The 57,671-nt window shown below is 26.6% G+C and carries 48 protein-coding genes and 4 tRNA genes (2 of these 52 cut by a window edge); 27 read left to right on the top strand and 25 right to left on the bottom strand.

What is annotated here, in order from left to right; translation table 11 throughout:
• On the bottom strand, window positions 1–711 hold the 5' portion of the coding sequence (locus tag BINT_RS04575) for an HPr family phosphocarrier protein (protein WP_014487381.1). 459 nt of this gene lie to the left of the window's left edge; the window shows 711 of its 1,170 coding nt (coding positions 1–711); the start codon lies at window positions 709–711; its stop codon lies off the left edge, out of view.
• 376 nt (window positions 712–1,087) lie between these two features.
• On the opposite strand from BINT_RS04575, the gene BINT_RS04570 reads away from it, so the two are divergent.
• A complete protein-coding gene (locus tag BINT_RS04570) occupies window positions 1,088–2,671 on the top strand; it encodes a helix-turn-helix domain-containing protein (protein ID WP_014487380.1) in 1,584 nt (527 codons plus the stop codon).
• A 77-nt stretch (window positions 2,672–2,748) separates the two neighbouring features.
• Here the strand turns inward: BINT_RS04570 and BINT_RS04565 are convergent, their stop codons facing one another.
• From BINT_RS04565 to BINT_RS04555, 3 genes are all read right to left on the bottom strand, one after another.
• On the bottom strand, window positions 2,749–3,363 hold the full coding sequence (locus tag BINT_RS04565) for a hypothetical protein (protein ID WP_041177256.1): 615 nt from the start codon (window positions 3,361–3,363) through the stop codon (window positions 2,749–2,751).
• 30 nt (window positions 3,364–3,393) lie between these two features.
• Window positions 3,394–6,651 (bottom strand): AsmA family protein, encoded by a 3,258-nt coding sequence (locus BINT_RS04560; protein ID WP_014487378.1) that lies wholly within the window; start codon window positions 6,649–6,651, stop codon window positions 3,394–3,396.
• A gap of 103 nt (window positions 6,652–6,754) precedes the next feature.
• Complete coding sequence (locus BINT_RS04555; RefSeq protein WP_041177255.1) at window positions 6,755–8,449, bottom strand: hypothetical protein; 1,695 nt, start codon at window positions 8,447–8,449, stop codon at window positions 6,755–6,757.
• A 166-nt stretch (window positions 8,450–8,615) separates the two neighbouring features.
• Here BINT_RS04555 and BINT_RS04550 point away from each other — a divergent pair.
• From BINT_RS04550 to mtnK, 4 genes are all read left to right on the top strand, one after another.
• Window positions 8,616–8,698: transfer RNA gene (locus tag BINT_RS04550), tRNA-Tyr, on the top strand.
• A 40-nt stretch (window positions 8,699–8,738) separates the two neighbouring features.
• Window positions 8,739–9,062 (top strand): STAS domain-containing protein, encoded by a 324-nt coding sequence (locus BINT_RS04545; RefSeq protein WP_014487376.1) that lies wholly within the window; start codon window positions 8,739–8,741, stop codon window positions 9,060–9,062.
• A gap of 88 nt (window positions 9,063–9,150) precedes the next feature.
• Window positions 9,151–10,194 (top strand): S-methyl-5-thioribose-1-phosphate isomerase, encoded by a 1,044-nt coding sequence (gene mtnA, locus BINT_RS04540; RefSeq protein ID WP_014487375.1) that lies wholly within the window; start codon window positions 9,151–9,153, stop codon window positions 10,192–10,194.
• Window positions 10,195–10,214: 20 nt separating this feature from the next.
• Entirely contained in the window at window positions 10,215–11,477 is a 1,263-nt protein-coding gene (gene mtnK, locus BINT_RS04535) for an S-methyl-5-thioribose kinase (RefSeq protein ID WP_014487374.1), read from the top strand.
• A 302-nt stretch (window positions 11,478–11,779) separates the two neighbouring features.
• Here the strand turns inward: mtnK and BINT_RS04530 are convergent, their stop codons facing one another.
• Window positions 11,780–12,982: a pyridoxal phosphate-dependent aminotransferase gene (locus BINT_RS04530; protein ID WP_014487373.1), complete on the bottom strand. Its 1,203-nt coding sequence runs from the start codon at window positions 12,980–12,982 to the stop codon at window positions 11,780–11,782.
• Between the two features lie 168 nt (window positions 12,983–13,150).
• Window positions 13,151–14,347: a pyridoxal phosphate-dependent aminotransferase gene (locus BINT_RS04525; protein ID WP_014487372.1), complete on the bottom strand. Its 1,197-nt coding sequence runs from the start codon at window positions 14,345–14,347 to the stop codon at window positions 13,151–13,153.
• 312 nt (window positions 14,348–14,659) lie between these two features.
• Between BINT_RS04525 and BINT_RS04520 the strand changes: the two genes are divergently transcribed.
• The 4 genes from BINT_RS04520 (at window position 14,660) to BINT_RS04505 (ending at window position 19,469) form a co-directional block, all read left to right on the top strand.
• Window positions 14,660–16,258, top strand: a complete 1,599-nt coding sequence (locus tag BINT_RS04520) for a PEGA domain-containing protein (protein WP_014487371.1) — start codon at window positions 14,660–14,662, stop codon at window positions 16,256–16,258.
• 106 nt (window positions 16,259–16,364) lie between these two features.
• Entirely contained in the window at window positions 16,365–16,922 is a 558-nt protein-coding gene (locus BINT_RS04515; protein ID WP_014487370.1) for an adenylate kinase, read from the top strand.
• Window positions 16,923–17,056: 134 nt separating this feature from the next.
• Window positions 17,057–17,602, top strand: coding sequence for a transcription antitermination factor NusB (gene nusB / locus BINT_RS04510; RefSeq protein ID WP_014487369.1), 546 nt, complete (start codon window positions 17,057–17,059; stop codon window positions 17,600–17,602).
• The gene (locus BINT_RS04505; protein ID WP_014487368.1) at window positions 17,574–19,469 is read left to right on the top strand and encodes a tetratricopeptide repeat protein; all 1,896 of its coding nucleotides are present in this window, start codon (window positions 17,574–17,576) and stop codon (window positions 19,467–19,469) included. Before nusB ends, BINT_RS04505 begins: the two co-directional genes overlap by 29 nt.
• Window positions 19,470–19,966: 497 nt before the next feature.
• On the opposite strand, the gene BINT_RS04500 is transcribed toward BINT_RS04505, so the two are convergent.
• From BINT_RS04500 to BINT_RS04485, 4 genes are all read right to left on the bottom strand, one after another.
• A tRNA-Glu gene (locus BINT_RS04500) sits at window positions 19,967–20,040 on the bottom strand.
• A 26-nt stretch (window positions 20,041–20,066) separates the two neighbouring features.
• A tRNA-Lys gene (locus BINT_RS04495) sits at window positions 20,067–20,139 on the bottom strand.
• 86 nt (window positions 20,140–20,225) lie between these two features.
• Window positions 20,226–20,942, bottom strand: coding sequence for an RluA family pseudouridine synthase (locus BINT_RS04490; RefSeq protein WP_014487367.1), 717 nt, complete (start codon window positions 20,940–20,942; stop codon window positions 20,226–20,228).
• A 91-nt stretch (window positions 20,943–21,033) separates the two neighbouring features.
• Window positions 21,034–21,106 (bottom strand) — tRNA-Phe (locus tag BINT_RS04485).
• Between the two features lie 197 nt (window positions 21,107–21,303).
• Here BINT_RS04485 and BINT_RS04480 point away from each other — a divergent pair.
• On the top strand, window positions 21,304–23,346 hold the full coding sequence (locus tag BINT_RS04480; protein ID WP_014487366.1) for a GldG family protein: 2,043 nt from the start codon (window positions 21,304–21,306) through the stop codon (window positions 23,344–23,346).
• A 48-nt stretch (window positions 23,347–23,394) separates the two neighbouring features.
• The gene (gene radA / locus BINT_RS04475; RefSeq protein WP_014487365.1) at window positions 23,395–24,783 is read left to right on the top strand and encodes a DNA repair protein RadA; all 1,389 of its coding nucleotides are present in this window, start codon (window positions 23,395–23,397) and stop codon (window positions 24,781–24,783) included.
• Window positions 24,784–25,327: 544 nt separating this feature from the next.
• On the opposite strand, the gene pyk is transcribed toward radA, so the two are convergent.
• Window positions 25,328–26,761: a pyruvate kinase gene (gene pyk / locus BINT_RS04470; protein WP_014487364.1), complete on the bottom strand. Its 1,434-nt coding sequence runs from the start codon at window positions 26,759–26,761 to the stop codon at window positions 25,328–25,330.
• A 166-nt stretch (window positions 26,762–26,927) separates the two neighbouring features.
• Between pyk and BINT_RS04465 the strand changes: the two genes are divergently transcribed.
• Window positions 26,928–27,485, top strand: coding sequence for a hypothetical protein (locus BINT_RS04465; protein ID WP_234944359.1), 558 nt, complete (start codon window positions 26,928–26,930; stop codon window positions 27,483–27,485).
• On the opposite strand, the gene rsmA is transcribed toward BINT_RS04465, so the two are convergent.
• From rsmA to BINT_RS04445, 4 genes are read right to left on the bottom strand one after another with little or no spacing between them, the layout of a single operon-like run.
• Window positions 27,482–28,327 (bottom strand): 16S rRNA (adenine(1518)-N(6)/adenine(1519)-N(6))-dimethyltransferase RsmA, encoded by an 846-nt coding sequence (gene rsmA / locus BINT_RS04460; protein WP_014487362.1) that lies wholly within the window; start codon window positions 28,325–28,327, stop codon window positions 27,482–27,484. The genes BINT_RS04465 and rsmA overlap by 4 nt on opposite strands.
• On the bottom strand, window positions 28,317–30,044 hold the full coding sequence (locus BINT_RS04455; protein WP_041177254.1) for a hypothetical protein: 1,728 nt from the start codon (window positions 30,042–30,044) through the stop codon (window positions 28,317–28,319). Before BINT_RS04455 ends, rsmA begins: the two co-directional genes overlap by 11 nt.
• Window positions 30,041–30,433, bottom strand: a complete 393-nt coding sequence (locus tag BINT_RS04450; protein WP_014487360.1) for a tetratricopeptide repeat protein — start codon at window positions 30,431–30,433, stop codon at window positions 30,041–30,043. The genes BINT_RS04455 and BINT_RS04450 overlap by 4 nt, the downstream gene beginning before the upstream one ends.
• 51 nt (window positions 30,434–30,484) lie before the next feature.
• Window positions 30,485–30,790 (bottom strand): hypothetical protein, encoded by a 306-nt coding sequence (locus BINT_RS04445; RefSeq protein WP_012669563.1) that lies wholly within the window; start codon window positions 30,788–30,790, stop codon window positions 30,485–30,487.
• 213 nt (window positions 30,791–31,003) lie between these two features.
• On the opposite strand from BINT_RS04445, the gene BINT_RS04440 reads away from it, so the two are divergent.
• Both BINT_RS04440 and BINT_RS04435 read left to right on the top strand, forming a co-directional pair.
• Entirely contained in the window at window positions 31,004–31,663 is a 660-nt protein-coding gene (locus BINT_RS04440; protein WP_014487359.1) for a hypothetical protein, read from the top strand.
• Window positions 31,664–31,686: 23 nt separating this feature from the next.
• A complete protein-coding gene (locus BINT_RS04435) occupies window positions 31,687–32,433 on the top strand; it encodes a hypothetical protein (RefSeq protein ID WP_014487358.1) in 747 nt (248 codons plus the stop codon).
• A gap of 88 nt (window positions 32,434–32,521) precedes the next feature.
• Here BINT_RS04435 and rarD read toward each other — a convergent pair whose 3' ends face one another.
• From rarD to BINT_RS04405, 6 genes are all read right to left on the bottom strand, one after another.
• Window positions 32,522–33,385: an EamA family transporter RarD gene (rarD, locus tag BINT_RS04430; RefSeq protein ID WP_041177252.1), complete on the bottom strand. Its 864-nt coding sequence runs from the start codon at window positions 33,383–33,385 to the stop codon at window positions 32,522–32,524.
• Window positions 33,386–33,884: 499 nt separating this feature from the next.
• Window positions 33,885–35,897 carry a tetratricopeptide repeat protein gene (locus BINT_RS04425; RefSeq protein ID WP_014487355.1) on the bottom strand — a complete coding sequence of 671 codons (2,013 nt, stop codon included), beginning with the start codon at window positions 35,895–35,897 and terminating at the stop codon, window positions 33,885–33,887.
• A 405-nt stretch (window positions 35,898–36,302) separates the two neighbouring features.
• Window positions 36,303–36,950, bottom strand: coding sequence for a ribulose-phosphate 3-epimerase (gene rpe, locus BINT_RS04420; RefSeq protein ID WP_041177251.1), 648 nt, complete (start codon window positions 36,948–36,950; stop codon window positions 36,303–36,305).
• A gap of 356 nt (window positions 36,951–37,306) precedes the next feature.
• Window positions 37,307–38,041, bottom strand: a complete 735-nt coding sequence (rnc, locus tag BINT_RS04415; RefSeq protein ID WP_014487353.1) for a ribonuclease III — start codon at window positions 38,039–38,041, stop codon at window positions 37,307–37,309.
• 493 nt (window positions 38,042–38,534) lie between these two features.
• A complete protein-coding gene (locus tag BINT_RS04410; RefSeq protein WP_014487352.1) occupies window positions 38,535–39,998 on the bottom strand; it encodes a VWA domain-containing protein in 1,464 nt (487 codons plus the stop codon).
• 15 nt (window positions 39,999–40,013) lie between these two features.
• Window positions 40,014–41,681, bottom strand: a complete 1,668-nt coding sequence (locus BINT_RS04405) for an AAA family ATPase (protein ID WP_014487351.1) — start codon at window positions 41,679–41,681, stop codon at window positions 40,014–40,016.
• A gap of 226 nt (window positions 41,682–41,907) precedes the next feature.
• Between BINT_RS04405 and BINT_RS04400 the strand changes: the two genes are divergently transcribed.
• From BINT_RS04400 to pgsA, 4 genes are read left to right on the top strand one after another with little or no spacing between them, the layout of a single operon-like run.
• Window positions 41,908–42,855 carry an ABC transporter ATP-binding protein gene (locus BINT_RS04400; protein WP_014487350.1) on the top strand — a complete coding sequence of 316 codons (948 nt, stop codon included), beginning with the start codon at window positions 41,908–41,910 and terminating at the stop codon, window positions 42,853–42,855.
• A complete protein-coding gene (locus tag BINT_RS04395) occupies window positions 42,856–43,581 on the top strand; it encodes an ABC-2 transporter permease (protein ID WP_014487349.1) in 726 nt (241 codons plus the stop codon).
• 43 nt (window positions 43,582–43,624) lie between these two features.
• Window positions 43,625–44,647, top strand: a complete 1,023-nt coding sequence (locus BINT_RS04390) for a DUF4340 domain-containing protein (RefSeq protein WP_014487348.1) — start codon at window positions 43,625–43,627, stop codon at window positions 44,645–44,647.
• Between the two features lie 39 nt (window positions 44,648–44,686).
• Window positions 44,687–45,244: a CDP-diacylglycerol--glycerol-3-phosphate 3-phosphatidyltransferase gene (gene pgsA, locus BINT_RS04385; protein ID WP_041177250.1), complete on the top strand. Its 558-nt coding sequence runs from the start codon at window positions 44,687–44,689 to the stop codon at window positions 45,242–45,244.
• 66 nt (window positions 45,245–45,310) lie between these two features.
• On the opposite strand, the gene BINT_RS04380 is transcribed toward pgsA, so the two are convergent.
• From BINT_RS04380 to galK, 4 genes are all read right to left on the bottom strand, one after another.
• Window positions 45,311–45,850, bottom strand: a complete 540-nt coding sequence (locus BINT_RS04380; RefSeq protein WP_041177249.1) for a hypothetical protein — start codon at window positions 45,848–45,850, stop codon at window positions 45,311–45,313.
• A gap of 155 nt (window positions 45,851–46,005) precedes the next feature.
• Window positions 46,006–46,575 (bottom strand): hypothetical protein, encoded by a 570-nt coding sequence (locus BINT_RS04375; RefSeq protein WP_014487345.1) that lies wholly within the window; start codon window positions 46,573–46,575, stop codon window positions 46,006–46,008.
• 142 nt (window positions 46,576–46,717) lie between these two features.
• Window positions 46,718–47,822, bottom strand: a protein-coding gene (gene prfB, locus BINT_RS04370) for a peptide chain release factor 2 (RefSeq protein ID WP_148258776.1) whose coding sequence is annotated in 2 segments (ribosomal slippage) — window positions 46,718–47,749 and window positions 47,751–47,822 — 1,104 coding nt in all. Because the reading frame shifts where the segments join, the coding sequence is not laid out codon by codon here.
• A gap of 686 nt (window positions 47,823–48,508) precedes the next feature.
• Entirely contained in the window at window positions 48,509–49,690 is a 1,182-nt protein-coding gene (gene galK / locus BINT_RS04365; protein ID WP_014487343.1) for a galactokinase, read from the bottom strand.
• 221 nt (window positions 49,691–49,911) lie between these two features.
• On the opposite strand from galK, the gene BINT_RS04360 reads away from it, so the two are divergent.
• The 9 genes from BINT_RS04360 to glmM form a co-directional block, all read left to right on the top strand.
• A complete protein-coding gene (locus BINT_RS04360) occupies window positions 49,912–51,183 on the top strand; it encodes an L-cysteine desulfidase family protein (protein WP_014487342.1) in 1,272 nt (423 codons plus the stop codon).
• A gap of 235 nt (window positions 51,184–51,418) precedes the next feature.
• The gene (locus BINT_RS04355; RefSeq protein WP_014487341.1) at window positions 51,419–52,261 is read left to right on the top strand and encodes a hypothetical protein; all 843 of its coding nucleotides are present in this window, start codon (window positions 51,419–51,421) and stop codon (window positions 52,259–52,261) included.
• Window positions 52,221–53,198, top strand: a complete 978-nt coding sequence (locus BINT_RS04350) for a tetratricopeptide repeat protein (protein ID WP_014487340.1) — start codon at window positions 52,221–52,223, stop codon at window positions 53,196–53,198. Before BINT_RS04355 ends, BINT_RS04350 begins: the two co-directional genes overlap by 41 nt.
• Before the next feature lie 59 nt (window positions 53,199–53,257).
• Window positions 53,258–53,722, top strand: a complete 465-nt coding sequence (locus tag BINT_RS04345; protein WP_014487339.1) for a DUF721 domain-containing protein — start codon at window positions 53,258–53,260, stop codon at window positions 53,720–53,722.
• Complete coding sequence (locus tag BINT_RS04340) at window positions 53,712–54,590, top strand: sigma-70 family RNA polymerase sigma factor (protein WP_014487338.1); 879 nt, start codon at window positions 53,712–53,714, stop codon at window positions 54,588–54,590. The genes BINT_RS04345 and BINT_RS04340 overlap by 11 nt, the downstream gene beginning before the upstream one ends.
• A 1-nt stretch (window position 54,591) precedes the next feature.
• Window positions 54,592–55,092: a hypothetical protein gene (locus tag BINT_RS04335; RefSeq protein ID WP_014487337.1), complete on the top strand. Its 501-nt coding sequence runs from the start codon at window positions 54,592–54,594 to the stop codon at window positions 55,090–55,092.
• 49 nt (window positions 55,093–55,141) lie between these two features.
• Window positions 55,142–55,696 carry a DNA-3-methyladenine glycosylase I gene (locus BINT_RS04330; RefSeq protein WP_014487336.1) on the top strand — a complete coding sequence of 185 codons (555 nt, stop codon included), beginning with the start codon at window positions 55,142–55,144 and terminating at the stop codon, window positions 55,694–55,696.
• Between the two features lie 70 nt (window positions 55,697–55,766).
• On the top strand, window positions 55,767–56,948 hold the full coding sequence (locus BINT_RS04325) for a cyclic nucleotide-binding domain-containing protein (protein ID WP_014487335.1): 1,182 nt from the start codon (window positions 55,767–55,769) through the stop codon (window positions 56,946–56,948).
• Between the two features lie 107 nt (window positions 56,949–57,055).
• A protein-coding gene (gene glmM, locus BINT_RS04320) for a phosphoglucosamine mutase (RefSeq protein ID WP_014487334.1) crosses the window boundary here: on the top strand, window positions 57,056–57,671 show its 5' portion. The gene runs 797 nt beyond the window's last position; 616 of the gene's 1,413 nt are visible here — the first part of the coding sequence; it begins with the start codon at window positions 57,056–57,058; the stop codon falls past the right edge of the window.

Raw genomic sequence — 57,671 nt, 5'->3', positions numbered from 1 at the left:
AAATAATGAATCAAATTGATTATAAAAATATTTTTTTACATTGCTAAAGAAAGTATATATATAAAAATATTTCATCTCTCTAACTTTCACATCCTCTATTAACTCAGATAAGAAAACATTTAAATCATTTTCATTTATATTTATCTCGTAATGAGAAGATAGATTTTTTATAATATCAGCTATATCATTATTAATAACATCAAAAATTTCTGTTTTATCATCATTTTTTATGTATACAATGTTATTATTCAAATTTAAAGAAGGTAAATGAAGTGAATCTCTTTTTTCTTTCAATATTTTTATTTTATTTTCTATATCTTCTTTTATAATATCTTTTTTATCATCTGGAGTAAGATATAATATTTCTTCTTGTATAAATTTATTATCTTCTGATTCTTGTTCTTTTTCTAGTTCCGCTATTTTTTCTAAAGTATAAAATTCCTTTTTCTCCAATATTTCTTCTATTCTTTTTAAATTATTTTCTCTATCAGTTCCATAAATATATAATGTAAATCTATATCCATATTTTATATCAAGCCCCATCATCTTTATAAAAGATTTAGCATTAACTCTTTTTCCATTCTTGTTTTCTATTTCTATTTTATCCTCAATAGTTCTAAAAAAATCTACAATGGAATTAACTGTTTTATTATCAGTTACAATAGAATTTCTACATTCAAACTCTTTAGATATAAAATCATTATTCTCCATATAGTATCCTGTATATAATTATTTTCTTCTATAAAATAATTATATACAAATATACAAACAAATCAATAAGTTATGTATAAAAACATATTAAAAACTATATAGCATCACTATATATATACCTATATAGGATATATAAAATATCTATATAAAAATAGAATAATTTAATTAATTATAGACAACATAAATAAAATAACTTTAAACAATTTTATTTTTTAATATTTTTAAACTTAAAAATTTCATTAAAAATGCTTTATTTATTTTAAATATATATATAAGTCTTTTTGTTATACAAATAATACATAAAAACCCTTGAAATTCTAAATAATATTGTTTATAATAATACAAAATAAAATAACAGAGTAAAAACAGAAAAAATATGATTGATTTTAATTTAAAAGATATTAGAGAAAAAATTTTGAAACTAACACAAAGCCAATTTGCTAAGATGTTAGGCGTGCGTCAGGATTATATTTCAAGATTAGAGAGAAATGCAAATAATATAACCCTTGACCTATTGGATAAGCTTGCAGAAAATACTGGACTTACTATTGATGAACTTACAAAGTATAAAAAGAATTCTTTTGAAAGTGAAAATCCATATCTTTATGAGAATCTTATTAATGTACAAGTCATCATAGATAAAATTAATGAAGAAATAAGTACAGTAGACAAAAAGAATAATGAAAAAATATCTGAACTGACCGCTGATATTTTTAATAAAATCAGTGAAACTTTTGATATTGTAGTATATGGAAGATACAGCTCAGGAAAAACTTCATTCATTAATGCAATATTTGATAAAAATATCGACACGAATCCTTATTCTGAAGAAACGAATAATGATGAATATTTTTTGAATGATGATTCTAAGCTATTTAGAATTATTGAGTACAAAGAAAGTCTTCTTGATACTAGAAAATACAATAATCAAAATATGTTTATTTATTTATGTGATATAAATGCATTTTCTCAGGAAGATATTACAAATATAAATGCCTTAGCTAATTTTATAGATGATTTTAGTAATATATCTGTAATATTCTCAAAAGCAAATATATTTGATGAAAATGAATTAGGCAGTGTTATTGATAAAAAGTTTGAAACATTAAAAAACTTTATCGAATCTTCTAATAATATAAAAAAAATAGATTATTCTTCATTAAGAAAAAGATTTTTCCCATTTTCAATAAATAACACTAATCTAGTTAAGCAGATTAAAGATGATTTTGCTGAAAATATAAAATATGCTTATTATAACAGAATATTAACAAATATTAATTTCATTACAGAAATAATAGACAATAAAAATGAATTCCAAGAAAATGATAAATTAGAAGTTAATTTAAATAAAATAAAAATATCGGTTAAAGAAGCATTTAATGAAATATACAGAAATACTCTTAATATAGACAGTATAATTCAATCTATTGATGATAACAATGTATACAGAAAAAAAGATGATATAAAAGTATTATGCAATAGCATAAACGTAAATCTTGATACACAATTATACAATATGCTTGCTGTTACAAAAGAAGATTTTGATACTAAAGAACCTAATAAAATAAAAACAAATTTAATAAATCTTTCTATAGGTATCCTACCTTCATTTAATTTATTAAAAAGTAGCACAATGAAAATAATAAACATTGTAGGAGTATCTTTATCATTCCTTCCTAGTGTTGTATTTATATTATCTGGATTTATGTCTTTCTCTGGAAATTGGAAAAAGACTCTTTCCAAAAAGGTTATTAAAGCATACGAGGAAGAGAATCTGGTATCTAAATATAATAAAACAATAGATGAATATTTTAATAACTATTTGACAAACCTAAAAGAAATAGATACCAAAGTTAAAGAAACTCTAAAATATCAAGAAGATGCTAAAATGTATAAAAATATAAAATCTATATTGAATAATTTCTCTTCTTATATAAAAGCAGAAAAGAATAAAAAATAAATCAAAATAATATATAATAAAAAGAGCAGGTAACTTTTAAGCCTGCTCTTTTATTTATCAATATTAATTATTTATTATTAGCTATTAGTATTTTCATTGCTGTAAACTGTCCAACTGCTGTCAGGAAGCTGATAATAGGAATTATCTATAAGTTTCTGAACGTTTCTTCTATACAAAGCACTTTCAACTTCTTTTATATTAGCCATACTAAGTTTAGGGTCTGATAATATTAAATATTCTGCTATAGTTCTTCTGTCTGTATTTTCTTTTTCCATTATCTCTTTTATATATTTTATTCTCTCTTCACTGTATGTTGTCTTTGGTTTTGAAACATCAAAAGCTATATATGATAAATATCCGCCATTATTTTCACCTATATAATAATTAGTTTTATACAAGTTTATTTCATCTTGATTAAACATGCTTCTTATAAGAGCCTCTTTATAACCTTGAGCCAATTCATCAGAAACATTTGTACTCACCATAATAAGATTTAAATCTTCTTCACTTGAAAGAGTAGATATTTGATATGCACTCTCATCTATTTGTCTGTATCTTCCCAAAACCTGAGCTTCTATCAAAGTTTTTCCACCAAGAACCCTCATCTCAGGTTCCTGTACTAATATAAGCTTTGAACAGCTTGGAATAAAAATCATAATCAGTAAAATAAATATCATATTATACAATCTCATAAAACAAATATCTCCTATATATTTTCTTTATTAATTTCCGCCCTCTAAATATGATATAACATCAGAGAAAGGCATTGGTTCAAGTCCAAATTTATCACCTTCAAATGCTATAAGCTGCTGCTTCTGCTGATTAGGCTTATCTAAGTTTTGATCTCTAAAATAGAATGTAGTAAATACCTTATTGGCAGATATACTAAACTCTACTGAATTAGGGTCATAACCAAATTGTACTATATTTTCAACAGTAGATATACCAGGGTTGATAGGTCTTATCATCTCTATTAAGAATTTAGAAAACTCTGTAGACATCTTACTTATACCCACAAAGAATGTAGTAGGTCTTATATTATTCAAAGGACTTACACCTACTCCGGCAATATCTGCTGTAAGATTAACCAATAATTTTTCATCATTAATTTTTTCTCTGTTTTCAGGAGCAAGCAAATATTTAAAGTTTATATCACTAGCCAAAACACGCATATCATATTTAATAGTACTTGTATTGAAACTTCCTAAATCTACATTAAGCCAAGGTAAATGTATAGCTCCTCTTCTTGGTGCTGTATTATTTGATATAGAAGTCAAGAATAAATTATCATCAAATTTTTCACCACCTATATATATAGATGATTTCAAATCTTGTATTGTAAGTCCATGTCCCTGAACTCTTACAGAAGAAGAAAAATCTCTTATTCTAATACTGTCATCTATAAATGGAGGTATTTTTAAATATACTCTTAACTGTTCAAAGAACATATTAGGAACCTGCTCTATAAGAGGGGTATATCTAGTAGCTGTAGCAACTACTTCGTTATCTGTAGGAGTCAAATCAAAATGATAATCTATGTTTGATGTTAATCCTTTCAATACTATTGACATTTTATCAGGTGAATCCATATTAGCAAAGAATTTATCTGTTTTGAAAACACCATCTGCTATATTGTTTTTCAAATTACCATTAACATTGAATAATCCGCCTATTTCTATACCAAAAGGCAAATACAAACTTTCTGTATCCAAACCAACATTATAATTCAAGTCGGCATTTTTTATAACAGGAGTGAAGTAGCCATCAACATGTACTAACAATTTATTAGCCGGACTCTGTAAATTAAATTGTCTAATATTGGCATATAGGTTCTCTCCGAAATTAACATCAGCATCTACTTTCATAGTAACATCCTGAAGTTTATACTGCTTTTCTGTTACATAGAAAGTACTGAAATTTGTAACTGTTGCAAATTTATCTTCTAATGATAAGTTATATCCCAAAGCACTGGTCATTTTTATATCATCTTCAAAAGGCAAACTATCAAGAATTTCAGCAAATTTAGTAGAAAGCCAATTTTTCATAGCATAAGGAGCTATTCTAAAAGTAGATATATTAACAAAGCCTTTTTTTAATCCCAAACCTTCTAAATCAAGATTTGATCTAAAATTAAGGAAATTATCCAAATCTAAATTAAGTGCTGTAACTTTTACATCCTGACTTAGTAAATTAGCATTGGCAAGTACATTAAGTTTTGCTGTAGCTGTAGAAGAAACTTCACCGTTTAAATTATATGAGAAATTTTTTATAATACCATTTACTGTAGTATTAATATCATTTATCATCTTTCCAAAAACATGAACATCTAAATTTAAAGAACCTCTTGCAAGTCCACCTGAAAAATTAGCAATAGGCAATGATGTTACATTTACATTCAAATCTGTAGGCTCATCAAATTTTACCGCTCCATTAACCTTTATATCTGAATTAATATATTTTGTAGATATATTATCAACATAAAGAACCGTATCGCTTTTCTTATTAGGATCATTAATAGCCGGAACAACACCTAATGCCCCATTCAAAGAAGATAAAATTCTTAATGATACATCTGTATTATTGAATCTATATAATTTCAATGCAGTTACTCTATCAATAGTAGTATTATGCTCTAATTTTATATCTTCTTTTGAAATGTTATTAGGATTGAAAGTAAAATTAACTTTAGTTTTTGAATTAAGATTATTTACTGCTATAGTATCCCCCATAGACAAATTTATCTTATCCAATGCTATAGTTATTGCATTAGTTAAATTATTAATAGTACCTGTGCTTTTATCTGCATCCACATTAACCATACCGCTCATATTTATACCTAAAGAAGGTACAAACATAGAAGCTAAACTATTTACTTTATTTAAATTAAGTCTTGCATATAATGTATCTAAATTAACGCCTATATTTCCGCTGAATATTTGATTAGCAGAGGCTATCACTTTTAATATTTCATCATTTAAAAGTTCTGAAGATAAATTCTCTATAGATACGCTTTGAGTTCTTATATTATATCTAGCTAGAAGATGTGCCGCAAACTGCATATCATCGCGTTTTTTACCATTATAACTAAAATTAGGCTCATCTATCTCAAAATCAAATCTTATAACTATTTCATCTTTATTTTCTGTACCATCAGGATTTTTAGGATAGGATACATCTAAATTAAATAAAGGATTATCATTAAAGAAAATACTGCTGTCATTGTAGGCTAAACTATTACTTATAAAACTTTTTAAATAAATATCTTTCACAACTTCAGGAGCAGATATACCCATCACTTGAGATAATGAGAATCTTTTTGTATGCAAATCCAAATGTAGATTATAATTACTTAAACTTGCTATAAGCCCATTATTAGGTACATTAGTTAAAAATGATTTACTGTCTGCCTTAAATGCCAAATTATTTATTCTAATATTTTCTACATCAGCTTTTAATTTAAGAAAATCGAGTTTGCTGAAATCAAATGGCTCTTTATTAGTATCTTCTTCTTTAGGCTTTGACGGAGGCATATCCGGTAAATTCCAATTCCCGCTCTCATCTGTAAACATGTAAACATATAAATTGTCTATACTTAAATCCTGAACATGAAGCTTTAAAAAGAATAAAGAAAAAAGAGAAAATTTTAATCTAAAATTATCTATCTTTATATTCTCTTCATTATTAAAATTATCAGAATTATAAAGCACAACATTGCTCATTTCTATTTTTGGAAATAATAATCCATATTTAAAATCGCCTATTTCCAATTTTCTGTTAGTAGCAGAATATACTATATTTTCAATAAGATTTTTCATTCTTTCATTATTGAAATATATTCTAGCCCCTGCAATACCCACAACAATCAAAAAAAGAAGTATCAAAGGTATATATCTCTTTTTGAATCTTCTTTTTTTCTTATTAGCATTATCCTGTTCTGATGATATTTCAGTTTTTTCTTTTTTCTTAAAAAATTTCTTCATAATCAATCTTCTATAAAAATATATTTTACATGTTTATAAAACAATTTTACACTTAAAAGATAGTATATTATAAAACATATTCTTTATCAATAGCAAATAAGTATTAAAAGTCATTATTATTATATGTACCATCCTCATAAGTACTATCTTCATAGGTATTATCTTGATTATTATAATATGTACTATCTTCATAGGTATTATCCTGATTATTATAATCATCATTATTTTCAGCAGCATTTGTTTCTTCTTCGTTACTGTAATAATAATAATCAGAATTATAATCTTCCGGCCTTATAATGATAACATTATTTGTATTATTGAAGTTACTCTCTAAATTCTCTTCAAACTGTTCTTCAGGCATAGTATTATCATTTAAATAATTATTGCTGTAATTATAATAATCTGCCTCATAAGTATTTGTATTATTATATAAATCATATCCATAATTATAATCACCGCTTATCTCATTTGATATGCTCATATTAAATTCATAGCTTCTAGCCTTTGAAATTCCTTTCTTCCAGCCTTCTTTAGTTAAATCTCTTTCAAATATAAGATAATATCTGCCTTGAGATAAACTTATTTCATATTCATCATCTGTTTGAGGCATAGTGATAATTTTACCTAATACATCATTAGAAATACTTATATTAATAGCTTGGGAATCTATCAAGAAATAAGAAAGTTTAACACTTGATTTAATAGGTATACTGAAATTGTAATAATCTCTATCATAAGAATAATCTATAGCACCTTTATACGTTTGATTAAACTCTATAGTCTGGGCTTCAGAATATTTATTATTAGGTTCATGTTCTGTGTATTTATCGTAAGGCTTAGCTATAATGCTTACTCTATATGGTATATTATTAACTGCATTTGTAGAAGCTAATATAAAATAATATGACATATAAGGATAAAGTATAAGTTTATCAACTACTTCACCATCTCCAACATTATTTATGTCCTTCATAGTTATCCAATTACCTTTCTGATCATATAGTCTTATACTTGCATCTATGGCAGGAACACCTGAAAGCTCTATAGAAATAGAATATGTATTAAAAGAACTATTAGTTATTTTATAAGCATCTACTTCCATATCCTTCAAATCGCCTGTTTTAAGAGTAGGATTATATGTTTGACCATAGTATCCTTCTATTGTATAAAGTCTATTGTCACTATTAACATCTATGATATGAGCAGCAGAAATTTTATCATTAGGTTCTTTTTCATCAGTTTCTTTATAATCTCTTTTTTTAAGTATTAACATATAATCAATATTTTCTTTTACAGTATCTTTTGGAGATATTGATATATAATACTTATTTTCGTCAGTATTATTTGTAGAAGGTTCAAAATATATATTCTTCATTACTTGAGTAGTATATATTATTTCTTCTTGTTTTTTATTTTGATTATTATTACTGCTTACTGTTTCATTTGTATCAATATCATTTGTAGTAGAATTGGTTTCAATATTTTTTATTTCATCAGGTTCATTTATTACTTTTATAACATTATTATTATAATCATATAAAGTCATTATCACAGGAGAATAAGTGGAATTTGACACATAAAAGTCTATAATGCTTGCCTTACCGTCAAAAGTAAAATAATAGTAATCAGTATTATCCCCTTCCAACTGTCCAATTATACCATCTTTATTAATTTCCTGTGCTGTTTCAAAGCTATTATTACCGCCAGCTTTTTTATCTAATTTATATTGTGAAGAACCACATGATGCTAAAATAATCATTGCAATATTAATAATTATTATAAAACCAATTTTTTTCATTTTATCTCCGTATCTATAAAAACAATATATAAAATTATACATCATTCTATAATAAAAAGATACTTAATATTTTTATATATTTTAAAAAAATATAATAAAAATAAAATCAGCTATTGACATTTTTATTTATATATGCTATTATTCTTTTACGTTTTCAAATTAATATGGGTAGGTGGCCGAGCAGTCAATGGCAGCAGACTGTAAATCTGCCGACGTGAGTCTACGGGGGTGCGAATCCCTCCCTGCCCACATTCTTTTTACGAATATTTATCTTAAACGAGGTATCGCTTTGGCTATAGAATTTAATAATGAATACATATCTATAGTTATGGAAGCTAACCTAGCTACTCCAGAAGAAATAAAATCTTTTGTAGAAGACTCTGATGAGGCATGTAATATAAGAATGCCAGTAGTTGTTCTTGATATGAAAAATGTAAAAGAGATAAACAGTGCAGGAATAGCTAAAATACTTAAACTTTATAAAAATCTTCAGTCACTTAAAGTTAAATTATTTATGACAAATTTAGACGAATCTATTAAACCTACTCTAAAAAGTTTAATGATGTTTAGTTTAATAAAATATTTTGATGACCCTAAAGATTTCGCTATATAATTCCCGAAAGTAGTTAATTTTATAATAATTTATTGAATTTTTATCATCATTTTATTATACTTATTTTAGTAAATAATCGGAGAATTTTATGCATAATAATATAGCAACTGTAAGATGGACTGGTGAAGAATTGTATATACTTGACCAAACATTAATACCTATCACTGTAAAAGAAATAAAATTATCTAATGAACAAGATGCCTATAATGCTATAAAAGAATTAAAAGTAAGAGGCGCTCCTGCAATAGGTGTTGCAGCAGCATATTCTCTACTTATAGATTTAAAAAGTAAAACTAATTTGAAAGCTGATGAATTTATAAAGTTTGTTCAAAAAAGAGCTGAGTATTTAAACTCATCAAGACCTACTGCTGTTAATTTAAGCTATGCTTTAAATAGAATGGTAAACACTATAAAAGATAAAAATAATAAAACTTCATTAGAATTATACAATATATTAGAAACAGAAGCTAAAAAAATAAACTCTGAAGATGTGGATATATGCCAAAAAATAGGAGAATATGGAAATGAACTTTTAAAAGAAAATTCAGGAATACTTACACATTGTAATGCTGGAAGACTTGCTGTAAGCGGAATAGGTACTGCTCTTGCTCCTATGTATATAGCTCATCAAAAAGGTAAAAAAATAAGAGTTTATGCTGATGAGACAAGACCATTGCTTCAAGGGGCTAGATTAACAAGTTTTGAATTACAGGAAGCTGGAATAGATGTTACTTTGATATGCGACAATATGGCTGCTTTTATAATGTCTAAAGGACTTATTGATTTGGTAATAGTAGGATGCGACAGGGTTGCTGAAAATGGAGATGCTGCAAATAAAATAGGTACTATGGGGGTGGCAATCTTAGCAAAACATTTTAGTATACCTTTTTATATAGCATGTCCATCTACTACTTTTGATTTGAATACAAAAACAGGTAATGACATAATTATAGAAGAAAGAGATGCAAAAGAAGTTATAAATTTTGCAGGTACTCAAACAGCTCCTTTAGATATGAAAGTAAGAAATCCAGCTTTTGATGTTACACCTAATGAACTTATAACAGGTTTCATCACAGAAAAAGGTATAATAAAAGCTCCTTATATAGAAAATTTAAAAAAAGCTTTTAATTAATAATTTTAAGGAGATAAAATATGGCTTATAAACAATTAAATATCAATACTATAATAGATTATTTAAAAACTATAGATGAATTAAAGAATATATTTTCCAGCTTTGATGATTTAGAAATAAAAGAAATTGGAGATGGTAATTTAAACTATGTTTATAGTATAACAAATAAAAAAAACGATAAAGAAACTGTAATATTAAAGCAATCCGTACCTTTTTTAAGATGTGTTGGTGAAAGCTATCCTTTAGAAAAAGACAGAATGAAAATAGAAATTAAAGCACTCAAAGAACAGTATAAATTATGTCCTAATTTAGTTCCTAAAGTGCATTATTTTTCAGAAGATATGTGTGTTGTTATAATGCAGAATTTAAATAAACATAAAGTTCTTAGAGGAGAAATAATAAACGGTATAAAATTTCCAAAAGCAGCCGAACATTTAACAGATTTTCTTTCAAAGACTTTATTTTATACTTCAGACTATTATTTGGACACTAAAACAAAAAAAAATCTTGTTGCTGAATATATGAATTCTGAATTATGCAGTCTAACTGAAGATTTTGTTTTTACACACCCATTTGAGGAAAATGAAACTAATATTTATCATGAAAAATTAAATTTAGATGAAGTAAAAAAATTCCAAAGAGATTCAAAATTAAAAATAGCAGCTGCCGAAATGAAATATGCCTTTATGACTAAAGCTGAAGCCCTATTACATGGAGACTTTCATTTGGGAAGTTTTATGGGTAATGAAGAAGAAACTTATGTGATAGATCCCGAATTTGCATTTTACGGCCCTATTGGTTTTGATATAGGAAAAGCTATGGCTAATTTCTTTATAGCATATATATCACAAGAGCATCATCAAAAAAGATTAGGAACAAATTCAAAAGAATTTAGAAAATGGCTTTTTGATACTGCCAAATATATGCTCACAGGAACTTTAGATAAATTTGAAATACTATGGAAGAAACATTTAGAAGAAACTAAACCATTATATTGGAATTATCCAGATGGACAAAAACATTCTAAAGAGTATATAAAAACTGTATTAAACAGAATATTTAAAGACTCTGTAGGCTTTGCCGGATGTGTATTTATAAGAAGAACTTTGGGACTTGCAAAAAATAAAGATATTTCAGGTATTGAAGATTTAATTGAAAGAGAAAGACTAGATTGGATATGCTTAAATATAGGCAGAGAATTCTTAATAAATAAGGATAATATAGATAATATAGAAAAAGTTACTGATATAGTAAATAAATATTCTAATGTAGATAAAATTTAATAATTATAAAAATGGGCTATAAAATTAATTATAGCCCATAATTCTTTATAAAAATTATTTATTATTGTTATGCTAGTATACGCCCACAATAGCTAGTAAGTAAACCCACAACTCACCTTGATACTTTTATTATAGTATTTCAAAATTATTATTTTTTATTATTGTTGTTAATGTTAGTAACAAAAATTATATATTAATTTACTAACTTTTTAAATTGATAAACGAGCAGCTGGTAACTGACAAATGAAGTTGTAAGCTATTTTTAAGCGAGTTTATCACTAGCAATAATAATAAATTATTATTTACTTTTCTACTTCTTTTTTGTACTTAATCAAACCTTCTTTTAGAATTCTCATAGCCTTTTTCAAATCTTTTGAATCGAGTACATAACACATTCTAATTTCATTCTTACCCAATCCTTCTGTAGCATAAAAACCTTCTGCTGGAGCAAACATAACAGTTTCATTATCAATATTAAAATCTTTTAAAAGCCAAATAGCAAAATCTTCAGCATCTTTAACAGGAAGCTGAGCAAGAACATAGAAAGCCCCTTCAGGTTCTCTCATAAATACACCGTCCATCTTTGTAAGCTCTTCAAAAAGAATTTTTCTTCTGTTATCATATTCTTTTCTTGAAGCTTCAAAATAATCCGGAGGTAAATCATATAAAGCAGATGCCCCTATCATTTCGAGTGTAGGTACGGATAATCTAGCCTGACATTCTTTAAAAATAGCCTCCATAAACTCTTTATTCTTACTTATTACACATCCTATTCTAGCTCCGCATGCAGAAAATCTCTTTGAAATAGAGTCTATTATAACAACATTATCAGCTATATCTTTATAAGTACCGAAACTTATAGCCTTTCTATCACCATAAACGAATTCTCTATATACTTCATCGCTTATAATAAAAAAATCATGTTTTTTTGCCAAATATGCTATATCATCTAATTCCCTTTTTGTAGAGACAACCCCTGTTGGATTGGAAGGGTTTGAAAACAAGTAACCTTTAGTCTTTTTAGTAATGCTTTTTTCTATTATTTCACGGCTAGGCAAATGGAATCCATCTTCAGCACGAGTTCTTACAATGTTTCTTTTAACATTAAGTATATCATAAAAACTATTATAATTAGCATAGTAAGGCTCTGCTACTAACATTTCATCGCCTTCATCAAATATAGCAATCAAACTAAGCAGTATTGCCTCACTTCCTCCATTAGTTATTATTATTTCATCTTCTTCATAATCTATACCCAATCTTTTATAATATGCTTGAATTTTTCTAATGAGCTCTTTTGTTCCTCTTGAATGTTCATATTTAACAGTTTTCATATCACAGCTATTTGCAATGGCATCAAAATATACTCTAGGTGTTTCTATATCAGGCTGACCTATATTAAGGTGATGTATTTTTATTCCTCTTTTAGCAGCTTCTTCAGCATAAATATTTAATCTTCTTATAGGCGAAGCTTTAAGCTGCTGTACTCTTTTAGATAGATACATGATTAACTCCAATTTGTTATGTATATTGTATATAATAAATAAAATTTTAATAATATAAAAAACTATTTACTGACAATAAGTAAAATTTTAATATATGCTATATAAAAAATAAAGGAGCTATAAGATAAATTACAGCCCCTTTTTATTCTCTTAATCTTTATAAGACTATTATTTATCTATTTCCCTATATTTAATCAAGGCCTCTCTAAGTATATGCATTGATTTCTTTAAATCCGCAGAATCTAAAGCATAGGAAATTCTCACTTCATTTTTTCCTAATCCTTCAGTGGCGTAGAAGCCTTCCGCGGGTGCGAACATAACAGTTTCATTATTTATATTAAAATCTTTTAAAAGCCATATAATGAAATCTTCGGCATTTTTTACAGGAAGTTTGGCAAGAACATAGAAAGCGCCTTCAGGTTCTTTAGCAACCACTCCTTCCATAGTAGCAAGTTCTTCAAATATAATTTTTCTTCTATAATCATATTCTTTTAAAGCTTCATCAAAATAGTTATCAGGTAAATCATATAAAGCAGCAGCACCAACCATATCCAAAGTAGGAAGTGATAATCTAGCCTGACATTCTCTAAATACAGCTGTCATTAATTTTTTATTTTTACTTATAAGACAGCCTACTCTAGCTCCGCATGCAGAGAACCTTTTTGATATTGAGTCAATTATAATAACATGGTCTTCTATATCTTTATAAGTACCAAAACTTATTGCTTTTCTATCACCATAAACAAATTCTCTATAAACTTCATCGCTTATAATAAACAAATCATATTTTTTAGCAATATAAGCTATATCATCTAATTCTCTTTTAGTATAAACAACACCTGTAGGGTTAGATGGGTTTGCAAGCATAAATGCTTTAGTTTTAGGAGTAATATGTTTTTCTATCTCTTCACGGCTAGGAAGATGGAAACCGTCTTCAGCATAAGTTCTAACAGCATTATATTTAATATTGTAAAGATCATAGAAACTTTTATAATTAGCGTACAAAGGTTCAGATACTAATATTTCATCTTCTTCATCAAATATAGCAAGCATAGCAAAAGATATAGCTTCAGAACCTCCGCTAGTAATTACAATATCTTCTTCTTCATAATGAATACCTAATTTATCATAATATGCTTGAATTTTATTTATAAGAGGTTTAATTCCTCTTGAATGTTCATATTTAAGTGTTTTTTCATGAAATTTAGAAATTGCTTCAAAAAATATTTTCGGTGTCTCAATATCAGGCTGACCAACATTAAGATGATATATTTTTATACCTCTTTTAACAGCATCTTCAGCATAAGGATTTAATTTTCTAACAGGCGAAACTTTTAATCTCTGTATTCTTTTAGATATATCCATAATGATTCTCCATTAATTATTCTAAACAGTAATTTTTAACTAATTAAATATATATGAAACAATAAAAATTGTCAACATGTTTTAATTAATTATTATTAAATTAAATAAAAAATCATAATATAACATTATCTATAAATAAAAATATTAACATTAAATATATAAAATATATTATAAAGTGAAAATTAGTGCTATAATTATTTTCACAAAACTATAAACTATTTTTTATCATTAACTAATAAAATATTATAATATATTGATAAAAGATGTTTTTTGATATAGAATTACTAACAAAATAAAAAATGAATTTTAAATATGCATATTAGAAAAATTATAACATTAATAATAGCAACTATCTTATTATATATTCCGCTATATCCTTTCGGCGGCAAGCCTATTACAATGGAAAAGGTAAGACCTTATTATACAACTGATGATACTATAAAAGTAGATGTATTTATATATACAAATTTAGGAGACAATACAAATTACAATTATTTATGTTTTGCAGTTGCTGATGCTGTAGCCAATCAAATAGAATATAATAAAACATTAAGACTTCAGTCTGAAACGAATTTTGTAATTAATCCTGTAGATTTTGAAAAAGCATATAACTATAAAGTATTCCAATTTACTAATATAACTTATACAAGCAAAACAGAAGGAACTAATATAACTATTGTGACTAATTATGAAACTACAACATATACTAATTGGGGAGATGTAAGAAGTAATGTACAGTTAATTACACCAGAAACACAGGGCTTTTTCTTAGAAACTAATGAAATGATATTTGATTACAATGGAAGCAATGTAATACTAAAAGGCACCAATGATTTTATTCAAAAAGTAGATATAGGAAGAACTTATTATGAATATTCCGGAGATGATATAAAAAAATATATATTTACAAGAGAGTCTGATATAGCGATATTTGGAACTGTAAAATATGACAGACCTAATATAAGTATAGTAACATATATAGCCTATATAAAGGATAGAAAAATAACCTCATATTCTATAACAATACCAGAAGCAAAAATTGATGAGCAAATACCGAACTATGCTTTAGAAATTGCCAATAGAATAAGTTATTTTGATAAAACAGGAGTTATAGCAATAGATGTAACTCCAAATGATGCATTTGTTTATGTAGATGATGTATTTATAGGAAAAAGCGGACAAACTTTATATGTTCCGGCATTAACAACAAATAATCATAGATTTACGATAAAAAAAGAAAACTATGAAACAATAGATACTATGCTTGCATTTGAAAAAACTAATGAAAATATACTCCTTAATTTTAAATTGAAAGAATTAACTGAAAGTGCAAGAGTTCAAATTAATATACCTGGAGAAGAAGAAAGTACGGTAATAATTAATGGTGTAAAAGAAACTCCTACAAATGTAATAAATAGGTATTTTGGCTTTGGTACATATTCTATAAAAATAACAAATACAAATTATATAGACTATTATGGTACATTTACAGTAGACAGTACAAACTCTTTAGTTCTAACACCTAATATGAAAAAATTTCAAGAGCCTACTTTAGCTGATAAAATATTTAAAAATTATGAAAGAAATACTAAAATATTTTTAGGATTAACCATAGCAAGTGCTATATTTACAGTTGGAACTTACATATATGCAGGAGAAGTATTAGATTCTACTATGGTTAATTATTATAATCAATATAAAAATGACCCTAACAGGCCTCCTATAAATTTAAATAATTATAATACTGCTATGAATATATATATAGCTGGAATGGTATTAACAGGTGCTTTTGCATTAACTGCTGGTGTATATTATATGCTTTGGATAAATGAGAACAATTTTGCTGTTGAAGAACTTTCATTTAATGCCGGTTATAGCGGTGTAAATCTTATGTATTCATGGCGGTGGTAGCTGCAATATTATATGTAATAATAATTAATAAAATTCTCAATTATATTTGACAAAACAGTATTATTTACTATACTACTAATAATAATATAATTTTAGGAGTTATAATATGCTTAATATAATTTTTATAGGAGCTCCCGGAGTTGGAAAGGGAACTCAATCTGCTTTAATAGAAAAAGATTATTCTATATCTCATATTGCAACAGGAGATATGCTTAGAGAAAATATTGCAAATGGTACAGAACTTGGAAAGACAGCTAAATCTTATATGGATAAGGGAGAATTGGTACCTGATAGCTTAGTTATTGATATGCTAAAAGATAGAATAAAAAAAGATGACTGTAAAAACGGATTTATGCTTGATGGTTTCCCTAGAACTATAGAACAAGCTAAAGAATTAACAAACATATTGGATAGTCTAAATTATAAAATAAGTGCTGTAATAGATATATTTGCTTCAGAAGAAATAATAATAGATAGATTATTAAAAAGAGGCCGTGCTGATGATAATGAAGAAACTATTAAAAATAGATTAAAAGTATTTGAAAATCAAAGTAAGCCTGTATTAGATTATTATAGTGATAAAGCAAAAATAATAAAAATAGAGAGTGTTGGTACTCCTGAAGAAGTATACGCTAAAATAAAAAAAGAATTAGATGTATTATAATTTATAATTATTATATTTTTTTATGGGGCTATGATTATAAATCATAGCCTTTTTTATATGCAAATTATTTTTATGATATATATTCCGAAAATATAAAAAAAATATTATCAAAATTATTATTTACAGGTTTGTATATGTCTGAAGAAATAGATATAAATAGTAACAATGAAGTTGAAAATACAGAAGCAGCCCCTAGAAAAGCTGTTAAGAAAAAAATGATAATAAAATCTAAAAGTAAAGAAAATATTAAAGATTTAGATTTATCATCTTATGGAGCAAGAAGACAGGCTAGAATATATGCTGTTATGTCTTTATATTCTTATGAAATTAATGATAGAAAAGAAACTGTAAATGAAATTCTTAGTTTCGATTATGATAAAAAAATACCTGAAAATATATTCGCATTCACTAGAAATTTGGTAGAAGGTACTATAAATAATTTAGAAAGAATAGATAACTTAATAGAAAAATATTCTAATAATTGGGATATAAAAAGAATACAGTATGTAGACAAATCAATTATTAGAATGTCAATATACTCGCTAATATTTTTGAAAGACATACCTAAATCTGTAGTAATAGATGAAGCAGTAGAAATTTCTAAAATTTTTAGTGATAAAGATTCTTATAAATTTGTAAATGGGATTTTAGATGGTATACAAGAAAAAGACATACAATAAAAGATTGGCTAAATATAAAAACATACAGATGATAGTTTTTATATTATCTATAGGAGCCTTAGGTTTAATAGCTATATTATCATTAAATGTAGCAATAATACAAGGTAAAGTAAAATTAAATTCTCAAATTGTAGACGATTATACCTTGGCTAAAGAGTATTATAATAATAAAGATTATAATAAAGCTAAATCAATATTGAAAAAAGAAATAAGAAATACCATAGACCCCAAAAAAGAATATGAAGCTAATATACTTCTAGGAAAAATATACAATGAAACAAAAGATTATGATAATGCAATAAAAATATTTAATACTATGACAAATTCATTGTATTTAGATGAGCAGTTAAAACATAATTTAGGAATATCCTATCTAAAAAAAGAAATGTATGATGAAGCTTTAGTATCATTAGAAAATTCATTATCAATAAACAGTAATTATATACCTAGCCTTCTCACATTAGGAAGATTCTATATGGAAAGAGATTTGCCTCGATTGGCTAAAGGCTATTATGAAAGAGTTTTAACTTTAGAAGAAAATGATGAGGCTTTATTTTATGTAGGATTAATAGCACTTAATGAAGGTTTTCAAAGTGTTGCTTATGATACTTTAACTAAATTAGTTAGAAGAAGCAAGGGAGAATATGCTGATAAAGCTGCTACAATATTAGGCGACATATATGTAATATCAGGAGATACAGATAGTGCTATAGAGATGTATTTGAAAAGTTTAGTTAATTCAGATACGAAACCTGACTCTATAAAAAGACTTGTAAAAATATATGAGCAGGTTGAAGATTATGACGGTATAAAAAAAGTATATGAGCAAATATTAGAGCAAAATCCTAATGATGTTGATACAATACTTGCATTAGGAGAATTGTATGAAAAAGAAAATGCATATGACAGATCTGTAAAATATTATTTAAGATTGGTAAAAATGAAAGATTATACCAATACTTATGGTGCTACAGGTTTGCTTGCTAATGCATACTATAAAGGAAGCATGCTTAAAGAAGCAGAAGCAAATTATAAAAAAATTATAATGGCTAATAATAAAGATGATTTATATAAAACAGCATTGGAAAGACTTGGAGATATAACATATAGACAAAAAGATTTTATGGCATCTTTAAGATACTATCAGGAAATATATAAGATAGAAACCAATAATGCAATATTTATGCCTAGACTTGGAGAATTAGAACTATACTATGGAAATTCAGATAAAGGTATAAAATTATTAAAAGAATCTATTGCTGCAGATGTAGGAAATGCCTTCCCTAGCAGAACATTAGCTGTTTACTATGAAAGCATAGGTAATAATAATGAAGCGTTAAATTATTATAATTACACACTTTCTAAATATCCTAAAGATAGAGAAAGTATATATAGAGCCGGAATGCTTTATTATAAAACAAAAAATTATGAAAAAGCAAAAGAATCTCTACTTATAGCTGCTAATGATGATAATAATACTATCTTAGTAAGAGAGAATGCTTGGATAACATTAGCAACAATGATGGAAGAAATACGTTCTTATAATGATGCTTCTGCTTACTACAGACAATTAGTGGAAATGTCACCTAGTGTTGAAAACTATATGCTTTATGGAGCATTCTCTTATAGAAGACTTCAATATAATGAAGCTATATATGCTTATAATGAGGCTTTGAATTTGGCTACATCAAAAAGACAACTATTTGACATCAATTTAGTTTTAGGTAAATGTTATTATAGAATGAATGAACTTGATAATGCTGAAGAAAGTTATAGAAATGCTTTAAGTTACGATGGAGGAGATTCACAGGCTAAAGATGGTTTAAGACAGGTACTTACAAAGAAAGAGCTTATGTATAATAATTAATATTAAGAATATAAACAAAAAAGCAGGATATTAAAAATATTCTGCTTTTTTTTATTATTGTTATACTAGCCCACCTGTACTTGGTTCGCTAAAGGCTTAACTTAATTTATTAAGTTACACACCTGTCGCTTTTTGTATTTTATTTATTTTATATTCTATAACATTTTTATTATCGCTAGTGATAAACTTAATAAAAAATAGCTGATAACTTTAGTTGTAATATATATTTCAAAGATTTATTACTATATCAATAATAAAATATATCAACTTTTCCCGTGGCAAAAGTTGCAAAAGCACATATATAATATATTTAAATGTAATAAATTGTATATAATTAAATTTCAAAAAGTTATATATAAACTACTTGCTTTAATATTTTATTATAAGAATATTGGTTATGTTATTAAATTTTAAAACAGATTTTTTATCATATAAATAAAAAGTTTATAGCTAGCAATAATAAAAAAGCCGTACTAATTATCAGTACGGCAACAATGAACCGGTGACGGGTTTCGAACCCGCGAGTGCAGGAATGAAAATCCTGTGTGTTAAACCTCTTCACCACACCGGCATATATTAAAGAACTTTTGATTGATGTGAGCCAAGAAGGGTTCGAACCTTCGACAACCGCCTTAAAAGGGCGATGCTCTACCGACTGAGCTATTGGCCCGTTTGTTTTCACATTCATTCAAATGTTTGTATATAATACAATATTATTAATTTTTTGTCAAGCCCAAATTTAATTTTTTTTCATAACTAATTATTAAATATATTCCATGGATTATATGATGGCAAATCTGCTTCAACATATATTTCTTCATCTTTTGTAGGATGTGGAAATTTAAGACTTTTGGCAAATAAAGCTAAAGGAACATCATTTCTGTCATATTTTATATAACTTCCGTATTTCCTATCCCCATATATAACATGTCCTATATTAGAAAGCTGTACTCTTATTTGATGGAATCTGCCTGTTTCTAATTCTATCTTTAATAAACTAAGATTTTTTATTACATCTTCTTTTATAACATTATATTTTAATTTGGCTATTTTTGCATTCTTTGTATTTTCAAAAACAACCTGAGCTATATTACCCAATTTGTTAGTTTTCTTAATAAGATAGTTTTCAAGTTTACCCTCTTTTTCTAAAAGTATACCATTAACAACGGCATAATAAGTTTTTTCAAATTTTCTATCTCTTATAGCCTCGCTTAATCTTGAAGCAGCCTTCGAAGTCTTAGCAAATACTATAACTCCTGATACAGGTCTATCTAATCTATGTACAAGCCCTAAAAATACATTGCCTTTCTTATTGTACTTTATTTTTATATAATCTTTAATATTCTCAAAAAAAGAAATATCCCCTGTTATATCGCCCTGTGTAGGTATATTAGGCGGCTTTACAGCTACTATTATATGATTATCTTCATAAAGAGGATTAATATAATTACTCATTTCTTTTTCTATATCCATATTATTTTACCATTGTTATTTTAATTCATAAGAAGTTATATATTTTATAATAGTGCTTAATTAGATTTATTGTGATTAAAAAAGGGGGATGTGCCTAGTCAGGGAATCGAACCCTAGACACAAGGATTTTCAGTCCTTTGCTCTACCAACTGAGCTAACTAGGCAAGTGAAAATATTATAGCACACAAAGAAAAAATGTCAAGCATTTATATACAAATTATTACAAAAATATTTTTTTGGTTTATAAATTATATATTTTGACAAATAGCATTATTAAATATATAATACATAGCACATTTTCGTTATTTCTGATTTATAAATGCAGTCAGAATACTATACAATCTTTATATGCAGGTAATATATGACAAAGAAAAAAGACAGAATAATAACATTTTCATTAATAGTTGTAATTATAATACTAATAAATGCAATAGCTAATCAATTTACTCCTATGATAGATTTAACTAAGGATAAAGTTTATTCTTTGAGTAAAGAAAGCAAGAATTTAGTTAAAAATTTAAAAGAACCTATGAGTGTAAAATTTTTCGTTACACCAAATTTACCTCCCCCATTTTCTACTTACGAAAAATACATAAAAGATTTATTTGAAGGATATAAAGCAGCTGGCGGAAAGAATATTAGCTTTGAAGTGATAGATGCATCAAAACATGGGGATTTAGCTAGCCAGTACAGAATAAATCCTACTCAAATAAGCGTATTAGAAAAGGATCAAACTCAAACTAAAGTAGCATATATGGGACTTTCTTTCATATATGGTGATTCTATAGAAACAATACCATTTGTACAATCAACTGAAGGTTTAGAATATAATATAGACACTATAATAAGAAAGATGATGGATAAAAATGACAGACTTGCAAGATTAGAGAATAATTTGAATGTTTATTATGTATCATCAAAAGAAATATATGATCTTCTTCCTATAGGAGCAATGGAGCTTATACCTGATTCTATTATGCAGGCTGTTGCTGATGCTAATAAGGATTTAATGAATAAAGTAAGATTTATAAATGTAGATATGTCTAACCCTACTGCTGAAAATGAAGAATTATTAAAAAAGCTTAATGTAAAAAAAATTGAATGGGATGATATAAAAGACCCTAATGGAAATATAGTCGCAAATAAAGGAAGTGCTTATTTTTCATTAGTTTTAGAAAATGGAGATGATATAAGACAGCTTTCAACATCATATATATTGTATGGGGCTTTTGACGAAATAAAAAATGAAATATCAAAAAATATAGATAGTATGCTTGGACTTAAAGCAACTATAGGATATGTTCAGGGACATGAAGAAGCTAATTATATAACTATACCTCCTCAATTCGGAGGAAATCCTAATGATGCTTATGACAGCGTAAGCGAATATGTAACAGAAATACAAGGCAATTATAATTTTGAAGCTGTTGATATTTCATTAAATGATATACCTTCAAGTATAGATGCTCTAATAATAGCAGGAAGTAAAACAGCATTCAGCGACTATGAATTATATAAATTGGATCAGTTTATTATGAGCGGAAAGCCTGTATTATTTATGCTTAATGGTGTAGAGATAAATCAAAATGATCCTAATGCTCAGATGTACGGTCCTAAACTTATACCTGTTACAAATAGACTTAATGAAATACTTCCAAATTATGGTTTTACTGTAGCCACAAATATGATATTTGATGATAATGCATATAAGGCTCAATTACAGCAGGGTATGCCGGAACAGAAAATGTATTATATACCTTTAATAGCCTCTGAAAATATTAATGCTAAAAATGATATAACTAAAAGCATTAATCTTTTACTTACTCCTATATCATCAGAAATTATAACTAATACAAATAATACTGATATAAAAGTAACACCTTTAATTTATACAAGTGATAAAAGCTGGGTTGAAACAGAAAACTTTGCTTCTTCTATGACAGGAATGCCTCAGGATTCAAACAGATTATCAAAAAGACTTTTAGCTGCTTCATTTGAAGGAAAAATGAATAGTGCATTTGCAGGAAAAGATATACCTTCATCAACAAATGCTCAGAACAATATTAATAATGATATAAACAGAATTAATTCTACTACAAGCGGAAGAGTGATAGTTCTTGGTTCTTATGAAATGGCTAAAAACAGTGCCTATACTGCAAATAAAATTTTCTTAATGAATTTAGTTGATTATATGGCAGGCGACAGCGGACTAATGAGTATAAGAAGAAAAGGAGCTGTATTTAATCCTCCTTATCAAGTGCCTGAAACTGTTAAGCTTTTTGTAAGAGTAATAAATATAGTTATGCTTCCTGTTGCTGTTATAGTATTCGGACTTATGTTATGGAGTTCCGACAAGAAAAGAAGACAGAATATCTTTGAGAAGTTTAACAGAAAGGCAGAATAATTTTAAGTTACTTATAAAAATCTAATATTAGTATAGAATAATAAAAATATGGCTAAGAAAAATAATACTATATTCGTATGTGATAATTGCGGAGAAAGCACTATTAATTGGATGGGCAAATGTCCTTCATGCGGTTCTTGGAATAGTTTGAAACCTTTCACAGAACCTTCTCAGGATACTAATAAATCCATAAGAGAAAGAACTTCAACCTCAGCCAGTGATAAAGCTTCATTAACTCCGCTAAAAAAAATAAAAACTAATGATAGAACTAGAATATCAACTAATATAGATGAACTTAACAGAGTATTAGGCGGCGGAATAGTTCAGGGAAGCGTTATATTAATAGGCGGAGAACCCGGAATCGGTAAGTCTACCCTACTTTTACAAACTGCATCTAATATTGCTAAAAATGAAAAAGTTTATTATTTCACAGGTGAAGAATCTCTTGAACAAATAAAATTAAGAGCGGACAGACTCACATTAGAAGACTCCGACTTCTTAATATCTTCAGAATCGAACTGCGATAATATAATAAATACTTTATTAGATGATACTCCATCGCTTGCTATAATAGACTCTATACAAACTATATACAGTCCGTCTACAAACAGTATAGCAGGATCACCGGCACAAATAAAGAACTGTGCTTGGGCTTTGATGCAAACTGCTAAATTAAAAAACATAACAATATTTTTAGTAGGCCATATAACCAAAGAAGGTACTATAGCAGGTCCTAAAATATTAGAGCATATTGTAGACTGCGTATTATATTTTGAAGGTGATGATAAAGGAATATACAGAATATTAAGAGCTGTTAAAAATCGTTATGGTGCCGTTGATGAAGTTGGTATATTTGAGATGGCGGAAAGAGGATTAATGGAAGTTAAAGATCCTTCTAGAGTATTTACAAGAGGTGTTAATGAGTCAGTATTCGCTGGAAATGTTATAACTCCTGTAATAGAGGGAAGCAGGGTATTTTGTGTTGAGCAGGAAGCATTAGTTGGAAGCAGTGCATTCGGATATCCTAGAAGGCTTACTATAGGTTATGATCAATATAGACTTCTTATTATAATAGCTATACTAGAAAAAAGAGCACATTTAAATCTTTCAAATCAAGATGTATACATAAACGTAGCTAATGGTCTTAATGTTAAAGAAACTGCAAGCGATTTAGCAATAGCTATGGCAATAGCTTCAAGTATGTCAGGAATATCAATTCAGAGAACTACTGCTTATATTGGAGAATTAGGGCTTTCTGGAGAAGTAAGACCAGTTAGATTCATAGAAAGAAGAATAAAAGAGATGCAGAAATTCTCTCTTAAAGAAGTGTACATATCTAAAAGGGCCGTAAAAGAAATTAAAAATCCGGGAGATATAAAAATCATAGGCATAGATCATATTTCAGAAGCTGTAAAAAGGCTAGGGATTGGAAATTAATGAAGTTACATTATAAATTTAAAAAATGCTTGGGCGGATGCTTTATTTCCTAATTAAACTACAAAATTATTTAAATTAGAATTTCAATAAAAATCAATAAAGAATAAAGGGCAGGGAATGTAAATATATTTTTAAATCTAATTTTGAAATCCCACCCTCTACGCTTTTTAATTTCAATTACATACAAAAGCTTTTATTAATTTTTTACTTAATTTATAAAAGCATGCCCACCCAAATTTTTATTATATTTTTTGTTTATTTAACCGCACGGTAAGTAAATCTATATTTATAATTTAAATTGCAATTTTATATTATACTATATTATAAATTTTATTCACCGTGCGGAAATAATAGCAATAATTCTTTATAAAACTTGGGCGGGCATCTATAAAAACAAATTCAAATTAAAAAAAATATAAAATAAAAATATCATATATTATTAAAAAACTTATAGGGCGGGATTACAAATAAATTTCATTTTATAAAAAATAAAAGGATTACTATAATTAAATAGTAACCCTCAAAAAACCATATAATATATAAATTAGTGCACAACAACTACACGTACGCTGTTTTCCTGCCATCTACCCTGCCATTTGCTTCCGCTGACAAGTATAGCTTTATCACCATGATTGGCTAAATTATGCTTTATTAATGTATCTTCAAGTATATCAATCTGACCTCCATGACTTATACCTGCACTGAAGTTCAAATCTTCAGGCATGAGTATAGTATACACATTATGACATATAGCTAATCTGTTACATAAATCAGTATCAGCAGACATAAAAACAATAGGAGTTTTAGGTCTTTTCTTAGATAAGTTTTTAACGGTATAACCTGATCTTGAAAGGGCAATTATCACTTTATTATCCAAACAATATGATAAGTAAGAAGCACTGTCAGTAAGAGCATCATTGACACCTCTGTCTAAATAAGACATATTGTCATGTGAATACCTTATAGCAGATCTTTCAGCTGCCTCTACTATTGAAACCATAGCTTTAACAGACTCTATAGGATAATCACCTGAAGCAGTTTCAGCAGACATCATAACAACATCTGTACCGTCTAAAACCGCATTAGCAACATCGCTGGCCTCAGCTCTTGAAGGCACAGGACTCTTAGTCATACTCTCTAACATCTGAGTAGCTATGATAGTAATCTTTCCTATATCATTTGCCATTCTAAGTATCTTTTTCTGCCAAACAGGTACTTCTCCAAATGGTATCTCAACGCCTAAATCTCCTCTAGCTACCATTACACCATCAGAATGCTTTATAATTTCCTCTAAATTCTCAAGCGATTCTGTATTTTCTATCTTTGAAACAATACCTACATCTTGAAGATTATTATCATCTAATATCTTTCTAAGTCTTATAACATCTTCAGCTTTTCTTACAAAGCTCATTCCTAAATAATTAACACCATTCTTAGCAGCAAATAAAGCATCACTTACATCTTTCTCTGTTAGAACCTCTGTTGTAACATGTGCTCCAGGAAGATTAATTCCTTTACTGCTTAATATGGTACCTCCTGTTATAACCTTACATACAACAAGTTTTGAAGCCTCATCACTGGATTCAACTATAAGCTGTATAGTACCATCTGCTATCAAAAGCATAGAACCTGATTTTACATCATGAGCTATATTAGAATGTGTTGTTGGTATAATACTATCATCATTAGTTTCTTTATATCCACTGAGTTTTACTATATCTCCTTCTTTTACAGTAATAGGCTCTTTTAATTTACCTATTCTTATTTTAGGACCTTGTAAATCTGCTAATATTGCAACTGGTTTTTTAAGTTCACTTGAAACTTTTCTTATTATATTAATTCTTTCTAAATGTTCATCATAAGTTCCAAAAGAAAAATTTAACCTGCATACATCTGCTCCATTTTCTATAATCTTTCTTACCATATCTTCACTAGACCATCTTGGGCCTAAAGTTGCTATTATTTTTGTTTTTCTCATTATAAAATATCCTTTCAATTCATTCAAAATTAAATTAAATATATTTTAGTATATATTTAAATATAAAAAAATAATTTAATAATTAAAAATAATTTTTATTTTATAAAAAAAATAAATATATAAAATTTTTACTTTAAAAATATATAATATGATATATAATATTAATATGAGTAAAACATTAAAAAAATTCATTACTATACTAATAATAATTTCTGTTACATTATTACTTTCTTCATGTAGTCAAAGAACTAAAACTATAACTCTAACAGATATAGCTATAGATGTGCCTGAAGATTTTCAAGTTGGATTTTTAGATGGAACAGTAGCTATAGATAACTCTGTAGAATTTAATGAATCTTATGGAGTAGAAAGAAATACTGGTATATATACTATAGTATATACAAAATATAAACTAGCATACAGTGGTAGTATAAATTTAGAGAATGCTAAAAATAGGATAATAAATGGTTTAAGAAATCATCCTTCTATAAAAGAATTCCAAGTATTATCTGAAGAAATACCTGAAAATATACCTAATTCATATAAAATTTTAAGCAGCTTCTATTACGGACCTAATGAAACTTATCATAAATCTTTCACTATGCTTCATAATAACGGAATACTGCAAATAATGTGTATGTATAATGCTAATAGTAAAAAAGATGATAAAGAAATAGAAAATATTATTAAATCTGTAAGAATTTTAGATAATACTAATAATTAAATATATTGCTTTACTATATTAGAAAGTTCTGTAACTTTATCTATAGGCAGGGTTTCACCTCTTATATTGCCGTCAATATTTGCTTTACTTAATATTTCATCAATATGCTCTTTATTTATATTCAAATATGGTGAACTAATAAAATTGTTACGTATAGTCTTTCTTCTATTATGAAATAAAGTTTTTGAAACAGATTTAAATACCTCTACAATATCAATATCAACTTCTTTAGGTGTAATACTTATGATAGATGAGGTAACCTTTGGAATAGGATAAAAAACATCTTTTGAAACATTGTATTCTAATTTAATATCTGACATAAAATTAGCAAATAAAGTTAAAGAAGAATAATTCTCAGTATTTTCTTTAGCTATGAGTCTTTGAGCAAAATCACTTTGAACCATAAATACAGCATAATTCCATTTATTATAAGATTCATGTAAAAGCCATTCCATTATAGGACTTGCTATATTATATGGTATGTTTCCATATACATCATATTTATTTTCTGAATTAGATATATCAAATGTTAATATATCTTTATGTATTATGTTAACATTATTAAATTTTTCTATTAAATGATTATATAAAGCATTATCATATTCTACTATTGTAAGATTATCTTTATATATATTATACAGCATATTACTTAAAGCTCCAAGTCCTCCGCCTATCTCTAAGGCATATTTGCCTCTTGATAAATTATTTGGAACTATATTTGCAATATTGTACGCTATATTTCTATCGCATAGAAAATTCTGTCCTCTGTTTTTATTTGGAAATATGGACTTACTTTTTAAATATTCTGTAACTTCTCTTTTTGAATATAAATTATCTAACATCTCTAGGAATTCTAGCCATTTGGAATATAACATATAGTATAAGGAATGCAAATACCACAACGGCTATGAGAACGCTTATTGTAATATGCGATGCCATTAACATCAGCATTCCAAGATAATCTATTAAAACTTTATAAACGATAACAAATAATAATGTACCTAAAACACCTGTAATTCTATTGTAAAAATGGAACTTATCAGTAGATGCTGCTAATCTGAATCTAAATGAATAATATGCTATTATCATAAATAATAATAAATAAGCTATAGGTTCTATATTTTTTACTAAAAGCTCGAAATTAATATCCTTATTAGAATATCCAAATTTTTGAATTTCTTTTCTTAAAGTAAATAATTCCAATAAATTTACATATCTTAAATTCAAAGAAGTATAATTTTTAATAATATCTAATGTACTATATGATATATTAATAGGAATAACCTTACTAATAGCATCATTATATATATATTCATTTTTATTAGTATCAAAATACGCTTTTAATATAATATTTTTAGTATTATTAGTAGAATTGAAAGAATCAGCTATCTTTCCAAATAAGAAATTCTCGCATCTTACAATTTTCAATTCATCATCTAATTCCATAAGTGAAACATCAAATATATACAAACTATTTTTAAACATTGCACTTGTAGATGAAGATAAGAAAACATTCTTACTTAACATTATATTTATACCATTATGACTAAAAACAGAAGAATATTTAAGCAAATCCGGATTATTAATATATGCTTCTCTAACCTCTTGTGCTTCTTTAATAAAGAAATCATATCTAGTTATAGCATCTCTTATAATAGAATAATAATTATTTATTTCAGCTATATTAGGATAATTCAGATAAAGCTTAGAAATATTATCATAAGCCTTCCATAAATATCCGCTTTCATACAGATTGATAGTTTCTGATAATCTTGAATATATAGATGCCTCCTGAGGAGTAGCATTACCATAATATAGAGGCTTTTTATTCATAGCTATACTAATTCTATTCATATAGTAAAGTGCCATGGGATTATTCTTATCCAATTCCAACACCTGATTAAAATAATTATTGGCAGCATTATAATTAGACAGGCTAAACTCTCTTGTACCAAGACTCATTAAATTATTTATGTTATTAAATTTTTCCTCATGAATCTTAGATTCTCTAATCATTTTTTCTTTTTGTATAGATTTGATAAGTAAAAGAGTATTTCCGTCATTTTTATCGTAAAATAATGCTTCTTCAGCCAAAGTAGATGCTGCATCTAAGTTACCAGCCATCAATTCTTCTTTTGCTGCTTCATAAGCTCTATTTTTCAATGTTAATTCATATTCATAATATATTTTTGCATCTCTAATACTATTATGCTCTTTAAGCTTAGATATAAAGAAATTAGTAAAAGAATAATCATATATAGCATAAAAACAAACAAGTAATACTATAAGCCCTATAGGATAAGCTATAACCTTTGATATACTTTCCTGATATAAATATTTAGCTTTAAAAAATGATAAATAAACTGATAATGCTATTACATAAGGTATATAACTTTTAAAAAATATTAAACTGTATAGTATATATGTTGTAAGAGAATAATCCTCTCCTTCCCCTCTACTATACAAAATATATACAAAAAGTATAATAAATAAACTTAAAATACTAAGCAATAGGAAACTTAATATAATACTCTTAGTGATGCTACTTTCTTTTCTCATGAGTCTATATTTTCTTCAATAACTTCTATTTCCTCTTCTATAACTTCCATAGGTTTTAATTTAGGTTTTTCTTCATAAATATCCTGCATAACCTTTTGGGCTAAAATTTTAGGAGGCAGCACTGTAAAATTATTGAGAACTATATCAAAATATTTTAAAGCTTCCTCATACTTCTTTTGATAATAATAACAAAAACCTATTTCATAGTAAGCCCAAGCCACATCTTTAGCATAATTTTCTCTATCAAAATTATCTATTATGTACTGATAATAGGCTATAGCAGTTTTATAGTTTTTATTACCAAATTCAGTATACCCTTTTTCAGCTATTATTTTAGGATACTGCTCTTCCTCTACAGAAACTTTAACAGCTGAAGCACATGAAATCAATAAAAAAACAACCGCAACTAAAAAAATAAAACTTTTTTCACTAAAAATCCATTATTTCTTTATAGTATATACTTCATCACGTACAGGCAAACTCTTACGCAAAGTCTTAAGGAAACTTCTTAAATCACCCATTTCCTTATAGTCATCGCATTTTTCTACAGTTCTTCTAGCAACTGTAAAATACTTGTACATTTTTTCTTCGCCAAGTTTCTTGCGCCATTGCTCTTGTGCACATTTTACCCTTAGCAAATATTGATTACCGTCTATACCGCTAGCTTTTCTGAATAAAACGCAATATCTGCAATTGGCACAATATATGCCTGTTTCTGACAATTGTTCATTTTGTTCTTCGCTCATAAATACTTACCATAAATTATATTTTTTATACTGCAAGTATAACAAACTTTAAAATTAAAGTCAAGATTTTAATGTATGAATAGTTTTAGTATAAAATAGTGTTAATTTAATAATAATAACATTTAAATTTTATTTTTCTATATAAAATTTACAAAAAACATATAATTATTTTTTATTATTGCTAATTAAAAATATTACGAGAATAGTAAGAGTATGAGAAAAATAGTATTAATAATAATAACAATATGTATTGCATATATTTATGCATATTCTCAGGATGCAAATTTTCAGAATATATACGAAAAAATGAAAGAAAAATATTCTGCAATGTATCCAAGAAAATTTGAAGCCTATATAGACGGAAAAATAGTACAAAGACAAATAGATACTATTCCTGCAAAAAGTTATACAAAAACTAAAGAAGATATAAAATTAAGATTCACTTTTGAAAAAGGATATAAGCCTACCTTAATACTTGAAAATGTGGACACTTTTTATAGAAATATGTTTTCTGTATTTGAAGGAGCTTTAGAAACTGTTGGATTTTATGTTTTAGTTGGAAATAACAACACTTATAGTTCTCTATCAAAAAAAATCACTTTTGAAAATATAGAAGATAAAAAAGATGAATACAAAATCACTTTGAGAGCAAAAGGAGAAAATGAAAATTATAGTGTAACTTACACAGTAAATAAAGAAACCTACATAATAGAAAGAGCAGAATATTATAATAAAAAATCTAAAATATATGATGTTAATATTTCATACGAAGAAGTAGATGATTATACTTTACCTAAAATAATAAAATATAAAAGTTCTGACGGAAAAGTGAATTCTGAAATAGAATTTGTTGATATAAAAACTTACAAATAATAAAATAAAATGGAAGATAAATTATGAAAAAAATATTATCAATTATAATCTCTTTAACATTAACTATACCTCTTTACTCTATTGATGTGCAAAGTTTATTTAATCTTTCAAACAATGGAGAAATTGTTTATTATAAAAGTGACAATATAAACAATGCTGAATATAGTCAGGCTGAAAAATTAAAATCAGATTTACAAGACAAAGGATATAAAGTATATTCTATAGTTATTGCTGATGTTCTTCCTAAAGAAGGTAATGAATTTATAGCTTTAGTATCTTCTACTCAGGGAGATAAAATATACATATACAATAAAGACAATGAAGAATTTTCTTATAAAACAGACAAATTAGGAAAAAATGCCGCTATTGATTTAGAAAATTTTTATGATAAAAAAAATGAAATAGGAATAATAAAGTACTACATCATAAATGATGACGGTACTGATAGAGATATATACATGTATATGTTTAGAATAGATGGTGCTAGTGTAAAATTTATTGCCGATGTAGTTTTTTATAAAGAAATTAATTCTATGAAAACTTCTGTTATCACTCAAATGGATAATATATTTGAAGATATTGACGGAGACGGAATATATGAAATGCTGGTTGAATCAAGAGAAACTATTGGCGGAGGAAATGACAGAGTTGAATATCAAATTTACAAATTAAGCAAAAGCAAAGGTAAATATGAATGCATTATGTCATCATGGCTAGAAGAAACTCCTGTGGATTTATCAGGATATTTTAGAAAGAGAATACAAAAATAATTAATATATAAAATAGTTATAAAAAATTAAAGCCTTAGTAATATCATTAATAAAATTACTAAGGCTTTTTTATATTTTTATAATAATATCAATTATCTTTATTAGCAGAATTTTTAAATATAGATATGGCATAAAGAATTGCCGCTAATATTATTATAGCCAAAGTAATAGCCCTATTCAAATTAACTTCTTCTTTATATACAAAAATTGCAAGTAAAGTAGCAAAAAATGGAAGTAAAAATTGAAGAAATCCAAGAGTAGAAACTTGAAGCCCTTTAGCTGCTTTGGCATATAAATACAATGGTATTCCTGTAGCAACTCCTGCAAACATCAATGACACCCAAGTATGAATAGGCTGAGGAGTTTTAGGAAAATATATTGCACTTAAAATTATTGATGGAATTAATATAGCAGTAGTTTCTAAAAATAAACTCTCCCAGCTTGAATATATTGTAAGTTTTTTGAATAAGCCATATATTGAAAAAGTAAGACCTATAAAAAATGCCATTATAGGAGGTCTGCCTAATGTGATAGTTTGATAAATCATTCCTATAAACATTAAAATAATTGCTGCATATTCCAATGGAGTTTTCTTCTCTCTAAAAACTATAATACCTACTAAGATACTTAAAATAGGTGCTATGTAATAAGCGAGTCCTGCCTCAAGAACATGTCCTGAATTAACGGTGTAAATATACAAATACCAATTAAGTCCTAAAAAAATACCTGCAATTATTATAGCTATTAAAGGCTTAATTCCTTTATAAAGATTAGCCTTTTTATATATAATAATTATTAAAGTAAATATAAAAGTAGTTATAACCCTTAAACCCAAAACAAAAGCCGAATCAAAATTCTGAACTGATTTCCAATAAAGAGGAAGAAGCCCCCATATTATATATGCTGTCGAAGCTAGTAAAATAGATTTATTGTTATTATTATTATTTGACATCAATATATCCCACATATTTTTTGACGGTAATAATAAAATTTAATAAAAATATTTTCAATATATTAAATTCAAATATTTATAAAAAATTCAATCTTATACTTTATGAAACTTCTTTATATGAGATTAAAGAGTTTATACCTAAATAACTATATTTTGTAAAAAATAAATTTTTTAAATTTAAAATATTTGGAGAGCTTTGCCCACCGCTCTGTGGGCTTCGCCAAAGTTTTTATCCTTTGGATACGCTACGCGAAAAATGCAATTGCTAGAACTTTATATTTTAAGAATATCTATCAAATATGGTGTAATACCCTAATTTTAGGTTAAAAATGCAGTTGTTTTGGTTCTTTTATACCAATAAAAGAACTGGGGTTACCCTTCGGGTACGCTTCGCGGGGGCAAAGCTCCATATATTAAAAAGAAACTATAGTTTTATTTTTGACAAAATATAGTTGTTTAGATATATACTGAAAATTTTTAAGTTCTTTAATAACAAATATTACTTACTATTTTTTAATAATGAAATTGTCTTAAACATTAGAATGATAATCACCGTAAATAAAGGTATTACCATGCCAAAATTAGCTTTTGCTTTGAACAAAAATATACCGCATACAATAATAACCAAAATGAAAAAAATTGTTACTAGACTAGATGCAGATTTTAAAAAATTTGGTCTTACGCTTTTTAAACCTTCTTTATATGTTTGATTATAAGGATTTATTTTCAAAGCTTTTTTATATGCTTCTTTAGCTTCTTTATATTGATTAGTGTTTTTTAATGAATTACCTAAATAATACCAATATTCTGACTCATCTGGATGTGATTCTGTTAATTTCAAAAAAATATTTATTGCATTATTATATTCTTCATTATCATAATACAACTTTGATAAAGATTTTAAATTATCCGTATCATTATGATTTAAACTATCATATTTAACAAACATTTCTATTGCTTTTTTATGATTGTTAATAGCACTATATGATTTTCCTAATAAAGTTAAAATCTCCAAATTGTCTTCATCTTTTTCTAATACTTTAGATAAAACAGAAGCAGACTTTTTATAGTTTTCTGATTTATAGTAAGATTTTCCTAATATTGATAAGTACTTTATATTATCATCTTCTATTTTTAAATTATCTATTTTTAATGAATTATTTATAACTTTCTCATATTTTCCTATATTATAATATGAATCAGCAAGCCAATAATAACTATCTATAATATCGCTGCTTAAATCTATATTTTTTAATAAAAAATTTATTGATGCATTATAATTTTTATTTTGATTGTATGTAGAACCAATCCAATGAAGATTATAAATATTCTCATTATCTAATTCATAAGCCAGTAAGAAAAAACATATTGATTTATTATACTCTCCAATCCTGTTATATGCTTTTCCCAACAAATAATAATAATCATAATTTTTTTCATCTAAATCTAAATTTTTACAAAGCTCTTCTATAGCTCTATCATTCAATTCCAGTATTCTATTTTTTAGTCTTATAGCTTTAATATTTGGTAATTTTTCTTCTTTGTGATTTTCTTTTAATAATTTTAATATATTAAATAATATTTCTATAGATTTATCATAATCTTTATTTCTATAAAATGCATTAGCTAATATATATGAATTACAAAAATTATCTTTATTTAAATCAATAGCTTTTGACGCTGCATCTATAGCTTCTTTATATTGATTTATTAATATATAAATATTTGCAAGCAAGTAATAATTAAAATCATCATTAGGAAACAAATCTAAATTTTTTGATAATGTTTCTATTGCTGCATCATACTGCTTATTTTTCATATATAGTATAGAAAGATATTGATATCCGAAACATTTATTATACGATGTTTTTTCTGTATGCTCTAAATATTTTAATATAGATTTTATAGATTCATCGTATTCGCTCTTAGCATCATAAATATAAGCTAATAAAAGCAAATTATTATAATCATCATTTTGTAATTCTATAGATTTTAAAACTAAACTTAAAGCATTATCATATTGATTAATACAATAATAAAGTATTCCAAGCCTTTGAAAATATTTATAATTATTAACATCTAATCTTATAGCATTTAATAAATAATCTTCTGCTTCTTTATAATTTTCATTTAATATATACAATCCGCCAAGCTTATATAAATACTTATGATTATTAGGATCTAATTTTATACATTCTGATATAGCATATATGGCATCCTTATATTGACCTCCATTTAAATATAAAGAACTTAAATGCTCCCAATATTCTGTATTATTAGGATCAGTCCAAAGTATTCTAAGATATGCTTCTATAGCTTTTTCATATTCGCCTTTATTAGCATATTCATCTGATGTTCTTTTCCAATCTTCAAAAGTTTTTTCATCTGGTTTTGGAGGAGTTATTAATATTTGTCCTGATTCAAGGATTTGAGCATTATTTATAAATACTTTTGGAGAATCTGAATTTTCTTCTTCTTTTTCATCGTTATTACTATTATATAATTCTTCCATTTTTTCCTTTTTATATGTATAAAACTTATATCAAAACTAAATTAATAAATATTTATGGCATATGTATTATGATTATACTAAACAATTATATTTTGTCAAAAATAATTTTTTTAAATTTTAGATATCTGCAGGGCTTTGCCCCCGCGAAGCGTACCCGAAGGGTAACCCCAGTTCTTTTGTTGGCACATACGAAGTACGCCTACGGCGAGAACCAAAAATACTGCATTTTTAGTCTCAATATAGGATATATCCTATATTTAATGAATATTTTTCAAATATAAAGTTATAGCAATTGCGTTTTTTGCTACTTTGACGAAGTCCGCAGAGCGTGTGCGTCAAAAAAGTAGATAATTTCATATAAAGTGCATCGGTTGATAAACTTAAAAATTTTTAGTATATATAAAATTAATTTCCTCTTAGTTTATTAATAGTATCTTTTTTATTATCGCTGTCAATTATTGCACTTCCTGCCACAAGGAAATTAGCTCCTGCTTCTAACACTTTACCGCAAGTTTTTAAATTAACTCCTCCGTCAACTGCCAAAATTATATCCCTATTTCCTATCAACTTTTTAGCTTCTTCTATCTTTTTTATAGACGACTCAATGAATTTCTGTCCGCCGAATCCAGGATTAACACTCATTATAAGCAAATAATCAATATCATCAATAATAGGCTCTATTACATCAACTCTAGTATGAGGATTGAGTACAATACCGGCTTTAATATTATGTGCTTTTATCTGATAAATTAATCTATGTATATGTATATTGCCTTCAAAATGAACGCTTATAATATCGCATCCAGCCTTAGCAAAATCATCAATATGCTTTTCAGGATTAACTATCATAAGATGAGCATCTAAAGGTATTTTACTTATTTTTTTTATATCCGAAACAACTTTAGCTCCGAATGTAATCTGTGGAACAAATACTCCATCCATTATATCTAAATGCAAATAATCGCTGCCTGCTTCTTCAAGCTCTCTTATAGTTCCTTCTAAATTTGTAAATGATGCTGTAAGTATTGATGGTGCTATATTAATTTTACCCATAATCTTTCCTTTATTACTATGTTCGCCTACGCCATTAATAGATGCCAACTAAAGTTGTCATCTGCTGCGGCTCACTTATTTTATTGCTATGTTCGCCTACACCGATAATAAACTAACAAATAAAATTATCAACTGTTTCAGCTAATTTATTTATTATTATGTTCGCCTTCGTTATTAATAAATGCAACTAAAGTTGTCATCTGCTGCGGCTCACTTATTTTATTGCTATATTCGCCTACACCGATAATAAACTAACAAATAAAATTACCATATATTTTGGATCACTTATTTGTTATTATGTTAACCTTAATAAAATACTAAATTTACATATCTTAGCATTTTAAAAATTTAAATTATTACTTATTAATTTTTTTATTTTTCTTTATTGCCATACTAGCCATTTCTATTTTATCCAATGCTTTTTTGGCAGCATTAGTTTCCGCTTCTTTCTTACTTTTACCTACTCCCAAAGCAAAATTTTTGTCATTAACATAAACTTCAGCTTTGAACATCTCATGATTATTATCATCATAATATTCATAGGATTTATAAATAGGACTAGTTTTATGTTTTTTCTGTATAAGCTCTTGGAATATAGTTTTATAATCTTTATCAAAGTTTTCAATATCCAAATTCTTAAGTCTTTCTCTATAGGCTCGCATAACAAATTTGGATGCACTTGTAATCCCTGAATCTAAATATATAGCACCTACTATAGCCTCGAATAAATCTTCAAGCATATTATCTCTATATCTTCCGCCTGAAGCTTCTTCACCATGTCCTAAAAGTAAAAAATCACCAAGTTTAAGCTCTTTTGAAATATCTGCCAAACTCTTCTGCGATACTAAAGAGGATTTTACTTTAGACAATAAACCTTCTTTACTGCTATTATATTTTTTAAATAGATAATCTGAAATAATAAGAGATAGTACAGAGTCACCTAAAAACTCTAATCTCTGATTATATTTCATTTTCTTTTTAGATTCATTAGCATAAGTTCTATGAGTTATAGCCTCTAACAAATGATCTTTATTTCTAAACTCATATTTTATAGCTGTTTGACAATTATTTAAGATTCTATCTATATTCATAATCAAGTCTGCCCAAAAATATTGTATTTATAATACAATGAATAAAATAACAGTCAAGAAAATAATATAAAATTTTAATATTTTTTGTGATTTTATTATATACTGAAAATTTTTAAGTTTGTCAACTGATCCACTTTATATAAATTTTATCTACTTTTTTGCCGCACACGCTCTACGGACTTCGTCAAAGTACCAAAAAACGCAATTGCTATAACTTTATATTAAAAACATGCCTATTAAATATAGGATATAACTTAAAAATGCAGTTCTTCGCAAAGCGTATCCGAGTTTATCGAGGATATAGGTTCTCTCCGAAGGCGGGCTGTGCCTTATACCAATACCGAAAGGTACCTTGCCTACGGCACGCAGAGCGTCGGTAAAATAACTGTGGTGCTGCGTAGGCACGCAGAGCGGTGGGCAAAGCCATGCAGATATTAAAATTCAAAAAAATATTTCTGACAAAATGTAGCGGTTTATGTATATTAATATATTATTAATGTCCGAATATACTTGAATACATATTTCCTGTAAGCTCTTTAATTGAACCTCTTGAAGAATCATAACACCAATTATAATCAAATATGCTGTTTTCCACATTAAACATAGGAGTACTTCCTATTATAAGAGAATAAAACTTATTTTCATTTTTCTTTTGATTTTCAGACAATTTACAATCTTCATCTGTAAAACCATTAAATACAAAATCAGAAATAAAAAGCAAATCAGATTTTTTATAATTCTCAGTATTCATAACTTTTATTGCATGCCTCAATGCAGGTATAGCGTCAGTTCCTCCATTAAAACTTAATCTTAAAAAGTCAATTAAATTATCCATAGTATTAGGATATGTTAAATCCATAGTTTCTATTTGTGTACTAAAATTTATAAGATAACAATTTCTTTTCTGCTTCATTGCTCGAGTAGCCAAATATAATGTAAGAGCCTTTGAAATAGTTTCAGGAACCCCTCTCATAGAACCGCTTGTATCAATGCATATTATAATAGGACCTTTTTTATCTTCTTCTTTTACTTGAATTTCTTCTTCAATATATCTGTCATAATAAGAGTCAATATATCCTTCTTTTTTGAAAGTTAAAACCCTATTCTCAAAATATTTAATTCCGAATAAAGTTTCAAGTACGCCTTCAGCTAAAAGCAGTTTCTCCTGAGGAAGTATATTATGTATATCTCTAGAATAAGTTATTCCTACAATCTCCTCTTCTGAATTAATATCTCTTATTTTTGTGCTGAATGTTTCTTTTCTTAAAATTTTTTCTGTTTTTATAGTTTCTTCAGACTTTATAAACCTGCCGAGCATATCGCATAATCTTTTTATATCCGAATTTTCTTTTAATAAATTTAAAAGTCTTTTTATATATTCAATATCCTTTTTTAATAATTTTCCTATACTCAAATCAAATAATAATCCTGTATCTTCTCCTAATGCATCTTGTATATATTTCAAATTATTCAAATAGTCAAAAAAATTTTCCATATCTTTAAAAAATTTTTTTCTGTATTGATCTATTTCATTTAATACCCAATTCATATATTGTTTATCAAGTTCATCTTTCCAACTATTTAAAACTGATTTTCTAATAGCTATTATTTCATTATTATATTCATCTTTTTCTAAGGAATTTATTTTTGAATAAAAAAATTCAGCATTATCATCACCTGCAATTAATCTATAATTTTCAATATCTTTTAAAAGTGCTTCCTTATCGGCTTCATTTTCTTTAAAACTGTTTTTAGCTTCTTCATAAATAAAATATGAATCTTTAAATGGATTATCATCTTTCAAATGTTTTTCTAAATTATAATTAAAATCATTTATTTTCTTAGTAATTTCTTTTTGCATATCATTATTGCTCATAAAAATATCATACTTAGAAAATCTTTCTTTTAATTTATATTTAGTTTCTTTTAATATATTGTTAATATCATGAATACTCATACAAAACCTTAATAATTACCCTTTAATTTTATCTATACAATGCTCAATATTGATTTTAAGAGATTTCAAGCTGGATAAATAATCATTATTATAAATAAATTTTTGTATATATCTTTTATTTATAAAAACAGAGTCGCATCTCTCAATCATAGATTTTAAATCACTTTCATAAGACTCTATTTTATTATTTACTGTATTAAGCAAATCAGAACAAACATGCATATAACTATCTCTTTTATTGTATTCTATAGGTTTTATATCTCCTTTTCTAAACTTAATAGGAATAGACATATTTAATGAAGATGCTATATCTCCATTTTTATTAACAAAACGGTTGTAATAATTATTAGTTTTTATATGAATAGTATTTGAATTTGTAAATGAACAAAATACATTGTCAGCCACAACATAATCAGTAGAATTTTTTAAATTACTATAATTATCATAATAATCATTATATTTTGGGTTTCTATTATTTGCATTATTAAAAGCATCATTATCATATATATTCATTAAAGGATTAAATTGAGTATTATTATTTATTTTATCAATTTCAATATATAGTTTTACAATGCTAACTCTATTATTTCCATGTGTATTTTTATATTCATAAAATACATCTATAGGAAAATACCTTTTACCTTTTATATTAATTTCATTTTCATACTCATCTCTATCACTTACAGAATCCTTATCTATATTTGTTCTAAGTTCTTCTGCCTCATCATATATTTTATCATAATCAAATTCTTCATTACTATTATTAAAAAAACGCATTATAGATTTTTTTACTATATTATTAACAGCATTAATATTTTCTTCTAATGTCCAAATACAATGAGAAATTAAAAAACAGTCTGAAGGAAGTATTTCTTTTCTATCTGAAAAATATGCAGAAGCCTTCAATATATAAACAATATTCTTCCATCTTCTATCCGAAATATAAATAGATTCATTATTTCCTTTATTATATTCATCTATTTCATTTTTTATTGAAATTATAATATTAAGAATATTAGAAGGAACTTCCACTTCTTCTATATTGCTTTTTAAACTTTCCAAATCTTCCGCTGATATTTTATCTTCTTCATTTAGATCAGCATTAAAATCAATATCTTTATCAACTATCAATGATTTAAAATTATCTATATCTTGAGCAGGATTAACTAATAAACGCATTATAAATCTGTCATACATAGCATCAAGTCCCTGACCTTTTGGAGGAGTTTCATTACTTGCCGCAACCAATATTTTTAAAGGCACTTTTTCTTCAATGCTTCCATTTCTGTATACTTTTTCATTTATTATAGTTAATAATGTATTTAATATGGCAGGACTGCTTTTCCAAATTTCATCTAAAAATACAAAATCTGCTTTAGGCAAATAACCCTCAGTTTGTCTTTCAAATTTATCCTCTTTTAATTTTGATAAGCTCACAGGACCGAATACATCTTCAGGGGTTGTAAATCTATTCATAAGCTGACCGAAATATTTAGAATCTTTAAAAGCGGATGCTATTCTTCTTACAATTAAACTTTTGGCAGTACCGGGAGGACCGTATAAAAACACTGACTTTCTAGCTAAAGCACATAAAAAAGTAAATGATATAACATCTTCTTTTTCATAAAGTCCTTCTGAAAGTTTTTCTATAATGTAATTTATTTTTTCTTTACTTAATTCCATATTTAATGCCTTTAATATTTAATTACAATATTATAATTATTAAATAGTTATTTACAATATGACACCTAACATACAATCACACATTTCAAACATATATCTTTTATAATTTTTATAATTGTTTTTTACTTTATATATATTATAATGTTTTTCTACTTATTATTAATATATTTTTAGATTTTAACTTTTAAATAATGATTTAATTTTTTGCAAAATAAAAAGGAATAAAATGATATCAGTAGAGAATTTAAACAAATACTACGGTGATTTTCATGCTTTAAAAGGCGTAAGTTTTGAGATAAAATCAGGTGAAATTGTAGGGATATTAGGGCCAAACGGAGCAGGAAAATCCACTACTTTAAGAATATTAACTTGCTACCTTTCGCCTACTAGCGGAAATGCAATTATTGATGGAAAAAGCATATTAAATAATGAAAGAGAAGTAAAAAAGGTTATAGGATATTTACCTGAATCAGCACCTCTTTATGATGATATGAGCGTATTTGATTATCTTGTTTATATGGCGGAGATTCAGGAACTTGAAAGAAACAGATTAAGCGAAAGACTTCATTATGTTGTTGATGCCTGCAGTCTTAAAGATGTTATATCAAAATCAATAGGAGAGCTTTCAAAAGGTTATAAACAGCGTGTAGGTATTGCTGGGGCTATTATACATGACCCTAAAATACTTATATTAGATGAACCTACTAACGGACTTGACCCTAACCAAATAGTAGAGATTAGAGAGCTTATAAAAGAATTAGGCAAAGAAAAAACTGTTCTTATATCCACACATATATTAAGCGAAGTTGAGGCTACTTGTTCAAGAGCTATAATCATTAATCAAGGTAATGTTATTGCAGATGCTGACCCTAAACATTTAACTTTAAATAACAAAGAAAACAATAAAACATCTGTAAGAATAAAATTATCCATCAAAACTAATGATGATAAAAATAAAATAATAGAAAAATTAAAGAAAATAGAAAATATTTATGATGTCAAAGCAGAAGATAATGGAGATTTAAAAGACATCACAATATATTCTAATGAAGAAGAGCCTAGAGAAAAAATTTATACAGTTATTAAGAGTACAGATTGGATAATATATGAAATGTTCAGAGAAAGGGAAAATCTAGAAGAAGTATTCCATACATTAACAAAAGGAGATAAATAAGTGCAGTCAATAAGTTATACTATAAATAAATCTAATGTTATATTAAAAAAAGAATTAAGACATATTTTCTTTTCGCCTATAGCATATATATTTTCAGCAATATTTTTAATTGTAAGCGGAGTATATTTCTTCTCAAGATTCTTTATACTTCAGCAGAATGATATGCAGGATTTTTTCAGTATTCTGCCTTTAATACTATCGCTTATAATTCCGCCTATCACTATGGGACTATTATCAAGTGAGTTTTCAAGCGGTTCTTATGAGCTTATAAGCACTCAATCCGTTTCTACTTTAGAAATTATACTAGGTAAATTCTTTTCAGCTGTAATATTTATGCTTTTTGCCTTAATACCTACTATACTCTACCCTATTACATTAAGTTTTTTAGGCAGATTAGATATGGGGCCTATAATTGCAGGATATATAGGAAGCGTATTTCTTATCATGGCTTTATGTGCTATAGGTATATTTGCTTCATCTACAACAAAGAATCAAATAGTAGCTTTAATTGTAGGGCTTGCAATTATGATATCTTTAAATATGTTTTTGAGATATTTAACTCTTCTTTTCCCTGCTTCTGTTAATTTCATAGAAGTAATAAGCGGTGATTATCATTTCGCTAATATTGCTAGAGGAGTATTAGATTTAAGAGATATTATATACTTTTTATCAGTTACAGTAATATTCCTTTATTTGGCAAATATTATGCTTGAAAACAGAAAATAATTTACGATATTAAAAGAAATTATAAACTTATAGGATAAATAAAATGAATAAAAATGTTACTAAAATTATACTTTTACTCATAGCTTTAGCGGTAATAAGCGTTGCTGCATTTCTGACAACTAAAAAAAGCCGTGAAAAAATAGAGGCAAATAAACCTAGAAAGCAGCTTTTTGAACTTAATGAAACAAATGTTACAAAATATGAATTAAAATATGCTGAAGAACCAATAATAGTGGAAAAAATAGATGAAACTTGGAAAGTAATAGCACCTTCTAATAATTATAAAATAGATCAGTTAGAGGCATTTGCAAATGTTAAAAACTTCAATACTTTGAATATTGACACTATTATAACAAATCTTGCTGAATTAGATTCATTCGGTTTAGAAAATCCTAGCAATGAATTCACTGTTTGGGAAGGTAATAAAGAATATAAAATATTTGTTGGAAATAAAACTGCTGATGAAGAAAAATACTATGTTAAATATAATGATGAATATTTCAGTGTAGAGCTTATTTATATAGAAGCATTAAAGAAAACTATCGATATGCTTAGAGATAAGCAGATATTTGATAAAACTATTTATGTAGATTCAGTAGTTAAAACAGAAAGCAATATAAGAGATTATACAAATACTATAAGAAAAGAAAATAGAACTAATTGGGTTGTTGATGGAGTAGATGAAGAAATCAATTTAAATAAGGCATACAGAGATTTTGAGGCATTATCTTTAGTTAAAGCTACAGGTTTTGTATATGATGAGAATATGTTAAAATATTTAAACAGATTATTCAGAATACCTGATGCTACTGTCACTATATATATGGAAGATAACACTAAAATAGAATATCAATTAGTATATGATAATAATGACAATAGAGTATATGTAAAACCTAAAAGCGGTATAATATATGAAGTTGATTATAATATATATTCTGCAGCTATGCGTGATAGAAGTTATTATATAAAAACTGAAGATGATGATAAAGAAATGAATAATGAAAATGATCCTTATATGGATATGGCAGAAGAGAGTATGAGATTAGATGAAAATTTGCAACAATAAATTAATAAAAATTTAATATATTTTTTAAGGAAGTAATTTATGAAACAGCAAATACCTAATTTACTAAGTATAAGCAGAATAGTTTTATCACCTCTAGTGATATTTCTGTACTTTTATAACTCTATGATAAGTGCAGTATTAGCATTAATATTTCTTATTATACTAGAAATAACAGATGCTTTAGACGGTGCTATGGCTAGAAAATTTAATCTTGTAAGTGATTTAGGAAAGGTACTTGATCCTTTTGCTGATACTGTATTTCATATAACAATGTTTACAATATTTCTTTATGAAGGTTCTATGCCTATATGGATGTATATAATCTCGCTTTACAGAGATATGTTTTCAATGTTCATAAGAATATTAGGAGGACTTAGAGGTTTTGCTGTTGCTGCCAAATTTAGCGGTAAATTAAAAACTGCATCAAGAGCGGCTGCTGTAGTGATAATATTCCTTTTAAAAATATTGAAATATACAGAAATATCGCTTCCTTATGAGCAAATAACATATTATAGTTTATTAGTTGTTACAATAATAACTATATATTCATTCTTTGATTATATGCCTTTAATAACAGGAAAATCAAACAAAAAATAAGAAATAAAAATATATAAAAATAAAAGGGTTATTCTTATATTAGAATAGCCCTTTTTAATTATATTATTAGAACCAATATCTAAATCCGAAATCTCCCGAGAATCTAAAGAATTTAGCAAAAGTCCAGCCTGTATGACTAGGATACCAACCGAAAGTTCCAAAACCATCACTGCCAACAGCTATAACATTAAGTCCAGGAGAAATCTGTAAAAATATTTCCCAATCTCTATCAACTATAAAAGAAACTCCTAAAGGAAGCCTGAAACCTAAACCTAAATTCCAATAATTATTTCCAAATTCTGCAACTGCCTCTGCCCCAGGGCCAAAATAAAGCCATGCATCAGAATCACCCGCTTTTCCTATTCTATATTTTAAGCCCCACCAATCAGCATTGGCACTAAGTCCGAACCAAGCCCAACCTTTAGTTGATATACCTATATTCAATATACCGCTAAAAACCAATGGAAAATTATCAATCTTTCCTGTTACACCTAAAGAAGCCTGACTTGGAAAACTAAACCTCAAAAAAAATCCTGCCGCTGCACCATTGGGATAATCAGCATACAATTTAGACATAGAGAAAAAGAAAGAAAAATTATAAAACAAAAACTATAAGTTATTACTCTTTTTAACATATAAACAAAACCTAATTATTACTTTATAATAAATATAAAAAATAATATAAAAAAGTGAAAAATTATAATAAAAATAAAGCTCCGCTAATAAAATAACGGAGCTATAAATATTCTAAATAAATAATATTAGAACCAATATCTAAATCCAAATTGGAATGTTAGATGTAAGAAATGCTCAATATACCAATGATTCTCATCACCGAAATGAAGTCCAAGTAAAGAGAAACCGTTACCATCAGCATGTATAACATTCACAACAGGAGCAGGCTCTAAGAAAATCTCCCATTGTTTCTTGATTAAGAAAGAAAAACCAATAGGCATTCTTAAACCAGCATTAATAGACCATATACCATGTGAACCGAATGCAAAATCAGCAGCAAGTCCTGGTCCTAAATAAAAATGAACATCAGATTCTCCTGCTCTGCCTAAAGGTATTTTTAATCCCCACCAATCCATAGTAAGACCTACACCAAAATATTGATAACGGCTATCAAATATATTAGCTACAGCTTGAACACCAAACATCAAAGGTACGCCATCAAATTGACCAACTAAAGTTAAACCTTGGTTAGGATATCCAAAAAATAAAGAAGCTCCTATTGCAGCTCCATCAGAGTAAGCAGCAGAGGCTTTCTTGGGAACAGCAACAACTAAAATGGCAATCATTAGAGATACAAGTGTAATCTTTTTTAACATAATATTCTCCATTTTCTTATTTATTTTTACAATATACTATTTATGTATAAAAATGTCAATAAGTAACATAATATTATTAACAACTTCCATTTATTTTAATACAAGCAAAATTACATTAAATATCAAATAGTATATTCTAAGTTTATTTTTTTATTTGCTGTTTAAGATATGATGATATAAACTCATCTATATTTCCATCCATTACAGAGTTCATGTTTCCACTTTCACAGCCCGTTCTTAAATCTTTTACCATCTGATAAGGCTGGAATACATAACTTCTAATCTGATTGCCCCAAGCTATATCTGTTTTCTCTCCTGCTATTTTCTGCTTTTCTTTATCCAATTTCTCTTTTTCTAATTGATAAAGTTTTGCCTTCAACATTTTCATAGCCATATCTTTATTGTTATGCTGACTTCTTTCTGCCTGACATTGAACAACTATATTAGTTGGTATATGAGTTATTCTGATAGCTGATGAAGTTTTGTTAACGTGCTGTCCGCCGGCTCCTGAAGCTCTGTAAGTATCTATTCTCAAATCTGCTGGATTTATTTCTATTTCAATATCCTCATCTATATCTGGCATAACACTAACGGCAACAAATGAAGTATGTCTTTTAGCATTAGCATCAAAAGGGGATATTCTTACAAGTCTGTGTACCCCTATTTCTGAACGTAAATATCCATAAGCATAAAGCCCCTGAACATAAAAACTTATCTGCTTTATTCCTGCTTCATCTCCCGGAAGTTCATCTGTGGTTTCAACTGTAAAGCCATGTCTTTCACAAAATCTTACATACATTCTTGAAAGCATAGAAGCCCAATCGCAGCTTTCTGTACCGCCGGCTCCTGCATTCAAAGTTAAATATGCATTCTTACTGTCAAATTCACCTGAAAATAAATTCTTTGTTTCCAATTCCTCAAAAACTTTCTGCAATTCCAAGCATTCAGTTTCCAATTCTTTTTCCATTTCAGCATCATTTGACTCTATAGCCATTTCAACTAATTCATATATGTTATTAGAATTTTTAATCAAATTTTCTACAGGCTCTATTTTATCAAGAAGAAGCATTCTCTCCTTCATAAGTTTCTGAGCTGCTATATTATCATTCCAAAAATCATCTTTAGCTGATATTTCGTCTATCTCTTTAACCCTTTTATAAATAGAATCCGGGTCAAAGATACCCCCTTAATATTTCTGATTGTTCTTTAATATTAGATACTATACCTTTAATTTCTGATAATGTCATAAAACGTTCCTATTATTGTTACGATATAAACTCGCTGACAGTAGATTATAACTAAAGTTATAATCTGCTCGTTTATATCTTGGGTTATTGTTACGATATAAACTCGCTGACAGTAGATTATAACTAAAGTTATAATCTGCTCGTTTATATCTTGGGTTATTGTTACGATATAAACTCAATAACTATAGATTATAACCAACATCATAATATACTTGTTTATATCTTGGGTTATTATTACGATATAAACTCGCTTACAATAGATTATAACTAAATCTAAAACATACTAGTCTATATCCGGTTACTATTATAATATAAACTTGCTGACTATAGATTACAATTAAAGTTATAATCTGCTCGTTTATATCTTGGGTTATTACTACGATATAAACTCGCTTACAATAGATTATAACTAAATCTAAAACATACTAGTCTATATCCGGTTACTATTATAATATAAACTTGCTGACTATAGATTACAATTAAAGTTATAATCTGCTCGTTTATATCTTGGGTTATTACTACGATATAAACTCACACACTATGAATTATAGCAAATATCATAATATGCTAGTTTATATCTTGGGTTATCATTACAATACAAACCTGCTTAAATCATAAGCTAGTTATTCTAATTAATCGCACCAAACACAATTATTTTTTATCTATAATAAAATTTTTATTAAAAATTATTCTTCTGTAGGCAGAATTCTAGTACCACTAGATAATTTTAATATATAAACATCAGCATCTCTTCTAGTTCTTTCTTTATAATGGGTGTATAAATTTTCTATAACATTTTCAACTTCAGTTTTCTTAAGGAATAATAAAACTCCGCCGCCGAAACCTGTTCCTATCATTCTAGCACCCAAAACTCCGTCCATATTCATAGCTTCTTCAACTAAAATATCCAATTCTGCAGTAGAAACTTCATATAATTTACTTAAGCCATCATGAGTTTTAAGTATTAAATTAGCCAAGTCCTTAACAGAACCTTTTTTAATAGCTTTAACAGCCTGATTTACTCTATCCTGTTCAGCAGAAACATATAAAGCTCTTCTTTGTTCTTTATTCTGTAAAGTTTCTTTAATAAAATCAGCATCTTTCACTTTCAAATCAGATAAAGACTTTAAAGAACTTTTCTTTTCTTTAAGTTTTTTCAATGCATTTTCACATTCTCTTTTTCTAGCATTATATTCACTGTCGCTGGAAGTTCTTTTTTTATTGCTATTAACAACAGCCATACAATAATCGCCTAAATTGAAATCAAAATATTCATATTTAAGTGTTTTCATATTAAAGAAAAATAAAGTATTTTCTTTAGCTAAGAATATAGTAACATGATCGCTTAAAGATGTTCTATGAGATGCATACTTTATTTCGCCTTCATAAGATAATTTTGCCATTTCAATAGGTTCAACATCTTTAATATTATTTATGTCCAAAGTGGCAAAAGTTAAACAAGCACATAATGAACTAGATGAAGCTAAAGATGTATTAAAAGGTAAATCAGTATAGACAAATATATCCATACCATGTATTTTGTACCCTTTTTCCAAAAGTACAGAAAAAACACCCTTAAAATAAATAGCCCATTCATCTTCCTTATTTTTTTCCAAATCATCTAAAGTAAACGATTTTCTAGCTTTAAAAGAATGAGCATATATATTAATTTTATTATCAGGTCTTTTTCTAGCTACTATATATGTTCCTCTATCTATAGCAGAAGTTATAGTATCTCCATCTGAATAATCTATAAGTTCTCCTATAACTGTAACTCTTCCCGGAGCAAAATAAAGTTTTGTATCACCTTTATGTCCGAAAACCTCTCTAAATCTTGCTACTATTTTTAAATGTAATCTAGGTATCATACTAAATCTCTCAAAAATTATCTGTTATTAAATATCATAAAATAAAAAAAAATCAATAGTATAAATACAGTTATTGTAAAAAATATTATTTTATATTAAACTATACAAACTATAAATCGTAAATTTTTTTGAAAACTAAAATAAATAATTGTTAAAATCATTGATTTTGATAAAAAACAATAATATAATGTACAAATATAAATACATTAGGATAAAATTCTATGGATAAAACTTTGTACAGTAATTACATAAATATACTAAAAGAAGAATTAATACCAGCTCTAGGATGTACTGAGCCTATAGCAATAGCTTTTGCAGGTGCTAAAATAAGAGAAATAATAGGGAATATACCAGAACATATCACTGTAAAATGCAGCGGTAATATAATAAAAAATGTAAAAGGTGTAACTGTACCAAATTCCGGAGGTTTAAAAGGAATAGATACTGCAGCTATTTTGGGATTGGTAGGAGGAGATGCCAGTAAAAATCTCGAAGTATTATCTTCTATAAAAAAAGAAGATATAAATAAAACTAAAGAACTTTTAAATAATAAAGAATTCTGTACTTGCGAATTAATAGAAGGCGATGAAAATTTACATATCATAATAGAAGCAAAATATAAAGACTCAAATGCTTTAGTAGAAATAAAAAATGCTCATACAAATATTACAAGAATAAATAAAAATGGTGAAGAATTATTAAATTCTAATAATTCTTCCAATAAAAAAGAAGAAGATCTAAGAGAAACATTAAATATAAAAGAAATACTTAATTTTGCTAATGAAGTTAATATAGATGATATTAAAGACATTATAAAAAGACAAATAGAACTTAATTACAGTATAGCAGAAGAAGGTTTAAAAAATGATTATGGATCTAGTGTAGGTAAAACATTGATGAAATATTATGGAGATGATATAAGAAATAAAGCTAAGGCCTATGCCTCAGCAGGCTCTGATGCTAGAATGGGTGGCTGTTCTATGCCTGTAGTTACTAATTCAGGAAGCGGTAATCAGGGCATAACTGTATCTATTCCTGTTATAAAATATGCAGAAGAAATGAAAGTATCTGAAGAAAAACTTTACAGAGCTTTGGTGCTTTCAAATTTAATAGCTATACTACAAAAGAAACATATAGGTAAATTATCAGCATTCTGCGGAGTTGTATGTGCAGCTACAGGTTCAGCATCAGCAATAGCATATTTGCATGACTGTGATTACAAAACTATTTGCGATACCATTACAAATGCTTTATGTACAATAGGAGGTATGGTTTGCGATGGGGCTAAATCATCATGTGCCTCAAAGATTGCAGAGGCTGTTGATTGCGGTATATTAGCTTTTAATTTAGCAAGAGATGGAAAAGTATTTAAAGCTGGAGATGGACTTGTAAAAAATGATATAGAAGCTACTATTGATAGTATAGGAAGAATGGCTAAAGAAGGTATGAAAAGCACAGATGTAGAAATACTTAATATTATGATAGATAAATAATATAAAACATTAATAGTAATTAGATATTTATTGTTTAATCTTAAAAATGAATATATATTAAATATGTATATTTGTTTTCTTTTTTATATAAAACTGCAATATTTTACAATACTAGATTTATTTTAAAAAAATTGTATAATTTATTATCTGGATTTTTCGATATATTATGATAACAGATAATTTGTAATTGTTTTTTACATATGAATAAATATTTTTTTCATAATGGAGGTTTTTAATGGCTAGTTTAAGCGATAAAGAAATCAATGCAACTTTAACAAAAATAAGAAATGAATATGAACAAGGTGCTGAAAAATACGGAAGCAAAATATATAATGTAAATAGTTTTAATGATAGATATAGAGAAGCATTACAGAACAGACAAGATTTATCAAATTTTTTAATTGTTGAAATAAAAATTTTAGAAGATATAAAAACTACTTTAAGAGATAGAGAATTAGAAAGACAAAGAAAAAAAGCTGAAGAAGAAAAAGCTAAAGAAAATTCTTTTATGAATAAAGTAGATAATATGATAGAAAAATTTAGAAGTGCCACAGAAAAATATCCTTTGGAAGATATGCATCCTAAAGCAGATCAGGAGATTTGCCATTTATATGGTGCTTTCAAAGAATTGTATAATTGTTTTTCTGTTATCAGATTTTTTTCATGCGGACCTGCTAGCGATTATGTAGTAGAAACTGCTGTAAAAGATTATGATAATCAATTCCAAAAATTCATCATTCCTGTTGGTGAAAGCAAAGTACCTCAGATATTTTCTGATTATGTTTTTGCTTTGGATAATGGAGATAATTCAAGCAGAGCAGAACAATTCATACTTAAAGAATCAGGATTTTTCTTGCATGCATTCATTGAAAAAATGACTAATATAAAACAGCTAGCACTAAAAGCAAGCAGCGATGGAGAAATAGTACTTCCTGATTATTTAAATGTACAATCACCTAGAGTATATAAATTCTTTAAAGGAAAAACTAAAGAAGAAATGTATGATGCTACTATAGCTTATGCTAATGCTATGATAAATGATTTCAGGCTGCAAAGTTTCAAAAAAGATGCACGTTAATAGGATAATTCTTATACTTTTTTCTTTAATTGCATTATCATTGTATTCTCAAACAAATGATACTTTCAATTATGATAGGAAAAATTTATCTAGGGCATACAGATATTATAATGCAAAAAACTATAAAAAAGCTGCGGAATTATTTGAATATGAAATAGAATACTCCCCTATTCTTAAAATAGAATATTTTGAAAATCTAGCTAATTCTTACATGAATCTTAAAGATTATACCAATATGCTTAGAGCAGCTAGAAATGGTATAATAGTAAATAGTTTTTCTCATAAACTACATTTCCAAAAAGGATATGCTCTTTATAAATTAGGAGATACAAATAAAGCTATAGATTCAATAAGATATTCTATAAGTTTAAAGCCGAATGATGCTTATATGAATAATTTTCTTGGGCTTTTATATTTATATGTAGAAGATTATAAACAAGCTGAATCATCATTTTTAAAAGCTACAGTTTATAGTCCTAATAATGTAGTATACATGGTGAATCTTGCCGCTACTTATGAAAGAGATAAAAATTTCAGCTCCGCACTTAATACTTATGAAGAAGCATATAAAATTAATCCAAATTATAGAGGATTAAAAGACTCTATAGACAGAAATAAAAATATATTAGCAAGAATATCCGGAAATACAAATATAACCATTGAAGATAAACCGCAAATAAATACGAATCAAAATAATAAAGTCATAACTTATGATGAAGATGTGGAAGCTAAGCCAATAGAAATGGATATAATGGAATCAGCAACAAATAATATAGCAACAAACAATATCATAAACACAAATATGGTTATGACAAATGATTTCATCAATACTAATAATATAATAAATACCAATAATATAATTACAAATACACAAGAAGACGCTGCAGAAACAAATACTGCAATTCCTCAAACAAATACACAGCAAAACGATAATTAATATTAATATATTGATTATATAAAAAATTATTGTATGATAATAAATAATGAGGATTTATAATGCACACAATAAAAAATACATTGGAAGAATATTCAGATAGAAAGCTATATCAAAATATAAATCTAGCAAATTATATAAAAATATCTCAAAAATGGGATGATATTATGGGAGAAGTTCTTTCAAAAATATGCTATCCTTCATTTTATAGAAATGCTGTTCTCACTGTAACTATAACAGACAGTGTATGGGCTAATGAAATATTTATGAACAGAAATAATATATTCAAAAATATAAAAAAAGAAACTAATATAGAAGTAGTAGAATTAAAAACTAGAATCGGTGAAGTTAATAATAATAAAAGAGTAAAAAATACTAATAAGAAAAATATTGAAGAAGAAAAAGAATTAACAAAAGAACATAAAGAATGGATAGAGAATACTATAAAAGAATCAGGAATAAAAGATGAAAGAATGAAAGAAATATTTGCCAATATATTAAAATACGAGGATAATGATGATAGATGATCTATTTATAAAAAAGCTGATTCTTGAATATAAAGCCACCAGAAGTATTGAGGCTTTAAAAGAAATTAATGAACATTTATCTAATTATATTTATAATTATCCTAGAAAAGTTTTTGGTGTGTTTCATGATGAAGCTTTAGAGTTCTACTCATACTATATAGAAAGAATAGATAATATAATAATAAAATATAATGAAACAGATGCCAAATTTATCACTTGGTTTACATATACATTAAGAAGTCATTATTTAAATTTCTTAGATCATAAAAAAAGGAAAGATAAATATAAAAAACAGGAAATATCAATAGATGCACCATTATGCGGTAAAGAGGCATTAACTTTGCATGATGTGCTTTATGACAGTAAATCTTATGTTATGAATGAATATACTAATAACTATAATGAAAGTAATATAGAAAAACTTTCACTAAATATGTTTAATTATATAGAAAAAGAATTCACAGATAGAGATTCAATAGCATTTTTTATACATAATCTAGAATTATTTATAAATCTTATAATACAGCCATTAATGAAATATTTTAATATTAATTATGAAGAAGCATATTCAATAATAGAAAAAGCAAGAGCAACATATATAAAAAAATATAATGAAATAATAAAACAGCAGGATAAAATAGCAAAAATAAATGCACAAATAGAAATCAATAATAAAAGAGGACTTTTCACAGTGCATTTAGCAAGCAAAAAACAAAATTATATTAAGAAACTGCATTCCATAAAAATAAATGTTCCTTATGAGTTCATAGCAAAACTTTTAAATATTACAAACAATGCAGTTACAAAGATTATAAATAAAATAAAATCTAGTTTAAAAGAACATTTTAATAATTTATCGGATTTATAATATGAGCAAATATAATTATACAGAAGAAGAAATTATAAATTATGTTAATGGCATTAAAGTATCTGATGACTTTTTAGAAGAGTTGGAATCGAATGCTGATTTACAAAGAGAAGTAAGTTCTTTAAAAAATGATTTATTTCTTATGGAAAATATAGAAGATTCTAATATGCTTAAAGAATCAAAAATAAAACCAATAATCAATATAAAAGACAGTATAATTGATTATATGCTTTATTTCAGTAAATTAACTCCATTAGCTTCAAGAGGCGAAGAAGATAATAAAATCAAAGATGTTTACGTTTATAAAAATATAGAAATATATAAAAGCGATAATCAATACTATATAAATATCAGCAATATAAAAAATTGGTGCGTAATAGAATACAATGGTGAAAAAATAGTTAATATATTCGGACAAAGAGATAATTATTCTTCAGAATTAAAAAATGGAAACTATAATATAAAAGTTGATAATGATGAAGTATCAATAAATATAGAGTAAATAAAATACATACCAAACAATCATATATAAAATAGGAAATATTTTAATTATGTCAGAAATATGCAAATGGGCTAAAAGCGAAATAGAAATTAAATACCATAATGAAGAATGGTGCCAAGTATGCCATGATGAAAGAAAATTATTTGAAATGCTGATACTTGAAAATATGCAGGCAGGATTAAGCTGGAAATGCATACTTGATAAAAGAGAAAATATGAGAGAGGCATTCGATAATTTTGATTATAAAAAAATATCCAAATATGATGATAAAAAAATAAATGAGCTTTTAAATAATAAAGGAATAATAAGAAATAAAAGAAAAATAAATGCTCTTATAGTAAATGCTAATAAATTTATGGAAGTACAAAAAGAATTCGGTAGTTTTGATAAATATATTTGGTCTTTTACCGATGGAAAACAAATGGATAATAAATTAGATGATGAAAGCCCTCTTCCTGCAAGAAATGAATTATCCGATACTATAAGCAAAGATTTGATAAAAAGAGGATTTAAATTCACAGGAAGCATAATAATTTACAGTTATATGCAGGCTATAGGAATTGTAAATGATCATTCAATTAATTGTAGTTACCACAACAAATAAGAAATATTAATTACAATATTGACTAATAATGTAAAAAAAGCTAGAATAAAGCATTATTTGGGTAAAAATTATGAATAAATACAATATTTTAAATTTTAAAAAATCATCTATAATTTTTATAAAGAATAAAAGTCCTAAAAATTCTTTTTATATCATAACTAAAGGCAAAGCCATATCTTATGGAACTTTAGATTACAATGTAGAATTCAATAAAGGAGATATATTAGGATTAGTAAATGTCGTATTAAATGAACCTTATTTCTATAATATTAAAGCATTGGAAGATATGGAAGTTATAGAATTAACTTTAGATGAAATAATTAATACCAAAAATAGAGATTTAACAATAAAAATATATAAATATTTAAAATCTTCATTAGAAACTTGGCTTGGAAGATATTATTTACTTATATCAGAAAGCAAAGAAATCATTAAAGGAAAAACAAAAGAAGAAATTCTTAATATGGCTAAAGTTTATAGTAAAAATGGCTTTGATCATGCTGCTTATAGACTGTACAATGAGTATATAAAAAGATTTCCAGATGATAGAGAAAATATTGATGATGTAAAAAATAAATTATCTAATATAGAACCTATTGAAGAACCATTATCAAAAAAAGACAATGTATTTCATTATAAGAAAGGATATTGTTTATATACGGAATTAGAAGGAAGCGATAAACTATATATAATAAAATCAGGTAAAATAGGTATATATAATGTTGTAAACTTGCATCAAATTACTAGAAGTATATACTCTAAAAATAGCATAATAGACGGATATAACCCTGTTTTGGAATACCAGCCTTTATCTACATCTGCCATTATACTTGAAGATTCTGTACTAAAAGTTTTAAAAAAGGAAGAGTTACTTAATATAATAGAAAACGATAATTCTATCAAACTTTATTATATAAGAATGCTAAGCATAAAAATCAGAAACACAATATTAAAAATCATAGCACTTAATACAGATGATATGCTAGCTAAACTATTAATAACATTATATTATATTGTAAAAACAGAAACATTGCCTAATAATATTGATTCTATAAAACTTCCATATAAAGTAAATGATATAAAAACTATACTTAATATAAAAAATGAAGAAACTCTAAAAAGAGAATTGAATAAAATAAGAGCAATATCAATATCTAACGATAATTATATAAATATAACAGATATACGAAGCTTTATGGCAGAGTATAAAAATGCTATTAATAGAGTAACGAATATGAATCATCATGCATAAAAATAATTGAAAATTATTATAGTATTGTTAAATTATAAACAATAATATTTTACTTTTTGTATATTTATAATTTTTATAATAAATAGAATATATTTCAGGAGTTTTAAATGCCTACTTTAAAAACAAGTATATCAGGAATTAGAGGAATAATAGGAGACGGTTTAGATATAAGAGCCGTAGTAGATTATACTGCAGCATTTGCATGTCTTTTTCCAAAGAAAGCAAAAGTTTTAGTAGCTAGAGATACAAGAATAACAGGAGAATCTATATTGAATGCCGTTGTATCAACATTAACAGCATCAGGTATAAATGTAATAGATATAGGTATAACTCCTACGCCTACAGCATTATATATGGTAGAAAAACTAAAAATACATGGCGGTATAATGATATCTGCAAGCCATAACCCTATAGAATGGAATGCATTAAAACTTATAGGAAAAGGCGGACATTTCTTAGATGAAAAATCAGTTAATGAGCTTATGAAGCTTTATGATAAAAAAGAATCAAGATTCGTAAAAGCATTAGAAACAGGTACTTATGAAAAAATAGATAATGCTATAGAAGAACATATTAAAAGAATATTAAGATGGATAGATGTAGAAAAAATAAAAAAAGCTAATTTCAAAGTGGCATGCGATTATGTTAATGGTACAGGTTTATTCGCTACTCCTCCCCTACTTAAAGCATTGGGAGTAAAAGAAGTATCTATAAATAATCAAC

It is taken from the genome of Brachyspira intermedia PWS/A (genome assembly GCF_000223215.1).
Lineage (GTDB): Bacteria > Spirochaetota > Brachyspiria > Brachyspirales > Brachyspiraceae > Brachyspira > Brachyspira intermedia.
The sequence above is the reverse complement of the archived record's forward strand: the minus strand, read 5'-3'. Positions and strand labels throughout refer to the sequence as shown.

What these genes read in the sequence shown, in the direction of transcription:
- BINT_RS04515 (WP_014487370.1), top strand. Translation starts at nt 16,365, where the DNA reads ATGCTTAATATAATTTTTATAGGAGCTCCCGGAGTTGGAAAGGGAACT.
- BINT_RS04390 (WP_014487348.1), top strand. Translation starts at nt 43,625, where the DNA reads ATGAATAAAAATGTTACTAAAATTATACTTTTACTCATAGCTTTAGCG.
- mtnK (WP_014487374.1), top strand. Translation starts at nt 10,215, where the DNA reads ATGGCTTATAAACAATTAAATATCAATACTATAATAGATTATTTAAAA.
- BINT_RS04525 (WP_014487372.1), bottom strand. Translation starts at nt 14,347, where the DNA reads ATGGATATATCTAAAAGAATACAGAGATTAAAAGTTTCGCCTGTTAGA.
- BINT_RS04555 (WP_041177255.1), bottom strand. Translation starts at nt 8,449, where the DNA reads ATGAAAAAAATTGGTTTTATAATAATTATTAATATTGCAATGATTATT.
- BINT_RS04335 (WP_014487337.1), top strand. Translation starts at nt 54,592, where the DNA reads ATGAGCAAATATAATTATACAGAAGAAGAAATTATAAATTATGTTAAT.
- BINT_RS04435 (WP_014487358.1), top strand. Translation starts at nt 31,687, where the DNA reads ATGAAAAAAATATTATCAATTATAATCTCTTTAACATTAACTATACCT.
- BINT_RS04330 (WP_014487336.1), top strand. Translation starts at nt 55,142, where the DNA reads ATGTCAGAAATATGCAAATGGGCTAAAAGCGAAATAGAAATTAAATAC.
- BINT_RS04345 (WP_014487339.1), top strand. Translation starts at nt 53,258, where the DNA reads ATGCACACAATAAAAAATACATTGGAAGAATATTCAGATAGAAAGCTA.
- rsmA (WP_014487362.1), bottom strand. Translation starts at nt 28,327, where the DNA reads ATGTTAGATAATTTATATTCAAAAAGAGAAGTTACAGAATATTTAAAA.
- BINT_RS04350 (WP_014487340.1), top strand. Translation starts at nt 52,221, where the DNA reads ATGATTTCAGGCTGCAAAGTTTCAAAAAAGATGCACGTTAATAGGATA.
- BINT_RS04520 (WP_014487371.1), top strand. Translation starts at nt 14,660, where the DNA reads ATGCATATTAGAAAAATTATAACATTAATAATAGCAACTATCTTATTA.
- BINT_RS04530 (WP_014487373.1), bottom strand. Translation starts at nt 12,982, where the DNA reads ATGTATCTATCTAAAAGAGTACAGCAGCTTAAAGCTTCGCCTATAAGA.
- BINT_RS04560 (WP_014487378.1), bottom strand. Translation starts at nt 6,651, where the DNA reads ATGAAGAAATTTTTTAAGAAAAAAGAAAAAACTGAAATATCATCAGAA.
- BINT_RS04325 (WP_014487335.1), top strand. Translation starts at nt 55,767, where the DNA reads ATGAATAAATACAATATTTTAAATTTTAAAAAATCATCTATAATTTTT.
- BINT_RS04360 (WP_014487342.1), top strand. Translation starts at nt 49,912, where the DNA reads ATGGATAAAACTTTGTACAGTAATTACATAAATATACTAAAAGAAGAA.
- BINT_RS04490 (WP_014487367.1), bottom strand. Translation starts at nt 20,942, where the DNA reads ATGGATATAGAAAAAGAAATGAGTAATTATATTAATCCTCTTTATGAA.
- mtnA (WP_014487375.1), top strand. Translation starts at nt 9,151, where the DNA reads ATGCATAATAATATAGCAACTGTAAGATGGACTGGTGAAGAATTGTAT.
- BINT_RS04355 (WP_014487341.1), top strand. Translation starts at nt 51,419, where the DNA reads ATGGCTAGTTTAAGCGATAAAGAAATCAATGCAACTTTAACAAAAATA.
- rarD (WP_041177252.1), bottom strand. Translation starts at nt 33,385, where the DNA reads ATGTCAAATAATAATAATAACAATAAATCTATTTTACTAGCTTCGACA.
- BINT_RS04410 (WP_014487352.1), bottom strand. Translation starts at nt 39,998, where the DNA reads ATGAGTATTCATGATATTAACAATATATTAAAAGAAACTAAATATAAA.
- rpe (WP_041177251.1), bottom strand. Translation starts at nt 36,950, where the DNA reads ATGGGTAAAATTAATATAGCACCATCAATACTTACAGCATCATTTACA.
- BINT_RS04405 (WP_014487351.1), bottom strand. Translation starts at nt 41,681, where the DNA reads ATGGAATTAAGTAAAGAAAAAATAAATTACATTATAGAAAAACTTTCA.
- BINT_RS04570 (WP_014487380.1), top strand. Translation starts at nt 1,088, where the DNA reads ATGATTGATTTTAATTTAAAAGATATTAGAGAAAAAATTTTGAAACTA.
- pyk (WP_014487364.1), bottom strand. Translation starts at nt 26,761, where the DNA reads ATGAGAAAAACAAAAATAATAGCAACTTTAGGCCCAAGATGGTCTAGT.
- BINT_RS04440 (WP_014487359.1), top strand. Translation starts at nt 31,004, where the DNA reads ATGAGAAAAATAGTATTAATAATAATAACAATATGTATTGCATATATT.
- BINT_RS04465 (WP_234944359.1), top strand. Translation starts at nt 26,928, where the DNA reads ATGAGTAAAACATTAAAAAAATTCATTACTATACTAATAATAATTTCT.
- BINT_RS04400 (WP_014487350.1), top strand. Translation starts at nt 41,908, where the DNA reads ATGATATCAGTAGAGAATTTAAACAAATACTACGGTGATTTTCATGCT.
- BINT_RS04480 (WP_014487366.1), top strand. Translation starts at nt 21,304, where the DNA reads ATGACAAAGAAAAAAGACAGAATAATAACATTTTCATTAATAGTTGTA.
- BINT_RS04445 (WP_012669563.1), bottom strand. Translation starts at nt 30,790, where the DNA reads ATGAGCGAAGAACAAAATGAACAATTGTCAGAAACAGGCATATATTGT.
- galK (WP_014487343.1), bottom strand. Translation starts at nt 49,690, where the DNA reads ATGATACCTAGATTACATTTAAAAATAGTAGCAAGATTTAGAGAGGTT.
- BINT_RS04505 (WP_014487368.1), top strand. Translation starts at nt 17,574, where the DNA reads ATGGTATACAAGAAAAAGACATACAATAAAAGATTGGCTAAATATAAA.
- BINT_RS04455 (WP_041177254.1), bottom strand. Translation starts at nt 30,044, where the DNA reads ATGAGAAAAGAAAGTAGCATCACTAAGAGTATTATATTAAGTTTCCTA.
- nusB (WP_014487369.1), top strand. Translation starts at nt 17,057, where the DNA reads ATGTCTGAAGAAATAGATATAAATAGTAACAATGAAGTTGAAAATACA.
- pgsA (WP_041177250.1), top strand. Translation starts at nt 44,687, where the DNA reads ATGAAACAGCAAATACCTAATTTACTAAGTATAAGCAGAATAGTTTTA.
- BINT_RS04340 (WP_014487338.1), top strand. Translation starts at nt 53,712, where the DNA reads ATGATAGATGATCTATTTATAAAAAAGCTGATTCTTGAATATAAAGCC.
- radA (WP_014487365.1), top strand. Translation starts at nt 23,395, where the DNA reads ATGGCTAAGAAAAATAATACTATATTCGTATGTGATAATTGCGGAGAA.
- rnc (WP_014487353.1), bottom strand. Translation starts at nt 38,041, where the DNA reads ATGAATATAGATAGAATCTTAAATAATTGTCAAACAGCTATAAAATAT.
- BINT_RS04425 (WP_014487355.1), bottom strand. Translation starts at nt 35,897, where the DNA reads ATGGAAGAATTATATAATAGTAATAACGATGAAAAAGAAGAAGAAAAT.
- BINT_RS04375 (WP_014487345.1), bottom strand. Translation starts at nt 46,575, where the DNA reads ATGTTAAAAAAGATTACACTTGTATCTCTAATGATTGCCATTTTAGTT.
- BINT_RS04565 (WP_041177256.1), bottom strand. Translation starts at nt 3,363, where the DNA reads ATGAGATTGTATAATATGATATTTATTTTACTGATTATGATTTTTATT.